We start from the raw sequence: 57,671 nt of genomic DNA on the forward strand, positions 1-57,671 counted from the left end.
CATGGCAGGAACCCCTTTTATGGTTGATTCCTATAATTACCACAGAATTTATATTTCGTAACAGGTACCTAAGTAGTAACTCATTGAAGCAGGTAATCCGCGTTTTAACTCCTCAGGCGTTATCACCTTAGAAGGCCAGCCAGCTGCGTGCGTGAGAAACAAGGCTTCCGATACTTTACCTTCGTGCGATCCGGCAAATAGCTGCCCATCCGTTGGATTATCCCCTCCGACAATACCTCGGAGCAGTGCCTGCTCGTTTACATAGAGAATGCCAATTGTCGGCATGGGATTGGTTATCGCATATGTTCCGCCATAGCGGTGAATCCAATCATAGAGCACCTTCTGTTCCGCAATAATTTGCTCCTCTGCTCGGCTCCCCTTATTATTCGGCAATACATTCGTTCCAATCGCTTGAATTCCTCGCGTAAGTGCCATCGCATACGACTTTTCACGATCTTCCTTTCCAAAAAATAAGGAAAAGTCATCTTGCAGTGCCCAAGTCGTCTTGTTCGGTGCGTAACTCTTCAGACGGTCAAGCAGAGAAACCAAATGCAAGGGCTTGGATGACGATTTCTCATTCCAATCATAGGCGCTTTGAACCGGCAGTTGTGCATGCATCTCTTTACCAGGAACTGTTGCCCATACCCAACCGCCACGCCCACCGACGCCAGGTGAACTGCCGAACGAGCCTGTCGTAGTCGTATAAGTTGGATTCACCTCAGATACCGCTTTGGAGAAATAACCATAATTGGTGTACGTTTCATTGTACCTTGCAATATAGTCCAAAAAAGGTTTGGTAGACGTTGCGAAATATTCATGTGTTTTCGGTGTATAGGATCCTGCTAAACTAGGTGCTAATGGTGTTGTGAGCGGGAGTCCAGCCTCCGTCTGAAATGCATTAAACGCTCTCCCCCATGGGCGGTTTGGATGTGGGGGCGCCCAATCCCAATAGGAGGCATAACCCGCATTGTCCGCGCCAAGGCTAATGCCGGCTACATTCGGATAAGCCTGCAGACGCTGCAGCCCCAGCTGAATATCCCGATAGAGCGGAGCATGGAAGTCAGGTAAATAGGAGCTGTAAAACGGTAGATTCTCACTGGTTGTATTCATCACATCCCAGTCCGTTTTAGGTACGAATCCAAGCTGCACCCCTTTGTCACTTAACGCTTGTGCCATATGGCTCTGACTCTTTTCATGTGATGGTTCTTCAAAAGAACTAAATTCATACACACGATCATATCCCGTGTCTGACACATAATCCGCATATTCCTGTACCGTCCCAATATTGGCATAGGGAGCAGCAATTTCCCCATGTTCGGAGTGGTAGAAACCTCCTGAGCTCATTCCATGGGGCAAATACACGAAATTAATGGTTTCCGGTGACCTTGGAACGTCGATTCCTACATGTCTCTCAATTGAAGTTGATACAGGCTCATAAGCTGGTATATCTGGCTTAACTCCCGCAAGTGCTTGAACATCTGCCTCCCAAGCGGATTGATTTGGAAAGGAGTCGGACTGAACACTTTGAACGGTAAATGCAGGTCCCGTACCTGGAATCGTCAAGTTCACTTCTATTGGAAGATCCTTCGGATCACCAGCCACAATGGGTTGCAAACCTGCATCGAAACGAATAGGACCACGCCCATCTACCCATAATTCATAGGGCTTGCCCGTTTCGTTCTGCGGCACCAACAACGTTAGCGAATCGTAACTTCGCGTGCCGCTGTTATAGATTTCCTTTCCATCATTTTTTAAAATGACTTGTTTAACAGAACCTGCTACTGAGCTGCCGATGCGAATCGGGAAGGTCCACAATTCATAATCCCAAGTCCAGCTGCGCGCCGTTCGGTCATCTGTATACATATTCGTTTGTCCCCAACGCCACGCCACACCGCGTACCCAGTGATTGCCTGGTTGCATCACATTATCCGATAGTTGCTGCACAATCGGCATATTGTCTGGTGTCTGCCTCAACAAAATTTCCGATTTGTATTCCGCGCCTTGGGCAAACGGTTGAACGGTCTTTACCGATTGGTCCGCCTGCGGAATCTGCAGTTTGATTGTTGGCCAATCTACCGCGTTGGGTCCGTCTGTACGGACTGCATTTTGATGTATCTTGGCAGTCCCCTTCGTAAATAGCCCTGTCGGTGTGTCAAATCGAACTAAGCGAAACGTTGCGTATTTGGTGGGAGGTGTAAAGTCGCTAGATGCCGACAATCGGGTTACGATGGAACCAGCCATATCCGCCTTGATTTGATCCACTGTAAGTGGAGTTGCGTACATATGCAGCGAGTCGATGGCTCCCCGGAAGCCGTATTTAATCATCGCCTTAGCTACACTATCATAATGCCATTCAGTTCCTATCAGCATAGCCACTTCGTTAGGCAAGAGGTCAGTGAACACGGCACTTCCGTCTACTTTGCCAATTAATTTGCCATTGACATAGAAGTTGACACCTTGATATTTCTCAAATGTAACAGCTACATGCGCCCATTGTCCTACGGCAAGTTCGGAAGCCGTGTACTTCCATGCATACCATTTCTCCCCATAGTCTGCTCCATAATAAAGTTGATTTCCCTGAAGGCCAAGGTAAAATGTCGTCCCCTTCCAATTGGCATCCCGCTTCGTTACGATTGGTTGATAGCCATTCAAATCATCGGGCTTAATCCAAGCCGAGATGGTAAACGTAGAGGAGACATGATTCAACTGGTTCAGTGTACTTACACTAGCTTGATCAGCACCGTTCAGCTTTAGAGCTTTGCCGCCTCCGACACGTCCGTCCACCAAAGTCGCCGGGAGGTTAAAAGAACCATTCTGAGCGAATCCGCTGCTATCCACTAGAGCCGTTGCGTTTGAAGGATCCTGCTCCATCTCATATTTCGCAATTAATGGAACTTTAATAACATCCTGCGTCGTGATGGCAATTGACGTACTACCAACCGACTCGTTACCATACAAATCTTTTGCTTTGACAACAATTTGATACGCTGTATTTGCGGTTAGTCCTGTTAGGCGATAGCTTCGTTGATTCGTATACCCAGCATTGTAACCGTTCACATATACATAATATCCAACAACGGCTACATCATCATTTGCTGGCTGCCATGTCAGATCCATTTGCGTATCCAACACATGGTTGACCGTCACATTTCCCGGTGCCGTTGGTGGATTCATATCTGGAGCGATGGTCCCGTACGCATACACCTCATGAATCGACCAATAGGAGCCAGCTGCTTTGGTTAGTGTTAGTCGGATGTACCGTGCCGTCTGCTCTGGAAAAACCGCCGTAATGATAGAAGAACTTCCTGTTACCCTAAGTATGGGAGCACCCCAACTTACACCATCTGTGGAAGTGCTAATATCAAACTCCCGGGCATAATCGCCGCCTGACTGAGCTGCATTCAGCACCAGTTTATTGTACGTTTTATCGCCTGGACCCATGTCAATTTGAAGCCATGCGCCTACTGTCTGCGCCATGCCGCTGCTCCACCGCGTGGAAAGATCACCGTCAACGGCAGCCGAGGCGCCACCGTTATTCGCTGAAGCACTCATTGCCCATAAGGAACGATCAATCCGATCCGATGTTTGGATGGTGATGGCATTACTCCAAGCGGACATATTTCCAGATAGATCCATAGAACGAACCTTAAACGAATAAGACGTTTTGGGTGTAAGTCCCGCTGCCTTAAACGACATAGTGCGGGAAAAGGCTGCATATTGATTATTCGCATAAATTTCATACCCTAGCACCTTCGCATTATCTATGCTTTCCTGCCAAGTGAGTAGGGCATCATTGTCAGTAACTTGAGATGCCATGACTCCCTCAGGTTGGAGTGGCGCTTGTTGATCTGCATTCGTGCTGCCATATAGCTTCAAGTTATGAACAGACCACCAACTACCATTGTTCTTGGTGAGTGTAATACGAATAAATCGGGCGGATTGGGCTACAAATGAAACATCAACAACCGCGCTGCCATTTCCTTGGGCAATCGCATTGCTCCAGGTTGTGCCATCTTCCGATACTTTAATTTCATACCCACGCGCGTAATCACTGGATGATCCACTCGAATCCAGCACTAATCTGTTATATGATTTGGCCATTAAACCCGTATCAATTTGAAGCCACATGCCGATTGTTTGAGCAGTCCCGCTCGACCAACGGGTAGATGCACTATGATCCACTGCCATAGCAAGAGTGCCAGCAGCATTATTATGCGAGGAGGACAATGACCAAGCGAAACGGTCCATTTCCTCTACATTCACGAGTAGTGCGGTACTTACCTGCGAAGCATTGCCGGCAGCATCTTTCGCTCGTACAGTAAATGAATACGAAACACCTGGTGTTAGACCTGAAGCAGAATAGACGGGCGCCCCAGTAACACTAGAGAGATACATGTTATCACGATAGACCTCATAACTAGTTACCCCTGTATCGTCCGTCGATACCGTCCAGGTAAGTTGAACCGATTCCGAGGTACGCCAAGTCGAAGTGAGATTGGCAGGGACAGTGGGAGCTTGCGTATCTGCAGCCAGCGCCAATGAAGGAATCGCTGGGAATAAACCGATTACCAGCACTACAATGAGTAATCGTACCATCAGGCGATACCAATGTTTGTTCATTTTAGACAGAATAACCATCCCCTTTCAATTGAAAAAGTTGCTGTAACGTGCCAGTGCGAACTCCTAGAAAAGCTGCTTGTCATAGGAATAGGTCAACTCCCATGATGTAACCGCTTGCAATTCACCCCCTTTCAAATCCCGCATGATGACCATTGGATCCCTACATACAGGAGTCCATAATCACCATACAGGATAGCTCGATTACCCTTTAATCGCTCCGATCATAACTCCTTTGACAAAATACTTCTGCAGGAATGGATACACCAGCAATAAGGGCACCAACATCACAACAACCCCTGCTGAACGTATGGACTGTGGGGTGAGCAGCTCCTCAAACTCCTGCGGCTGCAAGCTGTTGAGACTTTGCAAAAGCGATTGATTAGCGATCATATTTTGTACAAGCACAGCCAAGTTATATTTATCCGAGTCATTAATATTGATTAATACACTTTGAAATACGTTCCAGTAGCCAACACCATAGAAGAGCATTAACGTTGCCAATACAGGCATCGAGAGTGGAAGTACAATTTGCCATAGCAGTCGCCATTCGCTACATCCGTCGATCTGAGCAGCCTCATTTAATTCCTCGGGCATTTGTTCAAAAAATGATTTTAGAACAAGCAGGTTATACGCACTGATTAATCCAGGCAGCCAAAGTGCCCAATACGTATCAATAATACCTAGCGAACGATTAACCAAAAAGGCTGGAATCGTTGGAATTCCGAAAAGCATCGTAAAGACAATCGCAAGCGTGAATCCTTTTCGCCAATAAAATGTAACTTTGGACAGTGGGAAAGCCGCAAAAATCGTAAAAATCATGCTAAATAAGACACCGAAGCCTGTAATCACGACACTGTTTTTCAAACATTGCACAATAGGCGTTCCTTCAATTAATGATTTATAGGAGTCCAGATTGAAACCGACCGGCCAAACACCAACGAAACCGGATGCAATCGCCGAGTAATCGCTGAAGGACATCGACACAATATTCATAAGCGGGATCAAACAGCTCATGCCAGCTAACAACAACAATGTAAAGTTCACGGCATAGAAAAGTTTTTCCCCGAAAGACAAGCGCATGGATATCCCTCCTACCACAGTGATTGATTGAATTTTTTGGCGAAGTAGTTAGCGCTAACGATAAGAATGAGTCCGATCACAGCTTCGAACAACCCCATCGCTGTTGTCATGCTATACATCCCGCCTTGAATCCCGATGGTAAAAATATACGTACTAATGACACTCGAAACGTTAGAAACAACTGCATTTTGCAGGTTGTATACATGGTCGAAACCGACCTCCATGACTTTGCCCATAGAAAGAATCAGCATAAGAATCATAATGGGGATAATCCCCGGAAGCGTAATATAGCGAATCTGCTTCATTTTATTCGCACCGTCCATACTCGCTGCCTCGTAGAGCGCAGGGTCAATAGAGCCGATTGCCGCCAAATAAATAATGGCGGCAAACCCCGCTTCCTTCCATATCGCAGATCCAAAGAAGATGCCAAGCCATGTGCTTACTTGATATAAGAACGGGACAGAGGTCCCTCCCAATAGTTCAATAAGTTTATTCACCACGCCGTCTTGGGAGCCGAACAGGGTAACTACGATTCCCCCAACAATCACCCAAGAGAAGAAGTGAGGAAGATAGATCAGCGTTTGGATCGACTTTTTAAACCAAATCGTTCTTACCTCATTCAACATGATAGCTACTAGAATTGGAAACGGGAAGCCAAGGATAATATTAAAGAAACTAAGCAACAGCGTATTGCGAAGGATTTGCAGCGTTTGCGGATTATCCAACATCATTCTAAAGTTATCCAATCCCGCCCATGGACTTCCCCATACTCCTTGCATTAAGTTGTACTGCTTGAATGCAATCACATTACCGAGCATCGGTGCATATCGAAAGACAATAAAGAAAACAATCACCGGGATAAACATATAGACCAGTTGGCGATTCTGCCTCCATCTCTTAGCATACGATCTCTTACTAGCAGATCTTATAGGAGTAACCGTCTTGCTATACGTTGGAGCAGTATGTGCAGAATTATTGGTTTCCATTGCTCTCCTCCCATCTACCTTCTACAGGAATGTCGTCCGCCATATGTGGCTCCTGATTAGCCACCGCGTAGCTTCCCTCGCTATAGTCAACCTTCAACGTTTGCCCGCCATGACGCAACGTCAACTTTCCGCTATTCAAAGCGGAATACATGTAGCAATTAGAGATCAGCGGCCAACTGTTATAATCAATGGGGATACCGTTAACCGATCTTTCTCCATTGTATGCAATGCGAAGCACTTCTCCGGACAAGGTACAGAACGAGAGTGTTGGTGTAGACTGCTCTAACAGGGATGCATCATACGAAGCATGCTTCAGCATAGCATCTCGGAAACGAGCTAATACTTTCTCCAATTGGCATTGATCTTTGGCTGACTTGTCTTCGTCTACGTGATAATCGCTTGGGCTTGCCGTTTGGATGAGCACCGCATTTTGCAAGCCTTCGCTTCGCAATCTGCGATGTCCATCGTTCTCATCCAGCCAGCGATAAGGTCGCATTATCCGAACGGCTGCCAAAACTGACCCACAGTGACAGAATAGCCAACCACTCTCGTGTTCTTCCAGTTTAAGTATGGCGGTACCGGAAATGAATCCATCGATATATGGATCTCGATCTGATGGGAAAGGCTTCCTTGGACCGTACGTGTAATGTTCGCCCTTAGGGATGTTATACAAGGCAATTAACGCGCCTTTATACTGAACGACTTGCTCGTATGGAGAAGATCCGCCCCAATTACTCACATACGAATCCTCGGGATTTCCGAAATCGGGAAACGGATGAGTGAAAAAAAGCACCCCCGCTGGCTGCTCCGAAAGCCAGTCTAGCGACCATCGCCGCAATTGTCCTGACCAAACGACATCGCCTTGCTTTCCGTCTGCCATACTTCCCAGTGCATACTGCGAAGTCATGTAGGTATATTTACGTACCCCAACTCGACTAATATAGCCATGCCCTTTGAAGCCATCGCTGCCACCTGTAAGCATTGTGGTATGATGACGATCATGACTGGGCTCCGTATTGAGAGTAAGGTCATGGGTCTCAACGTGCACCAACGCCTGCTTTCGGCTTTGGGCGATACGTACGATAATATCTGGCACGCGATACGAAGTGAGCGTGTTCATTATGCTATAATGCGGCTCACCTGTTCGCAGGTTGGGCTGCTTGCCGCCAAAATAAAGCCATGCAGCGACCGTACCCGCCGGTGCATAATTAAACGTGTGGATTGGGTGGTAGTCCCTGGAATGCGCGCCAACATATAAACCGTCCAGCCACTCCCCAGCCGTGTTGGCCAAATACCAGTCCATCATGCTGGCGCTTCTTTCTCTCCAATCGCGATCTTCTGCAAAATCATATAGGGAAGCCAACGTGTTTAAATAAAAAACACTGTATGTCGTGGAGTCAAACTCCCCCTGACCGAACCGGCATACGCGATTGAAATACATATCCAGATAGCGGGAACAACGCTCCTTCACGTCGTTTGCATCTGGCCAATCAGGCCAACTTTGAGCGGTCAAATATCCGGCAACGGCATTCATCAGCTTGTGATTCTCAGTCCCCGTATCCATCTGGAAATGCGATTCATGGAGCATGTTTGCTTTCACTTTATTGCGTAAATCTTCCGAATACATATGTCCATAACGCAGCCACGCGTCTATATTTGCATGACGAAAGAACATCGCATCATGTCCTGGCGCGTCGTTAACAGTTTCGATATGCGATAGCGCTGTTTCAATCTCGATTTGACGGCCTAACCTTGTAATCGCGTCATACATGATTCTTCTCGCATAATCCCATGCTGGAATCGGATTGTGTAAGATTTCTTCTTGCAAGAGCAGACAACGTTCCTGAAACGCCTGTTCGATCAGCACATCCTGCGAAAGGCCTACCCGACCTTTGAGGTTCATGTCTCTCCTCACCTTCATGCCGAATCGGCCACATTGATTTACGACTACCTTGACTGTGAATGGACTCCAGCCCTATGACAAGCAGCCGAAGTCCCTTCCCGCCATTTTTATTAGCCGTTTTTATTTGTTCGCGTACAGCTTCACAGCGTCTTCACCAAATTTGTATAGGTCATCTAACAGAAAGGCATTCGCTTTATTGGTTTCATACCATTTCGTATAAAATGCATCGACTTTAGCACCGCCAGCCTTTTCCCATGCATCTTTAGCATCTTTATAGGCTTGTTCGGCTGAGTATGTTTTGCCGCTTACGATCGATCTTGCCCAAATATCTTTGATTGGTTGATCTGCATTTTTAACAATTAATGATAATTCCTGTGTTAGCACCGGCAAGTATTCTGGCTTTAACGTTGGAATCGGACGCTCTTTGGTCACGTAAGCAGCCTCAGATTGAAGTGCTAGTTCGCGCAGTGCCTTTAATGAGTCTGTTGTCTGCGGTTTCTGTGCAGTGAACGAACATTTGCCATACAGCAGTGTTGACGCCATCATGTTGAGGTCACCTGTGTAGGAGATTTCTTTCTTATTCTTCTCCGCGTCAATCGGGCTCGGACATCCAGCCGCATCCTTATTCCAGTTCACACCTTCGAGTCCGTTTTGCAGTGTTCTTGCAGTTTCTGGTTTCATCATGAAATCAACATATTTCATAACCGCCTGTGGATCTTTTGAACCTGCATTAATGGCTCCGACCATTTGAATTGGACTAGAGATGACCGGACTAAACTGGCCAAATGATGATTTCGGCAGAGGCAGAATAGCAAGCTTGCCGCCTCCATTATTTTTGACAAACGCATCATAATCACTGGCGCTTATATCTTGAAAGAGATACATGCCGAGCTTTCCTGCGAGAAAATCCTGTTTCGCTTTTTCTCCATTTTTATCCGCTAAGAAATCTTTATCCGCTACACCAGCGTCAAACAATGACTTCTGGAAATCAGTCGCCGCCTTAAGACGATCCCATTCATGGATAAAGGTATTACCTTCAAAACGCCACGCCACTTCTCCATATCCAAACATATGGGAAATAATAGAATTGGCATTGCCGCTAAGATTAAGTCCGAATGTATCTCCTTTGCCGTTACCGTCAGGATCTTGCGAAGCGAAGGCTTTGGCCACATTATAAAATTCTTCGGTTGTCTTCGGTTTTTGCAAGTTTAACTTCTGCAGCCAATCTTCACGAATATAGATGCGATGGCCGGATGTCAGCGGGTTGACTTTACCGAATTCGTAGAGTTTACCGTCATCCTTCGTCCCCAATTTCTTCAACTGCGGAAATTGCGTCATCAATTCCTTATACGTCGTACTATATTTGGCAATGACATCATCAAGCGGCATCAGCATCTTCTGGCTGTACCATTGATTCCGATAACCTGTATCGTATTCTAAAATAAGATCAGGCGCGCTATTGGTTGCGAATAAGGCATTGAATTTAGGTAATGATTCCCAGCGAGGTACCGTGACATATTTCACATCGGTTGGTCCGTTCTTATTGATCCATTCAACCCACCGATTCTTCTCCCAATTCCCTTCTTCAGGCGGTATGTTATTACGTTCGTACACAGAAGCTACAATTTTCCCTCTTGGCTCTTGCGTTGCAGCAGGCTTCGCTGAAGCACTCTCTTGAGCAGGCGTCTTCTCACTCGTGCTGCAACCGGCTGCGATCATGCTTGTTAGCAGGACAACCGCCATGGGAACAGTAAGCTTGTGATTCCATAAATACTTTTTCATTCTTGTCTAACTCCCCTCGTTATTCGCTTGTCGGACCGACGTTCTCGGCTCCTATCTGCACTATAGCTTTCGGCCATTCTTTGCGCAATTTACATGTTTCCCTGGGCTAACCGAAAGGTAAAACATGACGAACTTACCGATTATCTGTGATAAACCAAAAAGAAAAAGCCCTGCTACGCCGGGCTTTTTCCATGATTTTTGCGATATTCTCCCGGTGTTGTGCCCACGACCTTCTTGAATGCGCGTATAAACGAAATGTCGTGAATGTATCCCACGGCGTTAGCAATTTCCTGCAAAGAAAGCGAAGACGTCAGCAATAATCGCTGACTATTTTCAATACGAATGCGAACTAAGTAGTCAACCAGTTTCTCACCGAATGCTTCCTTGAATAATCGGCTGACATATTTGCCATTGAGTCCGAACACATCATAGAGATGATTCAGGGACATCTCTGTGTTGGCATACTCCTTTTCAATATATGCTTTGACTTCACGAATCAACGTGTAATGACTACTCCGTTCCTGCAAGTCTCGCACACAGAGCTCAAATTCCTCCAGTATGTGCCCGATCTGAGCTTCTAGATCTTCGGCTAAATCAAAAGTCTCACAGACCTGATCGATGTTGGGCAGCACTTCTGTTTTCCACACGACTTGAATTTCAGCTGGAAATTCTATGATTTCTTTATATACATGATGACTTAGAGAGTTGAGAAACTGCACCAGCTCGACTCTAGACAGACGGTTCTCTCTGGCATCTAAGAACATGCGTTCAAGGATTGGACGCCATGGTTCTTCTCCTGTCCGAAAGGAACGTGCAAGATGCTGGATGGTGGTAAGCTGCCAGAATGCTCCGCCTTCCACACGCCTGGTCTCCTGGTAGGAGATGACTTGATTCAATCCAAGACTTGGCTTGTAGGACAGGGCTTCCTTCGCTCCCGCGTAAGATTTGGCGATATCGTCAATCTCTGTCCCCGAGGGACCACGACCAATGGTCACGGTAAAATCAAGGTTGATCTCCACCCATTCGCGAATAGCTTCACTCATATCTGTTAGGTGGTGTTCCATATCCGTTGCCTCATCCACGGTTTGGTATAATGCCGTTAATCGATGCTGATCTGTCCATTCCGTCCATACGGTTAGGGGATGCGATTCACATATCTCTTTGACGACACTGTTCACAACGAACTTCAGTAGAAATAAATCACGATGTGTGTAGGTATCGACCAACGAAGTAAACTTATCAATCTCCAGGACAATGACGCCGAGCGAATGGAATTGTGCAGGCATATTCAGCCGTTCTAATTCCTCATCCCACTCGGTTGGCTCAATAGGACGACTGCCCTCCAGCAGTTCAACAAAGAAGTGTCGCCTGCGAAACATGGCGTCTTCCTCATGCATTTTCTGATACGTATTGGACTCTTCAATTAAATTATCTAGTGCCTGTTCGATAAACTTGAACTCATCAGGGACATGCTTAGACAGTTTCCCGCTTCTCTGGACGGAATAACGATTAATCTGATTGAGAATCTCTTCAATAGGCTTATAATTTCTTCGGGTCACGAAAGCCATCCAAATGGTACCGGCAATCACGACAAGTAAGCCCACAGCTACCCATATGTATGAAAAAACCGAAGCATATTTGAAAATCCTTTCATCATGTACACCACCAGTGAACGTCCACCCGGTATATTCCGAAGTGATTTCGGATAAAACAGTTCCCCGAACCTCTCCCTGTTTCTCCCCCAATAAGACATTGTCATTAAAATCCTTAATACGGATAAAATTAATGTTGGAACTAGTCAGATCTTTGATCATTTGCTCGATACTTGCCAAGCTAATATTCACGACAATGAGTCCCTGTCCACCAACAAGCAGCGGATATTTGCGAACCAACGAAACAACAGCAGAAGGAAAGTGTTCGGTATCCTGAAATTCAATATAATTTCGTTTACCAGAAAGCTCATAGAAGGATGCTAGTTTCAATCGTTGGGAGATGAAATCGCGATCTCCGAACTTTTCTAGAGAAATAAATGTATTTTTGCTCATAACCATCTGATCGGAGTTACGGAACATGTAAATCGAATCAATAAAACCATTCGTTGCAATCATATCCCTAACTTTCTTGGAAATTTCATAGTGATTGAAATAGGACAAGGAAGCATCGTTCTCAAAAAAAGCTTTGAGCTTCAGATCGGATTCAATATCCTTGATCAATCCTTGATCAATTTCCTTTAACGAATAGTCGATCAATTGAATGACATGGCGTGTAAACTGTTGGTTTACATTGACAGTTTCACGCTTGGTAAGCCCGCTAAGCAGCAAGAACGTGAGTAGAATTAAGATCGATGTTACAATGAAAAAGATGGGGAAATAAGAAAACAATAGACGGTAAAACCATTTTTTACGCATTAACTTCTCCTCACCTAATGATCTCGAAATCGTAGATTACCGTGGATATGGAAAACAATAACACCTTCTTTTTTTGATGTAAAGAATTTCCTAACTACATCATAATACGATATTCGATATTAGGTAAAATATGGAAAAAGAAAGCTGGATCCTAGATCTCAGCTTTCTTTTTTGTTACGTATTTAGTTTGGAAGCTAACTACATCCCCCTCCCCTGCTTCAGCCTCTCTGCGAGCAAAGCAAGATCTTTCCCGCCTAATGCACCTTCCATCAACTCCGGGAGCTTCTCAGGCGAACATCCAAAACAAGGAATACCGTGTTGCGCCAGCTTTTTGGCTACTGTATCGTCATAAGAAGGTACACCCTGATCAGATAATGCGAGTAAGCAGATCGTCTTTACACCAGCCTGATGCATGTCGAGTAAGCGACTTATCATCTCCGTTCGATTGCCGCCTTCGTACAAGTCTGAAACCAGGATAAACAGCGTTTTCTTCGGCTCCGTGATAAAAGACTCGCAGTACGCGATCGATTTGTTAATATCGGTTCCACCGCCAAGCTGAATCCCAAACAGCATATCAACCGGATCATTCGCACACTGCTCACTCAAATCTACGACCTCGGTGTCAAAAGCAACCACACGTGTGTCCAGCGCAGGCATACTGGCGAAAATAGAACCAATAATGGATGCGTAAATGACAGAGCCTGCCATCGAGCCACTTTGGTCAATATCGAGGATAACTGTCCACTCTTTGCTGCGGCGTGCGCGGTCAAAGAAATAGACTTTCTCAGGCAGCAGGAGACCTCGCTCCTTATCATAGTGCTTGAGATTCTTGCGGATGGTCGTGTTCCAATCCAGTCCTGTTGCCGACGGCAGCGGCGAATGCTGCCTGCGATTCAAGGCCCCCGTAACTGCTCGGCGCAGATCCTGCGCTAGCCGCTGCACGATTTCATCGACAACAGCTTTGACAAGAAGTCTTGCTGTTTCTTTCGTTTTCTCCGGTATCTTTCCTTTGAGCGCCATTAATGTCGCTACCATTTGGATGTCCGGCTTCACTTGGGATAGAAGCTCGGGTTCGAAGAGCAGCTGTTTCAAGCCTTTGCGCTCAATAGCATCGGACTGAATGACAGAGACCACGTCAGGAGGGAAAAAGGTGCGGATATCGCCAAGCCATTTAGCTAGCTTCGGGGAAGATGGCCCCAATCCCGCTTTGCGGGAGCCGCCAACGTTCGATGCCTCTTCAATACCACCACCGGATGTCTCATCATAGATGGCCGCAAGCGCCTCATCCATAAGTCTCGACTCCTCATCGAGCAGGCCGTCTCCTGTTCCGAATGACTGCAGCTTCTCTTCCGATGCTGCACCCAGAATTAATCGCCAACGCTTTACTTGTTCTTGATCCATCTTCGTCATAGGCTACAAATCCCCGAAATCAAAATCATTGAGCTCATCCAGCTTCTCCTTCTCTTCCTCACTTAACGGCTGCTGCAGGACAGTTCCGGCCTGATCTGCGCCAACTCCCCAGATATCGCCCATCATCTCGGCGACGGATGCCTTCTCACGTGGCTCGAATGAACCAAAAGCGCGACGAAGAAACACAAGGGATCTTTGAAATGCCGCTTTATCCAACGATCCAATGTACGTATCTAGCTGCTGCCACAACGATACCCTAGATAGCAGCGCGTATCGGTTGCGCATCGACATGCCTTCAAACCATCCCGCTCCCAAATCTACGGGAATTCCAGGCGACAGACGCCGCGAGACTTCCGTCGCTACACGCTCATCCGGTATTTCATTACGCTCTAGCAATATGGCGAAAGCGAAGCCCGAAAGCTTGGCATTGCGATCATCCCGCGAGGCTAGCTCTTGCAGTTTACTCAACCATAAAGCATCGTCTATCGTGTCAAAATGGTCTTGCGCGATGGTGTGCAGCGATTGAATCGCTCGCACCATCCCCTGCGCCGCGTCATCGTTGCAGCCCGCGCTGTCAACGAGAAGCAATGTTCCGCGCAGGAACAACTGCTGGAGCAGCGGAACAAGCGTATCCGTTTCGATCCGGCGAAGCGATCCATAACGGATCAACACCGACAGCTCATAGGCCGCTCCTGCGACCTGCTCGAAGTTGCCCGCAGCGACTGCAAGCCCTTGCAGTGCGGACTTGGCCTGCTCCATCAGCGCGTTCAATGCGCAATCGCAGGCAGCCCGAATGATGCGGGAAGCTTCCGCGATATCGCCGCAAACGTCGAGCCGTTCCTTCAATTCGAAGGCTGCGGCGAGCTCGATCGTCTCTCCCTTCAAAGTCGATTCCACCGCTTGGATCTCAGATTCTGGTGTCCACTGCAGCGCCCAATTCTCCGCCCATGAAGCGGAATCTTGATGCACCCTTTGCTTCTTGGCAAAGGAAATGCCTAGCAGCTCCAGTCGGTGTAAGAGAACCGACCGCTTCAAATCCAGAAAAGCCGCTTCCTCTGACTTCACTCTACGGTTTTCACGCAAATCCAGCTCTAAGGTTGACGCAACCGTCGTTTTGTATTTCTCCAACTTCAGCCGCTTGAGCTCGCGATTCAAATCATCTTGAATCGGCGTCTGGCTGACACCTTCCGGTAATCTGCCGATGGCCGTGCCCACATCTGTTCTTGCCAAAGCTTCTGCGATGCTCGAAAGCTCCCCATGACCAAGACAGACCATAGCAGCGTCCCGTAAATCTTTCCATGTAGGGAGATGACCGTCATGCAGCGCTGCTAGTGCCTCTGCCAACCGCACACCTTCGATGAGCGAAGCTGTGGATCTATACGTGCCCTGTTCCCTGAGATAGGCAGCGACCTGAGAGAAATACAAGGAAGGCAGCCCCTTCAAGTCCCCCTTCTGGAGGCATTGCCAAAGCAATTCGAAATACGCAGGAGCTTGATTCCCTGCTCCATAACCCGAGTGAGAAGACAGCTTGTAGTACGAATACGGCATCAGCGTAAGCTTGGTAGTCGTCTTAGGCAATCCCTTCAACTCTTTGTCCGTCATCAAAGGCAAGCGAAAGTCTAAAGCAGAGGCATGATGCGCGCCGGTAACGACTACTATTTTCTCAGGCGCGTGCCCAACATCAATCGTATCTTGAATTTTACGCCGCATGTAAGCTTCTCGAATTTCATTGTAAGCCGCTTCTTGCGGCGCATGTTGCCACTCCTGCTGCGCTGTCAGCTCCCGCATTTGAGCCGAGAATTGATAGATACCATGGCGGTAGGCGTCCTTTTTCCCATTATGTTCAAAATGCCTTTCCCAATACGCTTCGTAATCCGGCTCTTCCGACAGTTCAGCTAGGCGCTGATACAATCTCCGTTGTCCAAGAACATACGTCTGAAAATCATCGTCGGCAGCCTGCTTATTCTGACCCTCAGCAGTAGCTGACCTGCGCTGTCTATGCTCGTATAACGCCAAGGCATGTTCAGTGGGCAGGTCGATGAATGCAGCCTGCGCACCATGGCGACTAGCCCATTGAAACGCCTGATATTCCGGCGAATAACTCGCATAGGGATACAATAATGTCCTTACGGGTAGTTGATCTGTATAGGCCAAAATCGCAATAGGCGGGACAACGCCATGAGACGTTAATTCGTGAATAAACCCGCTGGCATCGCTTGGTCCTTCAACGAGCACGGCCGTAGGCTTCACTTCATCCAGGAAAGCAAGCAGGTGAAACGCCCCTGCAGGCGACAAATGCCGTATACCAAAAATATGAAACCCCGAACTGCGATCTAGTTGTTCATCTCCGAGCACGCGAAGTACAGATTTCTCCATGTCGATCCCCGCTTTTTCATCACATTTTCTAGATATTCTTTCCATACGAGGCGGTCTTTCTCTTCGTCTTTCACAATGGCTCCCTGAAGCCCGGCGGCAATATCCTCTTCGCTAATCTGTCCGCTTCCAAAGCTTCCCGCAAGCGCCATACTTCCCGTTAACAGTGAGATGGCTTCCGCTGTCGAAATCACACCGCTCGGTCCTTTGACTTTCTCCTTGCCATCCAACGTCATCCCGCTGCGCAGCTCACGGAAAATCGTAACAACCTTCCGCACCGCCTCCTCCTCAGGGAGTGATGCTCTTAATTCATAGCTCGTCGAAATCTCGCTAACACGTTTGCGCACAATCTCGACTTCCGTCTCAATATCCGCTGGCGATGGCAGTACAATGATGTTAAAACGCCGCTTCAAAGCGGCTGACATTTCATTAACGCCGCGATCGCGCGTATTCGCTGTGGCAATAATCGAGAATCCCCTTGCAGCGAACACTTCTCTGCCTAGCTCCGGGATCGAAATCGTTTTCTCTGAGAGGATCGAGATTAGGGCGTCCTGGACTTCGGATGCACAGCGTGAAATCTCTTCGAATCTGGCGATTCCGCCTGTTTCCATCGCGCGGAATATCGGGCTTCTAATAATCGCCTGATCGGATGGGCCTTGCGCAAGCAACATCGCATAGTTCCACGAATAACGAATATGTTCCTCGCTCGTGCCTGCCGTTCCTTGAATCACTTTGCCCGAATCCCCATGGATGGCTGCGGTCAGATTTTCCGAGAGCCAAGACTTCGCTGTTCCCGGTTCTCCAATCAGCATGAGGGCTCGGTCAGTCAACAGCGTTGCGATGGCCATTTCAACCAACCGCTTGTTACCGATGTATTTCGGCGTAATGGTGACCCCTTTCGCTTTTCCCCCCGTCAGAAAAGTAAGTACCGACTTGGGAGATAGCTGCCACCCGGCTGGCTTCGCATCTTGATCCGCCTTTTTCAAAGCTTCCAGTTCTTCCACATACAAACGTTCCGAAGGCAATCTTACGACATCTTGCTTCTGATCCATCCCCATAATCCCTGTCCCTTCTCTTCGTCATCTAATGGTTCGGTTTGTTCCGGTTTCGCAGCGATCGTCTCCACGATGTCCTGCAGTTGATTCCTCATGTACTCATTGGACACACTTTGCGCAAAAAGCTGCAGTCTCTCCGCATAGCTACGCGGTAATAATTTCAGAAGCACCTGTTGCGCATGATTGAAGTAATACATCTGTTTCTTGCCTTTCTCCAAGATTTCCATGAGAAGCTCAGGAGCTTCCTTGTACGGCATACGGAATAAGGCAATGAGACAATGATTCGTTGTATGGTTGAAAAAATCCGGCTTTTTCCGGCATGCTTCCACCAAGTAAGCAGCTATTTGTGCATGCTTGTCATGGGCAAGTCGGCAAACGAGTTCCGTTTCATCTAACTTCACAAACAAATGGACCCATCTGGGATCCCACTTCTGATGCTCGGCCTCATACTCGGCAGTTGCATAGTACATTTGATGTTCCAAAGTCGGAAACATCGTTCGCAGGACGCGTAACAAATCCTTGGCCGCCGTCTGCTTTTTATCTTTTAAATCATGGCAAAAGCGTTCATAGACATCTTCTGGAGGAAGTATCTTGACGGCCGCCCTGAAGCTGTAGGCAATAAATTTGCGATTGTACAGCTCGTGTAATGTGACAGCGAAACGGTCTGCTTCAGGCAGATCTACTTGCAGTAGTAGTTCAGCTGCAGCCTCCAGTACGACTTCCGTTTCAGGAACAATAACATCAGGCGTAGACAGCAATTTCTCTAGGAAATGGACGACTTCTGGCACTCGTTTCCCTTCTAAGCTGCGGATGTCCACCAACAACTGTTTCGCGGCATCTTCGACATGGGTTCGTTGTATAATTCGCTCCAGTGTACTTTCCGCATGCCCGATGACAGCGAGCGTTAAATCATTGGCTTTGCATAATTGAATCGGTTCTATCGCAAGTTCCTGATCTTTCGATCCCAGTGCCTTATACAGGCGAGCAATGGCTTGCTCTGTGCCAAGACGAGATAAGGCATGTAAGGCCGCTCTGCGTATCTCTTTCTTCTTATCATCTGCTTGCTCCAAAATAAAATCTTCATGCTCCGGATAATTACCCAGAAGCTCAATTGCCGTGGAGCGGACTTCTGTTGAACCCTGCGTGGCAGCTTGAAGAAGCAGATCTTCGGCGGATTGCTTGAGTAAATCATGGATAAGTTCCAATCTGCGGGCATCACCTTTCCCGCCATCTAGCTTCAATTGCTGCCGAAGCGCAGGCAGCGCCTCCATTCCGAGTGAGGGCAGTACCGTTCGCTGCAGATAATCCGGTATTTCTGCATAACTATCGTCTAACCCCGATACGGCGGCAGGCAAGACGCGGAAATCATGAAATAACCCATCCTCATACCCTTGACGAAGCTGTTCCATACGGCCCTGACCTTTTTGCGTTAATGCATCAATAAGTGGATGAAGCTTGCGGTAAGGAATTGCAGTGGGAAGCTTCGCGCCCGTTCCTTCCACCGTAACGAGTTCCTCTTTGGTCTCCGTTTTCCCTTGTGTGTACAATACGGAATGCAAGAGGGTTCCGAGCTCCAATAGTCTGCTAGCTGAGCTGTTCGACTCCGCCTCAAGAACCTGACTAACCCCCTGAGCCACTCGGTTAAACACTGGCGCCGACTCGCCAAGCTTCTGAAGATTAGGCAGCATTTTCTGTAAGCGCAAATCGCCTGCTGCCATCCCGCTCCCAGCTATAAACAAGCGCCGCACTTCGTGCTGCAGTTCAAACAATAGATCTATACTCATAAGTTCGTCTCCTAATTTTATTCGTCAATAGAGTAAGCGAACAATTTCATTCGTCGTTACGATACTTAATGGCTGCGCCTCAAGCCTGTTCTGCTGCCAGTTGTGTTCGAACATCACCAGAATCGCCTGATTCTGTAAATAAGTTAGATTTAGCATAGGCAGCAATTGCGTTGTAGGCTCGTTGAGATAAGGAATGTCAGCCAGTGGCAGCTGCTTACCTTGTTCATCAATAAGCACATAGGCAGACTCCGTTTTCTTGACCTCCGCAAATTGCAGCAATGCGACGGGGCGCTTGTCCGAAAGTGGATTTTTGATCTGATTCTTCACTTGTTTAATGATTTCTGGAAATGATTGATGAGCTGCAGATCGGATCGTCTGATAATCTTGTGAATCCGCTTCACGAAATGTCGCTTCTTCCCAGCGCACGCGTTTATTCAACTCCCCATCTCCGGGATATTGAGCAAGTTCTTTGGCTTCGACGACTCCAAAGACAGAATCTTCTTCACGTATGTACTTCGCTGCACGGAAAGGACGATATGTTTTTGTGAAGTGGAGCCCTCCATTTGTTAAATCTGACCAGTATCCTTCATCGATGAACTCGCCACGCGCCTGATCTGTATAAGAGCGGAACGCCAACTGCATGAGTGCTGAGGACTCGCTGCGGACGCGACCATACTCTCGCAGTTCTGCGATTTGCCAAGCATGCCCAATCCATTCTTCCAAGGTAGATTCTGTATCCAATGGAAGATCCGGATTATCTAATCTGCTGGTGAGATAGACGCCACTTTTCTTGATCAAGGCATGTAGTGATGTCAATTGCTCGATTGCGTTGGTATACACGTTTTCCCGATTCTCGTCGGCTCTTAATTGCAGCGTCAATTCACGCAGTGCCGTTTGGATTCCCGGAATATAATAGTTGCCTAGTTGCTTGGCCTGATCTTCGGCGGTTTGCAGCGTCTTTTTGTCCAGACTACCTAGCCCTGACTGTGTAAGCTGCAAGATCAACTTCTCCGCAATGCTGACCCCTTCCAATTGTGAAGCTATTTTCTTTATCAAAGCTGATTTGTTCGTCTTCCGCTTCGCAACTGGAGCGTCGGGATCAACAGGTTCTTTCTTCTTTTCCTCCCGCTTCTCCGCCTTTTCCCTTTTATCCACAATATCCTGTGGGACAGGTGCCGTGGTAAATGGCTTGCCTGATGTAAAGGCATACATTAAACCTAGATTGTGTTTGCAAGGAAACTGACGGCTCGGGCATGAACAGCGGAATACGGGATTCCCCTCTTTCGCCAGATCAACTGAACAACGATAAGGGTCCTTGCCACTCCCTTTACACTCGCCAAAAATAATCGTCCCATCCTCTGACTGACAGAGCAGCGGAAAACTATTCTTCTTAACCAAATCCTTGCCGTTCTTAATGGCAGCGCTATTCTGCGCTAAACTATCTACATACGACTCCGTTAAATGATTCATCCTGTACCCCTCACAACTTGGTTATACAATTTGGTAATACAATTAGTTTCCACGCCATACCTATTTTTCCTTTTTCATGGGTATGGCATTTCCGCCTTAAATAGAACCGGGTTAGGAGTTTCCTCGTATCTTCAGCCCGAGATCAGCCCGTAATCAGATCTTGATCAGCCAGTGATCTTAGCAAAATTGCAATAATGCAACCTTTTCTATCGAATACCCCTCATAATCGGAAATGCTTGCAAATAGGCAACTATTTCGGCCTCTATCCTCATTTCACGGCCTATTCCGCTCAAAAAGATGCCTTTTCGCACTTATTTCAATATTTAGGGTATTTCCCATGAAAATAAGTGTATTTTCGCATCTTTGCTCATCCTGACTCTGCAAGTACTCCGCTCACCGTTACCCTTCATGCAATCATAAAAAGAGGATATCCACAGTGACTTTCCCTACCACCCTAGACGACTAGGAGGCTGGAGCCATAACGGAAATCCTCGTATCTTCAATTCACTCATCTAATTAATCCCAAAAAATCCCATCGTCGTTCGTGCTGTCGCCACAGCAACTTCCTCGACAGTAAGTCCAAGACAGGCAGCAACAGTCACTGCAATATGCGGAAGAAATACAGGCTCATTCCGGCCATCCTGTGGCTTGACGGGCAAATCCCTTGGCGTTAGGAAAGGGGCATCCGTTTCTAACATCAACCGATCCAGCGGTATTTTCTTCACAAGTTCACGCAAATGTTTACCCCTACGTTCATCGCAAATCCAGCCTGTAATGCCGATGTAAAATCCTAACTGCAGATACGCCTGAAGCTCTTGCAGTGAGCCCGTAAAGCAATGGACAACCGCTTTATTCAATGATCCGGTATACGGCTTCATGATACGCATGAAATCGTCATGCGCTTCTCGCTCATGCAGGAAGAGCGGCATTTGCAGCTCGCAAGCTAGCCCAATCTGTTCTTCAAACCATTTTCGCTGTACATCGCGTGGTGAGAAGTCCCGGTTATAATCCAGCCCACACTCACCAATCGCAACCACTTGTGGCAGCTTCGCCATTTGCCGCAGCTTATCAATCGTATGCGCCTTGCAATTGCGCGTGTCATGTGGATGTATCCCTGCTGTCGAAAATAATTTCCCAGGAAATTTACTCGCGTATCGCGACGCTTCATCACTGCTTCTTAAGCTTGTTCCCGTCATGATGAGTGGGGTCACTCCCGCTTCAATCGCTCTCGCAACCACATCCTCGCGGTCGCCATCAAAAGAACGATGCATAAGATTAACACCAATGTCAATAAGTGGGTTAGTCATGGGGTGGTGCCTCCTCTGTATGCTCATCAAGACGGCAGAACTCAGCAGGAACTGCGTCTGCAAGCCATACTTCATTGCCTGCGTAGTAGAAGACTACGCCAGCTTGGGAGGCTTTTTCCGCATCAATCGCCAGAATCACTAGTTCCCCTCTTCGTTGACCCGCTAGCGTTGCAAAATGAAGTCCTTCGGACAAATGAACATATTTACGCTGCATGGAACGTATTCCTTGCTTCATAATCGTAGGAGCTGCCTGCACATTCGTGCCATGGTAGAGCACTTTAGGTGGTAATGCAGCTGGATAGCTCACTTTATCATGGCTATGTCCATACCTAGCTCGAATACGATCACCAGTAATCTCAAAACGCTGCTTTTCACAACGCGCAGCAACTTCTTGAACATCACTTTCCTTAATATCTGACCACTTCGACTGTGCACGAAGAACTTCTAACAATTCAACAATCGAACAAGAACCATCGATGGGATCTAAACGCAGCCCGAAATCTTGAGGGGCATGCCGCAATAGTTTACTCATAAACTTACTTAATTTCGTCTGCATTGTTGGAGATAACATCTCAATCACTTCCTTATCTGGTATTCGAATATATTCTCACATTCCCTAACTAACCAAAAAACCAACTCTCACGTCCGTATCCTCTTTCATCCATGACATCGTCTGCCCTTTATGCAGCTCTGACTTCATCGATTTCACCAGCTTCTCGATATCCACCCTTTGCTCATAGTGAAGCTGAAGTGCAGCAGATACATACAACTCATTTAACTGGGCAAAAGTAAACCCTTCTGTCTGCTTCGCCGTTACGCGAATCAACTCTTCGCCTAGCAGCTTGCCAATCCCCTTTTGCTCCAAATACGTCTGTCTCAGCTCTAGGTCTGGCAGCTTGATTTCATAAGCACGGTCGAATCGACCTGCCCGATTCATCAATGCCGGATCAATCTGCTCTGGATAATTCGTTGTCCCGATGAGGAATATCCCTTCTTTGGAAGTCGCCCCATCTAGAATGTTTAAAAAGAAAGACCTAGCCCGCTGCGGCATCGCATCGATATCTTCAATGACAAGAATCATCGGCGCCATGGCAGCCGCAGCTTGAAACGCTTCTTGAATGGAATCACTGCTGGTGTTCTCGGTGATTTGCCAATAAGCAACAGGCGCTTTAACGCTGCCCGCAATCGATTTGACGAGCGTTGTTTTTCCATTTCCAGGCTTTCCGTAGAGCAGGATCCCTCTTTTATAAGGAAGGTCATAGGCTTTGAAGAATGCACGATCGTCCGTGAAAAACTGATCAATTGCGCGATAAATATCTGTTTTCACTTCACTCTTCATAATAACTTCCGAACGCTCAACCATGCGTGTAATCGGCGCCAGTTCTTTGTCCATGCCATGAGGTCCATCCGTGAAAACGGTCACTTGTCGTCGGTCCAAATCCCTGCGCCGCTGCCGAGCATGTTCTAGAAAATGCAGTAGACTCGCATCATCCACAGCAAAAACAAAATCCTCTTCTCCGACGCCATTCATACGAAAGATAGGCACTCGAGCTAAAGCGATTCCCCAGGAGGGATAGGCAAATACGTTATTTCGCAATGTTGGATACGTGCGATATGCCCCGACGTCCCCTTCTCCATCCATGCCGAATGCACGCGACTCCATATGTTCGAAGATCTGAGTGACGAACTGCACGTCGCTTGTTCCTGTCTTCACATCTTGTTCAAGCAACTCCCAGTACTCCTCTTTCCTGTCATCACTCAGATAGGGTTCAAAGTGGTGACCATATTGCTCTTTCAGGACTTGTTGAATGCGTTCTAGCACATAAATATAATCCCCATAAGCTTTCGGCAAGTCGTTTGTTGATCTCTTTGGGGCTGTCACTGCTGCCGGTTCTTCATTTACTTTTACACGCTTTATACGTTGTTCATTGTTCATTTAGCACCTTTTACTGCCGCCATAGGCTTGCATTTAGCTACAACTTCAGCCAAACCTGCTCCGACGACACTTTCAATAATTTGATCAACATCTTTGTAAGCTTGCGGCGATTCATCTAGAATCGACTCTAACGATCTTTGGTTGACGACAATTTCCTCATCCGTTCCTACGCGCATGGAGGAGGCAAATTCATTTAGTGTGATTAATCGTTTCGTTGCACTGCGCGAGCGAATGCGCCCTGCTCCGTGACAGATGGAGTGAAAGTTAGCTTTGCCGCCCGGCGCTCCAACCATGATATAGGAAGCCGTTCCCATGGAACCGGGAATCAGCGCAGGATGACCCGTTGTTACATACGGCTGTGGGTTATCAGGATGACCTGCCGGAAGCGACCGCGTCGCCCCTTTGCGATGAACAAAATAAGACTGCTCATTATGCTTTTCCTCCCATGCATAGTTATGCATCAGATCGTACAACGTGGTCATTTCAAACTTCGAGCCAAACACATCTTTACCAGCTTCACGGATGGCATAAGCAATCAGATGGCGATTGACGACTGCATAATTGAGCGCAGCATACATCAAATTCACATAATTCTGAGCCTCAGGATGTTCGAGCGGGGCATATAACAGCTTAGGATCAGCCGTTCCTAGTCCGTTCAGCCGCATCACCTTCAAGATGTCACTGCTGCAGTATTGGCTCACAGAGCCACCCCACGCACGCGAACCCGAGTGAATCATAACGACTACTTGCCCATCAAATAGTCCCCAAGCTTCAGCGACCTCGCGGTTCTCTTCCGCAATTTCAATCGACTGAATTTCTGCAAAATGGTTCCCATTTCCTAGCGTCCCAAGTTGACGATGCGACCGATGCCAAACATGACTCGGAAATCGATTCAATGCATTCTCATCTATTGTAAATTTACTGCTCTCAACATGCGTAAGCGATGTTGCCTTTCGAGGCGTATAGCCGTCGGGAATATACTTCTTTGGAAGTCCATGCAGACCTTTGGTAACAATGTGTTCCAAGCGAATGTCCGAGAAATGGCCGCGTGCGTGATCCTCAACAGGCAAATACTTCTCGATGGTCTTCACCAGCTTGCGTCGCAGCTTCACATCTTTCAATTCATCCTTATGCACATTCGTCATATGCACACGCATGCCACAGCCAATATCGCTGCCGACAATGGACGGTGATACGTATCCATTATGCGTGTTCCATACAGCCGTCGTGCCGATGCAAGTACCAACACCGACGTGTACGTCAGGTGTATAACTCATATACACGCCATTGGGAATTTGCAAATTGTTATTGGCCATCTGAAAGACTTGGTAATCCAACGCTTTAAATAACTCAGGTCCTGCATATACATGGACATCTCCCGCTGGGAGCTGGACCTGCCTATAATAATTTTCTTTCATTCTTCATGTTCCTCTCTTTTGTGGACGCACAAAAGCCGTAGACTACATCGTCTACGGCTTTGTCACGTCAAATTAACCTAGGTCTACTCCAAGAAAGAGTACCTACGTATTCGTCACTAGTCCGGTTGAGACCGATGGTATAAAATGCTTTTCGATTGTCAGGTTATTCATAGAAATTTGATTGCGAATCATATCGTCGGCCTCCTTTCCATTCATTTACAAGTATCATACGAGTCAGAGCTAAGAACTGTCAATCCACCATAGGTGGAAAGATTAATTATAATGATGAGTCCCTTACCTACAATTTCCCAGTGATCGGCAGACATATATGAATCGTTGTCCCCTGACCATCTTGACTAGTTAACTCCAACGTTCCGTTGTGAGCATGAATAATTTGCTGGGTAGCCATCATACCAAGACCTGTGCCGTACTCTTTGGTGCTATAGAAGGGAGATCCAATCTTGGAGATAAGCTCCTGTGGAATGCCATGTCCATAATCAATGACTTGAATCATAATGAAATCTTCACTCGGTCTTGATCCCACAATGTCAATCGCACCACCATTTGGCATAGCCTCCATTGCGTTTTTAATCACATTAATGAAAACCTGCTTCAACTGAACTCCAACACATGGAATGGCAGGCATATCCTCCAGATGAAACGTTCTTAATTCAACCTTGTTAATTAACGCTTGTGAGCTCATCAGCATGACCACATCTTGTATTATTTTCCAAATAGGTTCATGTTTAAATTCTTGTGCCTTAGGTTTAGCTAAATATAGCAATTCACTCGTAATCAATTCGATTCGCTTAAGTTCATCCTTCATGATCGCAAAATAATGCTTATTGACCTCAGGTAAGGTTTTTTCAATGAGTTGGGTAAATCCCTTCAACGATGTAAGGGGATTTCTAATTTCGTGAGCGATTGACGCCGCTAGTTGGCCGACGGCAGTCAGTTTTTCTGCTTGTAACAGCATCGTTTTCCGGTTATTTTCTTGCGTGATATCTCTCGCAACGCCAAATACCCCGATAACCTCTTCGTTCACTATAATGGGTATATTGGACACTTTAACATCAATAATACCCCCATTTTTATGAATGGCTTTTGTTTCATAATACTGTGAGATGCCTTTGGTTGCATTCGAAAAATAACCCTTCGTCTTCTCCAATTCTTCCGGCGGGATCAACGGCACATACGACATTCCCAGAAACTCGTCATCACGATACCCCAGCATTCGCTCCATAGCCAGGTTCACTCTAAGGTAATGACCTTCCAAATTAAATGCAAAAACAGCATCAGGGTTATATTTAAATAAAGACTCGTAGTGCTGCTCATTCTCTAACGAAATGCCCTTCTTTTGTGTAATATCTTGCAAAAAAATGGAAAGACCACTAGATGAGGGATAAGCTCTAACACTAAACCAAGTTGCTACAGGAGAATAATACACCTCAAATTCGGTACTAACTTGTTCAATCATCACTTTATGCAAATGTGCATACAAAGTAGAATAAACGGCGAGTGGGATTTCACTCCACATCCCTTTACCAACAAGCTGGTCCGCATTCCTAAATAAAATTCTTGATGCTTCTGCGTTAATATACGTGAACTCCCAGTCCGCATTAACCGCAAAAAACACATCTGAAATTCGCTCCAGTATCTCATTCCGTTCATGTAAATCAACCATGTTTTGCCCTCATTTCGCAAAAAGTGAAAAGTGAAAAGTAAATTGAACAAAGAAAAAGCCTAAATAAGAGTTGCTCGCGCAACTTTTATTCAGGCTGATGCCCAGCGTTCTATCTGGTTCATTACTGCCAATTTATTGACTCGGATTTAAGATGAACACGATGACGCTTTTATCCAAATGAAAGTCCCAGTCGACAAATACATCATCAATCTTTGCTTTGAGAAAGCTCTGGAAATGGCCATTATTATGGAGATGACTCTTTTCCAGATTACGTTTAGCCAACTTTAAACTTTCTTCATGTCCAATACGAATTAATTCTTTTTCAATACTAATAAGGATTCCATTACGGATCACTATTAGGTTTCTTTCGTTGATCATGCATGAGTACACTTCGTCAGGCTTTTTCTCAACCTGTTGAGAGATCGTACTAATTTCCTGATGAAGCTCCTCTTTCCCTGTATAAACGGATTCGAAAGAGATTTGTTCATGGTCATCGCCAGATTCGATTCCGACCATAACACCCGAATGATTATGAAGTCCCCAATCGTAATAAAATTCACCAATCTTCATTCCAGCAAAAACGAGCAAATACGCTTTTATTTCAGGAATTAACGTCTTCATCAATAAGTCTCTAGTCGATTGTATCGAATGGACCTGATCTTGAAGAAGAAGAATCTTCTCCATTGGTGACAGGAAGTGTTTTAAATAAAGAACGATAAACGGACGATTGATGCTGACAAAAATGGATTGAGGACCTTTCCCGAAGGACTCTCGCAGCAATCTGCCTACGTAACTCGCTATTTCGGTTTGCGCTTGTTTATCCAACATCGTTCTTCCTTCATTAAGGCAAAAGCATTATTTCTTTTACCCCCAGAATTATTTTAAATAGTTACTTTAAAAAGTTCAACAGAAATGTCCCACTGGCAGCGTTCTATCCCATCTATGTATCAAATTGGCTACTAATCGTGAATTGGGTTTAATATAAACACAATAACGCTTTTATCCAAATGGAAGTTCCAGTCCGTAAATATATCCGTAATCGGTGACTTGACAATCTTCTGAAACTGATTGTTATTGAATAAGTATTTTTTCTCAAGATTTCGCTGAGCGATTTTTAAATTGTCCTCGAAGCCTAATCGAATTAATTCCTTAGCAATAGAGATCATAATACCTGATTTAACGACCAGAATTGTCCTCTCATTAATGAGATAGTATTGAATGTTATCGGGGATTTTTTGAATGAGAAGAGAAATTCTCTCAATCTCAACGTGCAGCTCCTTTTTCCCTGCACACCATTCTTGGAGACCTTGAGATAACGGATTCTCTTCGGATGCAATGCCGACAAATACGCCTGAATAGTTATGCAATCCCCAGTCAAAGTAAAATTCTTGCATGTTCATTCCTGTTAGCAGTTGCAAATACGCTTTTATTTCTGGAATTAGTGTCTCCATCACGATGCTTCTCGTCTGTTGAACGGAATATACATGGCCCTGCTGCAAAAGAATCTTCTCCGTTGGCGATAAAAAATTTCTGAGATAGATAACAACAAACGGACGATTGATACTAACATAAATCGATTGTGGTCCTTTCCCAAATGCTTCTCTCAGCAATCTTCCAATGTGACTTGCGATCTCGTGTTGTGTTTGCTTTTCTTGATTATTCAAAAATCCCATCCTCAGCTCAGGTAAGGCTAACTTATGCCTTACATTATTTAGTGACAAAAAAAGCCTAAATAAAAGTTGCAGTAAACAACTTGTATCTAGGCTTATGTCCAGCTCGCTCTCTGGTTCATTAAGTCCGAAGTATTTATTTATTGGTCAAACTGTCATTCTTTATATAAGGCTCAAGCTTTATTTCTTTTACCCTAAGAATTATTCTAATAACTTTTTGTAAATATAACAAGACAAATTTGCCCAGGATCCCTTATTCCACAAGCAACTTGTTAGTTCGTATTCAGTTGATTTCCCCCTCCTCCACATGTGGATTGTCCCACTCCCCTATTCATAACAGATGCTATAGTAGTGAGAGTAAACATGACTTCTATACAACATGATCGGGAGGAATAAGAGATGAGAAACCACGCCCAAAGTATAACGACTGAACACCCTTTCGCCTGCTACGATACGGAGCAGCTTGTTGGTATACGTAACCGTATATCCATGCAGCCTGAGCTTCAAGAGGAGTATCAGCGGCAGGCTGCGTTGTCTAATGCCTTTGCCGAAGTGGAAGCATCTCTGCCCATTCAACTCATATCCCCATTTCGAACGACTCCCTTTGTGCTTCGAACTCCGGAGAATTCTGTATATATGACATTAACCCTTTGCATCCGAGGAAAGGGCGAAGCCTGGATCCGACAAGTGCAGCTTACTCATTCGGAAAAAGGATTACCAGTACCGATCGCAAGCAGCTGCTTTGATCACGGTTTAGCCGGATGGGAAGCTTCAACTTCCACTTCTTTCAACTCGGTTTGCGTTCAACCATCAGAGGACCCTAGACTAGGTCCATGTTTGTACGTGATGAACATGTCGGATGACGACTTCGTGCTGTTGACAATGACAGATCCGATTCCGGTCTATGCCCATGAGCATTACAGCATTCAGACGACACTTCGTCTGGATGCATGCTTCTCGCAGGACGGGGTATCTGTCGAAGTGACATTCCTTGGTGAAGATGGACAGCCAATGGATGGCGTGTATACGTCCAACTCATTTAACCGTAAGACACCAACGAATTGGGCTGCCCTACTGGAGACCGCTGGCGCGGATGCGAACGCTTATATGGTCACAGGAGATAAGATCTATGCGGAACGAGCCAAGCGGAAGCTCTTGTACATGCTACCAGATATGTGCCAGGGCATGGATATTTTCAAAGCTACTGGCTGGCATGACGATGATACTTACGGGGCTGTCCATATTGGACGAGGTATGTCCGTGCTAGCTGTCATCTACGACCAAATTGCAGGCTCCGGCGTTATTCTGGCAGAAGAGGATGCAGCCATCCAGTACCACTTCCGCTACATAGCTAGCATGATGATGGACACGCAATATTACCGATTCGATCTTGAAGAGTTTCCTGATGAAAAAGGCGGCAAACGCAGCAACTGGAACGCGGACCGCGCCACAGGCCTCGGGATCTATGCACTCATTTTCCCAGACGAGATACTTGCAGAAGTCTATTTATCACATGCCTGCGCAGTCGTAGATTGGCAATTGGAGCACGTCGTCGACCAGGATGGCGCGTGGCCTGAGAATATCCGTTACCATGGTGCCGTGCTGCATCGGTACTTTCTATTCTTCACGCTGCTGCAGCGACTTAGAGGGATCGACTACTGGTCTCGTGAAAAGGTAAAGATGATGTATCGCTTCTTAATTGGCACTGTGACCCCGAAGGATTCCGTTCAGGGTGGTGCAGACTCAGAGGCCAAACTGCTGTTTCCGGCAGTTGGTGATTCGACAGTCGACGACCAGTGGTTCCGTATGTTCGCCTATGCAGCGCCTTTCTACCTGAATTCAGATCCCCAGCTAAGCCGGGAGATGATGTGGGCTTGGAAGCACGGGGGAAGCGTGGTCCGAGATACAGGGGCTAGTCCTTGCACGCTGCTGGCGCTTCTCTACCCACGGCCAGAACTTCCACAGGAAGCGCCAGATCTGGCTTCCGTTCACTATTCTGGCATCGGGTATGTCATCTTCCGGCAGCATTTCGGTCAATGGGGACAAGAAAACTATGCCATATTCGAGTCTTCGCCGCTAATCTACCATGCCCACCATGATGAAGGGCACTTCTCCCTATGGGCGAATGCTACGCCATTGACGCTTGATCCTGGGACGGGAGGGTATTACAACGGAGATCGTCATTGGTACGTGAACGGACATGCGCATAACGTAGTTCAATTTATGGATGAGGCCGGCATTCCCCAGAATGGCCCGCTTCAGAGTGTTTGTGAGGAAGTTGTTTTCTCGGACCAACTGGATTATGTGCGAAGTTCCATTCCGGATGTCCTTGCGGAAAACTACCATCGCCATTTTGCCTATGTAAAAGCTGGTGGAGCTAATATGTATGTGGTTTGGGATCATATCCGGAGTCAGCGGAATAGTGTTTGGCATCTCCATACGATGAGCACATCTTCTGTGATGGAGAAGAACCGCATTACAGCCCACTGCTTAAATGAAATGAAACTGGAAGTTACCTTCTTGGAGCCAAGCAGGATTACAGCATCGACGGATCATGGCGCTGTATCCGGTGGTTACCCTTTAGCTGTTCAGGAACATTTCCGAATTAGCGGTGATAGCGGCGGCGATTATCTCTCCCTGCTATATCCGAAATCCCGCGAATCGGCCGAGCTTACCCTACAAATACAACCCCTTCTCGTTGCTTCTGATGACTCGGAAGAACTTCGGATGTACAGGGTATTTCAGGAGGAACAAGTTTTGTTCCATCTGGTGGTGAACGGATCGGATAAAGTGCATACTTGCTCCGTACAATCCGATGTATCGCTTATGAACCTATTAAACAAGACATCTTATACGCCAGAGTCTGACGGACAATGCCGGATTCCAATAGATGGCGGAAGGCTTGCTATTCTTATAGAGACTGACTAGTCTCTTCCTAAACTAACGCTCTGCATTCGCCACTATCATACTCGACATATTACTCTTGCAGAGAGCAACTTCCCTATCTTCTCACGAGTAAGTCTCTTAATAGAACTTACTCGTGTATGCGCGGAGGAGGTTATGGTGGTAGTGGGGATGGTGGGGATGGCAACGATGGTGGCGATGGCGATGTTGGCGATGACGACGATGACGGCGATGAGGGTGATGGCGGCGATGGCGGCGATGGTGGTGATGATGGTGATGATGGTGATGCTGATGGTGATGGTGATGGTGATGGTGATGCTGATGGTGATGGTGATGGTGATGGTGATGGTGATGATGATGGTGATGGTGATGATGGTGATGATGATGATGATGGTGATAGTGGCGTACGTTAGTGGTGGAGTTTGTAGGTTTGGAGGGGTCGTAACAGAAATTTTGTTTTTAACTGGAAAATATACAGTTATTATCAACAATTCCCCTCGAAAATTCGATTTAACTGGAAAATATGTAGTTAAAATCTAATTTTTAGTTCATATCGGCTAGATTCCTCAAATATAACTGTATGTTTTCCATCTATTGCGTAATAAATCGATGAATCCCTCCATTTAACTGTATATTTTCCATCTATTCATCTGGAACACACATCCATTTTACCTAGAGCACCATCTCACCGCTCAAACACACATCCATTCTGCCTAGAGCACCATCTCACCGCTCAAACACACATCCATTCTGCCTAGAGCACCATCTCACCGCTCGAACACACATCCATTTTGTCTAGAGCACCATCTAACTCGCTTGAAACACTAACTACTCGTCTCCCCTACTTCTACTTCACTGCACATTCACATTTACTCCTACCACTCCTCTTCGCTCCCCCACTTCTACTCGCAACCAGTATCTTATACTCCCCTCACGCGAGTAAGCTATTGGACCTCCAGTCTCAGGCACAATTCATACATGAAAAATTTCATCTGTAGAATTCCTTCGAGGAGGATAAGCGCCCCCGTTTCAGCGGAGAGACTTTGGTCACAGACCATTTCCGTACCCCGGAATCTTACAAATTCTATGAGCGCACAAAAAGGTCAATCGACATTTCGTCGACTGACCTTTTGTGTTAAATTCCCATTGGGAATGGTTATCTAATCCCTTGAATCGAAAAACTATAGGCATAACTGCGGTTCGCATAAAGCGTAAACTCGGGATGCGTCTTCGACATCCAACTATCGTCGCCGCCAACGCCCATTTGGCGGTAGTTAACGCGCAGCGCAATTTTGTCGCTAGTGGGCAGCTTGTACATATGATCAGCCGCTTCTAGTTCGGACGGCGTGTACGGCAGCGCATTCAGCTCAACTGCCTTCGCTCCTTCAATCCGCAAACCGAGGCCATCGGCACGTGTCAGTTCTGCCCATCTTACATCCGTTTTGTTTCCACATTCTTGTGGACGCAAATACGGTACATATTGGTCTGCTACTTTCCCTTGGTAAATGCCCAACCTTGCGCTTTCCGCACGATCCCAATGGTTTTCATGGGGGCCTCTGCCGTACCACTTCAGGTTCTCGAAGCTGGCGTCCAGTTGGAGCATCATGCCGACTTCCGGGATTTCCGGAAGGTTATGTCCTGGGAGGAGCTCCTCACGAATCCCAATCCGGCCATCCCCCGTCACGGTATAGAGCAGGTTACAGATCGAACTGTGTGTCGTTGGCAGCATATACGCGACTGTAATTTCCACTTTATCCGCTTGGGAACGAACATGCATGGCATGCAGCTTACGCTCTTGGCCAGCTTCCTTCCAAGTCCTACTACGTTCCGGCAACTTGTTTCCTTTATCGTTGTCGATACTGGCACGCCAAAAATTAGGCCTTGGTGCTACTTTGATGAGCTCGACGCCATTGTACACATAGGAGGTTAAATCACCAGACTGCTTACTGAAAGTTACCCGAAAATCCGAACTAAATACCATGACAGAAGTATTCGACTCTTCCACTTGCACAGGCAGAGCTTCTAGCGCTTGCACAGCACGCGACTCCACTGGCAACAAGAACTGCTCGAACGCCACCTCATGATCGGCAGGAGCCCACAGCTGATCTAGCTTCTCAACCAATCGAACAGTCAACGTATACTCCTCTCCATCAACTACGTACTCAGGCAGTAGATAGAAAAGTTCGACAACTTCCGTAGCCCCTGGTTCCAAATCTAGTGGAGCATTCCCTTCCTCTACTAGCAGACCGTTCTTAGCTATTTCCCACTTCAATTTATAATCGGATAAGTTCGTAAATAAATAGTTGTTCGTAACACGGATATGCCCTTGCTGCAGATCGACTTCTTCGAACTTCACGTTCTGATAGCATTTCTTCACTTCATATAACTTGGGAGTCACACTGCGATCTGCGAATATAAGACCATTCCCACAGAATGTGCCATCATTAGGTGTATCGCCAAAATCCCCGCCGTAGGCCAGATATGAGCTGCCATCTGAGGTTTTGGTACGAATGGCTTGGTCGATCCAATCCCAGATAAAGCCGCCCTGGAGTATGGGATACTTGTCAAACAGTTCGGTATATTTAAATAGATTCCCATTCGAATTCCCCATTGCATGGCTATATTCACATAGAATGAAAGGTTTCTTAGGATTCGAACGTGCATACTCTTCTACTTTGTGCGGCAATGTATACATTTGGCTTTCGATATCGGAAGCTGCATCGGATTTGCGGCAGCGCGTGACGCCTTCATAATGAACGAGGCGCGTCGGGTCATTAGAGCGGAAGAAATCATGCATACGAATGAAATTATCGCCACCCCATGACTCATTGCCTAATGACCAGATGATGATCGACGGATGATTTTTATCCCGTTGCAGCATCGAATTAGCGCGGTCTAATACATTCGCGGTCCACTCTGGTTTACTCGCAGGGACCGTCCATCCTTCGTCCTCTTGGAAATTATTCCAGCTGCCATGCGTCTCAAGATTCGTTTCGTCAATAACATAAAGACCATATTCATCACACAAATCGTACCAAAGCGGATGATTCGGATAATGCGAAGTACGTACGGCATTAATGTTATAGGCCTTCATCAGTTGAATATCGCGAACCATATCGTCATAGTGCACGGTACGGCCCGTATCACAGTTAAACTCGTGACGATTGACACCTTTGAACAAGATGCGTTTGCCGTTAATTGTCATAAGCCCATCTTTTAATTCGAACCTGCGGAACCCGACGTTGCAGCTAACCGCTTCAATCAATTTCCCAGAAGCGTCCTTCAGCGATAAAACCAAACGATAGAGATGAGGGGTTTCAGCCGTCCATTTTTTCGGAAAATCAATGTTGGTGCGTAGCTGCCGCACTTGCTCATTCGCATCGTTGAGCTCTACGTCCACGGATAAGGGTCCTACTACAATATTTTCATCTGCATCATACAGGCTAGCTTCCAGCGTATGCATCCCTAGCTTCTCTCCGAAAGCATTCATCACCACTGCCTTCAGTTGCAAGTCGCCGTGGAGATACTCGTCGTCCAAATCCGCAACAACGCTGAAATCATAAATATGCGCCTTCGGTGTACTGTATAGATAGACATCACGGAAAATTCCGCTCATCCGCCAGAAATCCTGATCTTCCAACCAACTGGCATCGCACCAACGATACACTTCTACGGCTAATTTGTTCTCGCCCTCTTGCAGATAAGGCGTCAAATCAAATTCGGCAGGCGTGAACGAATCTTCACTATATCCAACCAAATCACCATTGACCCAGATGTAGAACGCTGATTCCACACCTTGGAAACTAATATATACAGGAAGACCTTTCCACTCATCCGGCACTGAAAAAGTGCGGACATAGGAGCCAACTGGATTGTAAGCTGTCGGTGCAAAAGGAGGTTTAATATCCTCCTTGCCCTCCCAAGGATATCGCACATTCGTGTACTGCGGATAATCGTAACCTTGAAGCTGCCAATGTGAGGGAACTTGAATCGAATCCCAGCCGCTGGTATCGTGGTCAACCTCGTAGAAGTTCGTACTCCGCTTATCAGGGGTCTCTGCAAAGCTGAATTTCCACAAGCCATTCAGTGAAACGGTATATGGGGACGTACCTCGATCCCCTTTGAGCGCTTCTTCTACGGAGTCATACGGCATCAAAGTCGCATGAGCATTCTTTCGGTTTAACTGGAAAATTTCTGGATTATTATTCCACTCGGGATAGCCGTTCTTCGGACGTGTGTAGGAATATTTTGGACGCATGTCGTGCACCTCATCAACTATATTTTCACTTTGTGTAGAGCTGTTTGAAATCTGACGGTGTCATACCTGTATGTTTCTTGAACAATTCACTGAAATGCCGCCTGTCTTCGTAGCCTAGTAGCTGAGCAATTTCTTGAACTTGCTTGCCTTCCAGCAGCATCGCCTTCGTCTGCTCCATTCGCTCTGTAGTTACAAACTGAGTAACCGTCATGCCTGTAACTTTCTTGAACAGATTGGCGAAGTAGCTACCGCTCAAATACACCAATTTGGCATAATCATTCACGGTCATGTTGGATGCAGCATTGTGACGTATATGTGCTATGACTTGCTCGACAACTTGATTCACATCTTCAACATGGCGTTTCTGTATGAACGCGCACCCGATTCTACATAATTCCTTGATATGGTCTTGAAGCTCTTTAAATTTATAGGAGGATAAACTCTTAATCTGATACTGATATCGTTCAATCCCTTCCATTTCCTCGCGCGTTAGCTTTTCTGAGAAGACGCGATTGATTAGAAAGGCCAGCTCATCACACATGCCCTTGACCACTTCGGGAGCCGGAGGGATCGCGGCATGAACGGTTTCCTCAAACAGTTCATCCACAATGCTGCTTGCTTTGGGCAAATTCCCCGACCTTAAGCAGTAAAAAAGCTCTTTTTCCTTCTCCGGGGAGTAGCGGGGCAAAGTTTGATGGACTGGGCTCATATCTAGGTACTTGTACACGGTATTGCCGCCTGTATAAAAATTATAGGAGATAGCCGCGAACGCCTGAGAGTAGGAGTAAGAGATCTGATGGATCTCCTGCACTTCTTCCCCGAGCCCAATAGATATGGTATATCTGGAGTATTGATTGACATTTTCGCGGCACCGCTCCGCTATGGCTTCGGCATGAATGCTATCTGAAGGGTTGAATATCGCCACATACCGATTGGTATGATCTCGGAAAACAAACCCTTTGGTATGCTCTCTCAAACTTTCCTCCAAAATGTTCTGAACGGTAAACCGGATCAGTTCGACCTCCTGAACAGGGAGTGTATCTGTTTGCTCCGTGAATTGATCAATTTCAGTCAGCATCACAACAAAACGCTCGCGTTCAAGTCCAATATTTAAAAAATCCCAACGTTTCTGCGCCTGCTCAGGCGTCGTTCGGAATTGAAGCAGCAGCTGAAAGTATTCCTGCCTCAAGAAAGGCAAGCTCTCCCGCAGCTTTCTTTCCATCTCGCGGTACCGCTGTGTTTCGTGCATTTCCTCTTCAATCGATTGCTTCGCTTTCAAAACGACATCGACAATTTTTCGTGGTGTATACGGTTTGACAATATAATCAAAAGCACCTAGACGCAGTGCCTCTTGGGCGTACTCAAAATCCGTATAGCCGCTTAAAAAGACAATTTTCGTTCGTGGAAACCGTGCCAGAATCTGCCTCGTCATCTCCAACCCATCCACTTTGGGCATGCGGATATCGGTCAGAACAATATGTGGCTCTGTGCTTGTAATAAGCTCAATGCCTTGCTCACCATTACTCGCCGTTCCTGCGATGCTAATTCCGTAAGACGCCCAGTCGATCTGGTTCGCAATGCCCTGCACCACGGTTTTGATATCGTCGATTACACACATTCTAAGTTCTGTCGTCATTGCTTGATCACTCGCCTGTCAAGGGTATAGTTAGTTTCACCGTGGTGGAGTCATAAGGCTCGCTGCTCAGACGAATATCTGCTTGATTGCCGTAGTATAGCCGCAGTCGTCCATACACATTGCGAAGGGCGTAGCTCTTGGCAGGAGATTGTTCCCTGCGCATATCACTGTCAACGGTTAAGACATCCATGCCTTCCCCATTGTCTTCTACTTGAAGGACCAGATGGTCGTCGGTACTTGCAATAACTATGTGTATTTTCCCTTGACCATCCATACCCTGAAACCCATGTAGGATTGAATTTTCCACCAAAGGCTGCAAAATAATTTTCAAAATGGGTCGATCTAACAAAGATTCATCCTCTAGCTCAATCGAATAATCAAACAAATCTTCATAGCATTTCTGCTGAAGGATTAGGTATTGCTTCACATGTTCAATCTCCTTGGCTAACGTGGTCATCTCATTCCCGCCGTTAAGACCAAACTGGAATAGGAGAGATAGAGAAGTAATCATCTCCGTGACATCCCGGTTCTGAGACGTCTCCGATTTCCAGATGATCGTGTTCAGCGTGTTATACAAAAAATGCGGATCGATTTGCGCCTGCAGCGCTTTTACCTCCATCTTTCGTTTCTCGTACTCCGCTTCTTTGACATCTTCAATGAGTGAAGAAATTTGCTCCAGCATTCGGTTAAACTTAAGTCCAACCTGGGTCACTTCATCTTCATATTTAGATGTGAAGCGCACATCAAGATGATTTTGCTCCACCTTTTTCATCAACCCTTGAAGTTTGTGCAGCGGCTTGAGTAGAAAGCTCGATATCACATTAGATAGCACGAAAGCCAATACAGCGCAGCACAGCATAATCCAGAGTGTAATTGTTTTGATCCGATTAACCTGCCGCAGCAAATCCGATTGCTGTTGAACACTGACCATCATCCAATCGCCTGCCATCGTAAGCCTCGAATAGTTGACTAGCAATTTATTGCCAGCGGTGTCATATTTGAAGAAACCGCGATCTTGTTTCTGCAATTGCTCCAGAAAAGAAGGATCATTTTGAAAAGGAGGAGGCTGGCTGCTTAAAGGAAGCACTGTTTCGCCATTGTTCGAAAGAAGATAATAGCTTTTGGAATGATCCAACAAATCATCCGTAATAACGCTCCCAATGGCGTCCTCCTTCACATTGACAACCACATAAACGTCTCGAACAGCGGCATCCGTCACAGGCTTCATAATCAGCGAAATCACTCTCGTTTTACCTAAAAAAAGCGCATCCTCATGATCTCCCAGCCATACGACACGTTCTGTTGTGTTCAGATATTCGGAAAATATCGTATCCTTGAAACGAACCTGCCCGTTGCGCAGATCATTCGTTGCATACATTTCACCAACAGGCGTGTAGATCAGAACGGATTGAATCGATGGTTCTATCAGTTTCATTTGGCCTAGAGGCGTTTGCAATGAGGAGAGCCGTGTATAGTATGAGGCCGAGTTATTTGCAAAGACATCCTCCATGGCATTCTTGAATGGATCACTCAGCATCATCGAAGAGGTCGAGACAATGATATGTCTGAGCTTCTCATCCAGCACGCGCGTCGATTTATTCAGCGTATTTTGACTCGAAATAAACGCTTCATTCTCCGTGGATCGAAAAGCAATCCAATAGGACATGATGCCTGTCAGAGCAATGGAAACAATCGTCAGCATTAATACCGAGATCCTTAACCGCTGGCGGAGCGATAGCCGATAAAACCATTGATTCAAGCTGACTCCCCCTTCTCTGTATAATAATAAGGAAGAGACGCATGGCAATAAGCCGCGCGCCCCCTTCCTATTGTATCCATTCAAACCTCTGCCTATTTGGCAAGCGTACCTTGCATTTTACCCGGATCAAAATTCGGGTCTGCCTTCAACTTCGTTTCTCCCGCGGCACGCGCTTTCTCTAATGCCGTATTATAGCGAGTGCTCAAATCACCTAAGATTTTGTCCAAATCTCCGCCTTCAAGCATATATTTAATAATGACATTCCCTGTTTTAATGCCTTCAACTTTTGTTTCCGCCACGCCAGTCGGAGTCGTTGCATACAATGCATCGAACTTCGTAGGCAAGAATCCTTCAATACCTGGCATAGCTGGCTTCTTAGCAGTCGCATTTACATCCGCTACAATTGAGATCCCAAGGCCTTTTTCGTGATATTCCTTCTGGAAGTCCAGATTATAGATATACGCTAAGAATGTCCATGCTTTATCTTTGTTAGGCGTTTCTTTGTTGATGCCAATATAGTTGCCTGTATTCGCAACGGCTACAGTTCCTGTTTGTTGCCCGTCAATCGTTGGCGGCAGCGCTGCGCTCCAGTTCACTTTGGTTGGGAATTGGCTTTGGTATACAGCAGGTTCGCCGGAGTGGTTAAAGTACATACCGATTTTCCCTGCTGCGAATTGGGCGCGAAGCGGATCAATATCAAGAGATTCTACACCAGGCAGCATGCTGCCATCCTGCTTCATTTGACGAAGCCCTTCAACAATCGGTTTATAAGCGGCAAAATCATACTGACCTGTTTTATAATTATAACCGTCTAACACGGACGTCCCGCTGAATGATCCAATCGGATTGGCAATCCGTGAGAAAGCAGAGCTTGGATTCTTGAAGTTCTCAGCAAAACCGTAAGCTCCGATATCTTTGCCAGCTTCGGTAATTTTCTTCGCATCTTCAACCATTTCCTTAATCGTTCTTGGCGGCTCAGTAATGCCAGCTTTTTTGAACAGATCTACGTTATAAATCAATCTCCAGTATTGCCCTGTGTTTGGAAGTGAATAAATTTGGCCATCAACCATATTGCTCTCTTCAATAAGCAAATTGCTGTAGCGTTTCTTCATATCATCTGTCATCATATCATTCAGCGGCAATAGGTACCCTTTCTTCACAAAACCAGGGAAATCGTTGGTCCGGAAAATATCAGGGGCTTGTTTACTAGCAAAAGCAATATCGACCGACTGATTGAAATTATCAGCCATAACTGTCATTTCTACTTCAATATTGTCCTTGTTCGTCTCGTTGAACTTCTTGATAACTTCCTTCATATAATCAGCGTCATGGCGGTCAATCGTCCAATACGTAAGCTTCGTCTTCGGACCGCTTGCTGCAGGTGAAGTTGATGAACTGGAGCTAGTGTTCGTCGGTTGATCGGTTTTTCCACCGCATGCTGCAAGTGAAGCTACCATAGTTACGCCAAGCAATGTGTTCAGAACTATCTTTTTATTCATGTCGTTAAACCCTCCTGTTTTCTCTTCTTATGTTCGGATGCATGTATCTTGTAACTGTTTTCATGATACTGCTATATCCATCCCAACCGTGATTGACAATTCAACTTTCCATGTGGGGGAAAATAACTCTTTGTGTGTTTGTGCGGCTATCCTTTTACACTACCTGCTGTAACCTGGATGAACGACTTATTCGCCAACACATACACGACGAGAATAGGCAGGAAAGACAAGCATGCACCAGCCATCATGAGATGCGCTTCGGCAGCAGCGCCAATGCCGTAGCGCAAATTAGCTAGACCAACCGTCAGCGTCTGTAGTTTCGGGTTCGTCATCGTGAAGACCAGCGGCAAGATATATTCATTCCAAGCACCACGGAACGTGAACAGGGCAGTAACGCCAAGTGCGGGACGCAATAATGGGAGAATAATCCGCCAGTATACCGTAAAGAAATTACAGCCGTCAATGTACGCAGCCTCGTCCAAATCCCTAGGAATCGCTTTAAAGAAGCCAATCAACATGAAATAGATTACCGCATGCGAGGAGATGAGGATGATGATGACACCCCAAAGTGATTTGTTCAAACCAAGCTTAACCATGAGATTGAATTGCGGCATCAACACAACCGCCCCAATCGAAATGAACATCGTACTGGCTTGTAAAGATACATATAAACGTTTGCCAGGAAACTTTGTTCGATCCACGGCATAGGCGGACATTGTTGCAACAAGCAATGTTCCGATCGTTACGATAATACTAATAAAGAGGCTGTTCCATGTAAATTGTGCAAAGTTAGCCTGCTTCCATGCGGTCGCGTAATTGGAGAACTTCCAGACGGAGGGCAGCAAAGTAGCCCCGGTCGTTAACTCTGCATTCGTTTTGACTGAGCCCAACATCGCCATAATAATTGGGAATATCGTGAAGAAGGCGATGGCGATCAAAAAGATCCATTTGATGCTATGCCCGATTATGCGGCTGCCCGAGAAACCACCTGATTTTGTGCTAGTAATCATTATATACCCTCCCTTGTTAATCCTGATTCAACCGTTTGGACATCGCGAAGTAAAAAATCGTAATTAATCCGACAATGAGGGCTGTTACGAAACCTGCAGCACTACCATAACCAATCTGCTGTACCGTCGGAGAAGTTGCCGAGACTGGGAAAAACAGTTTGTATACATAGAGATACATGACATCGGTTTTGCCGAAAGGTCCGCCTTCGGTCATGACCATAATACTTTCATATCCTTTGAGGGAGTTGATAATGGCCAGCATCACGATCATCTGCAGAACAGGCCCGAGCATTGGAATCGTAATGTACCAGAACTTGTGAAACACATTCGCGCCATCAATGGATGCACTCTCGTATAGATCATCGGGAATCCCCTGCAATCCGGCTATGAATAGAAGCATATAATTACCGATCGCGCCCCATATCGCCATAATGATAACGGTGATCATGGCATAATCAGGTCCTAGCCAATCAATCGATTTGGAGATAATGCCATACTTGAGCAAGAATTGATTGAGAATACCGTTATAGGAGTTGAAAATCGTAAAGAATACGATTGCCATAACGGATGTGCTTATAATGGTCGGCATGAAATACACGGCGCGCAATAGCACTTTCCCTTTAATCCCCTTGTTCAGTATGACAGCGAGGATCAGTGAAAGCGGCAGTACGATAATGAGCTTACCGCCCGCATAGATAAGCGTATTGTACACGGAGTGCCAAAACTCCGTATCTCGAAATAATCTTGTAAAATTATCGATTCCGATGAATTTCGCTTCGCCATACCCCTGGTAATCGTAAAACATATAGCGAAGCGCCCAGATAAGCGGATATATGCCTAGCGCCAACGTTAAAAAAAGACTTGGAAAAATAAAAACATAGGAATTGAAGAGGGAATTCCTTTTGCGCATGTGTCATCTTCTCCTTAGACTGAAATAGTAGTCTAAGCATAGTACAACCGCGCAAGTAGGCGGGAGTGGTAATTCAACTATGTCCGTATGACAAATCAACTGTCTTCCCTATAGGGGGAGAACATGACGTAATACGTGGGAGAAATGGGGCAAGGCAAACAGACCGCAAATAAGTTTGCGGTCTGTTTGCCTATCTATTTATTTGAATCGGATCATAAATGTTCGAATCTCATAGGGCTTTAACTGCACACCTATCAGGGAGTCATGTTGAGGCTCGCCTTCAGGGCGTTCGAGCAGGTCGCACTCCTGCCAAGACACGATCCCGGCGTCGCTCGTAATCTCAAGCGGACCGCTAATGCCTGCGTACTCGTGGATACGCAAAATAACTGCGTCCTGATCCTCCGCGCCTTTAACCGCATCAATCATGACATGTTCGCACGACAGACGGAACAAGCTGAATGACGCTTGTTCAGGCGTTCCAGACACATACGTAAGTGGATTGTTAAGTGCGTTTGCTGCTTGCATCGTTTTCCCCTCATACCAATCGCCCACATGCGGCAGCAGTGAATAGGTGAAATGATGCTCACCAATATCCGCGGTAGGGTCCGGTACCATCGCAGACTTGATCAGCGTTAATCGCATCACATTATCTTTGATGTCATAGCCATATTTGCAATCGTTCAGCAGGCTGACACCATATCCGCGTTCCGACAAATCGGCCCACTGATGGCCAACCGTTTCAAACCGCGCATAATCCCAACTCGTATTCCAGTGCGTAGGACGCTTTACATTGCCGAATTGAATATCGTACGTCGCTTCCGTCGCCCGGATCCGCACAGGGAAAGCAACTTTCAACAGCTTGCGCGGCTCATGCCAATCCACATGTGTCTTGAAATCGATTCTACGGCTATGCGCATAGAACACCATATCTTGCACAAGGGTTGAATCCATATAGGTCCACTCGAAACGGACAATCGCAGTCAAAGCCCCTATTTCCGTCACTTCTATCCGGGTTACACTGGCCACTTCCTGCTTTTTCTCCGTATAAAAAATATCAATATCCCATGCCTCATGCCGGCCCTTCGGCTTATCTTCAAACACTTCGAAGCGGTTGCCCGTCTGGCCCTCAGCGATGATCTCCCTATTCTCTATCCGATCATAGAGTCGTTCAATCTGCCCGCTTCCATTCCATTCGATTTCATAGAATGGCGTTATGACACCCTGAGGCAACATTGTGAATGGCATGTCCTTCACCTTTTGCAAATACGTATCCGCCCGATCCCCTTGTCGAATCACGGTGTATCCCATGGATGGAATCCTCTCAACCTTCACCAACTGATTCCCATCTACTAGCTGTGTCTCAAGCGGCCGATTTAACGCATCCAGCCAGAGGCCTTCATCTCCCGCTTCCCCTTGAGGCAGAGATACGATATCCGTCACCTCCCATGGTGAACTGTTGAATACCAGCATCTCAGGCCCCTGTTTACTATCTGTTAAATAAGAAGCAGACAGTTCCCACACTTTCTTTCCAAGGGTATGGGCTTGGCCGTATTCGATCCTGCTGTCCTCATAAACCTCTCGAATGGATGAACCCGGGATAATGTCATGGAACTGATTACGCAGAATAATCTTCCAACCTTCATTCAGAGAGTGAGAGCTCTCGGTGTTCGACGCCTGTGCGCTGGCATTCAATAAACCGCTCATGACTTGCAGCCACTCTGTCTCGCGATACAGCAGCTCCAACTTACGATTCATAAGCTTGTTATAAGCTTGACTGGTATAAGTACCACGGTGCAACTCTAGATATAACTCGCCGTCCCATGTATGCACATAGGATGTTGAGTCAGACACCTGCTTATGCAACTTGTCAAAATATTCGTCAGCACGCCCCGTCTTAACCGCGGGAATGCCAGGAATTTGATCCAATCTGCGCCGCATCTCCAGCATTTCGCGATTTACGCCACCTCCGCCGTCGCCGAACCCATAAGCCAGCAATAGAGACGAATTAAGTGCCTTGTCCCGGTAAGCGTCCCAAATACCTTGTACCGAAGATGGGGTAACTTTCCCATTGTAGGTGTAGTAGAACGCACCTTCACTGGAGCCCGGATCCGGCGTCGTTATGAAATGGGTCAGTACTTCCGATCCATCAATGCCACGCCACATAAACGTATCATGAGGCATGCGATTATATTGATTCCAACTAATTTTCGTCGTCATAAACGATTCAATACCGGACTTCCGTAGAATTTGCGGCAGCGCCCAGCTGTAGCCAAATACGTCTGGCAACCACAAATACTTGCATTCAACGCCGAATTCCTCACGGAAGAATCGCGTTCCGTAGAGCAGCTGCCGCACCAGCGCTTCCCCAGAAGCTAAGTTGCAGTCTGCCTCCAGCCACATGGCACCTCCTGCTTCCCAACGACCTTCCTTCACGCGTTCCTTGATCCGTTCATACATATCTGGATAATCCGACTTCAAATATTCATACAACTGTGGTTGTGTTTGTAAAAAAATGTAGTCCGGATACTGCTCCATCAAGCGTAGTACCGTGGAGAATGATCGTGCTGCCTTCTCCCGCGTATGCTTCAACTGCCAGAGCCAAGCGACGTCGATATGCGTATGCCCTATGCATTGAACAACAACCGCGTGCAGTTTCGGCATCGATGACAATGCCTTTTGCAATTGTTCTTGCGCCTGCGCAACGGAGTTATAGAAAGCTTCGCTCCCTGGTCTTGACCAATCGAGTATTAGAAATGCTTGATCCAGCATAGATAACAATCCATGCCGTTCCGGACGACGTTCGTCCAAGATGCGAATCGTTTCTAGCAACGCTTTGCTCGTATAGTACAAATCATCGCAAGCCTCATCTAACCAGCACAGAGCTGCCAATTCCAGCTTGCTTTCCATGACACGGGCGCTTTGGTAACCGCCTAAACCAGACCATAAGCGGAAACGCAACTGCACCTCCGAACCAATCACATCTTCAGAGAAAAATACTTCATCATGATTCGAATCCACGCCCTGATACGGCTCTCCGTTCAGAAAAAGAAGCGATTCGAAACCGCTATTCGTGCCTTCTCCTGTTTGTCCCAACCTAAACCGGCCAAGCACCTTCCTGCCTGTCCATTCTTCGGGAATACGTACATCCACTGCTAGCCAATAATAAACATCGCGGCCTTTCCAGCGGTCTCCTATGCGAATCGAATCCCATTCGCCGTCATCGGATGGATAGGCGCCAATCGCGCCTTCGGCATCTAATTTGAAACGAAATGTATCTATAACCCTTTCATCACGATAGCGAAAAGGTTCCAATTCATGAATTCGTGCTTGCAACTTCTCTATTGTCCAAAACATGACAAAATTCCCCCTCAATCCGTTGATGATGCTGCCCACATATGAATCCTGATAATGGATAATACTACTATATCTAAGCGTTAGTTATGCTTATTGTAATGGATAACTGCCTCAAGGTGTGATAGGTAAACGGATCATTCATAGGGGGTAATTTCATTTTCCTGTTAATGATACAAGAAAAGGACCCCTCCAATGGTGGAGATAGTCCTTTTCTTTGGCTTAGTTGAAGAATGTTACTACTTAGTTCGTGTGTGACCCAAAGTATTGATAAGTGCCTTTAGGAAACACATTCCATTGGAATGGCAGATATGCGCTAACCCCTCCACCCATAGCTGGTTTACGCACAAGCGTACCACCGTTAGACAAGAAAGCATTCGCAGTCACAGCTGTCGGATCACCTAGGACATCAATTGTATTCCCGCCTGCATCTTTGATCACATAGGCGTTCACTGTGTACTTAGTAGGATCATAGGCACCAAACTCATCATTAAAGTACATTATTGGCATTATATCAAACGCATCATAGAAGATAGCACTAATAAAAATATACAACATATCCTTGTTAACTCCGGCATTGAGTGGGATTTTATCAATTTTGATCGTTCCATTATCTTTCATATACTTATAGATCCATAAGTGGTATCCACCATAGCCAGCACTATTAGGTAGATTTGCTATTTCTAAGGCAATCCGACCATCCCCGCCATCTACAAAGTCCGTAAAAAAAGGACCTGTATTAAACATAACTGTTGTAAAAGCCCAGTCTGTCTTCCCAGTTATGGCGAGATTCAACTTGCCTTGCGCATCTTTGAACGCGCCGCCCTCAACAGTGACGTAATACTCGGTTTGATCCAGCAGCGATTGATGTTTGATCGTAGCTACCTTGTTATTCGTAGTTACTTTGGAGCTATCGCCTGCATCAATAGTCTGAATAAGAGAGTCATCGGATTTCTTATAAATCTTAATGTTCTTACCAGCCACACCACTCACATTGGAATCAAATGTCATCGTAAGATCGCCGCTTTTATCCACATTGCTTGCACCGTTTGCAGGACTTAAACTTTCTGTAATCAAATCAAATTCTACAGTAGCAGTAATCGTTGCATCAGGTGAAGTCAATGATCTGCCAGATGCTAAAGCTGCCGCTTTAATCGTTACACTGAAATTCGTAATGTCTGTGTCAAAATCTGTTCCATCATAATCTAGTGCAAGAAATAATTCATGATCACCTGCTTTATCCGCACTAATAATAGTTAAACCACTAGGTGCATGATTCAATACGAAATCGTCGATTGATAAACTACTTGGTGAACCCACGATTGAACCATCTTTAAATGTATCACCTACTATGACTAAGTCTAGCATTGCTCCTGCAGATGCAAGTAGCTGACTCTCGCTAAACTCTTCAAAATTAGTTACAGTAAACGTACGTGTGTCTGGTGTCCAGAAACTCCAGCTTGTCGTTCCAACAAGCTCTGCAATCAGGTTGCCAGACGAATCCTTCAAAGCTCCTTGCTCGATATTAATATCATACTGGGTGGAGTCATCTAACCCTGGATTTTTGATGGTTAACGTCTTCCCATTGAGCGTTACATAATCCGTATCACTGATATCATAAATGGCGATCGCGTTGCTATGATCAGAGGTTTTATATAGACGAATCATTTTCCCCGCGATGGCTTGGATATTCTCATTAAATACGACAGAGAAGTCAGCGCTCTTACTAACACCAATAGCTTGATGGCTAGGTGTCAATTGCATTACGACAGGTGCCGTTTTATCTGGTGTCGAGAAGCTCCAAGTCGCCGAACTAGATATCCCAGCGAACGCATTATTAGCTAAATCAGTGAAAGCTCCGCTATCTATTTTAATATAATAGGTCGTTACGTCGGACAGACCTGGGTTGGTAATCTTTACTGCTTTCCCATCAATGATAACGTTCGTGCTGTCCGTTGCCGAGTAGGTAGCTACAATAGAGTTATCCGATTCTTTCAAGATACTTACGCTTTTGCCGTTTACGGCTTTTACTTCTTCGTCAAATGTAATCACTAGTTGCGCAGATAAGTTGTTAAGCGTTGAAGAATTAGCAGGCGAAAGCACCTCAATCGTTGGTGCTGTCGTATCCGGTGTCGCAAAGGCCCAATCTATCTTCCCTGATATTCCTGCATACGAGTTACCAGTAGAATCCGTAAAGGCTCCTTCTTCAATCTGAACGTAGTAACTACTCGTTTCCTTTAAGTCTAGGTTAGAGAATGTGACCAGCCCTCCAACGATTGCCACATGTGTTGAATCTGCGGCATTGAACTCAGTTACACTTTCGTCATTGGCAGTATTATAAATGATTATCTTCTTCGTAGCATCCGCCACGACAGACTCACTAAAGGTAAGCGATAGAGCAGAGTCCTTCGATGCCATACTACCATTTGGAACCGGACTATAGGCTGTCACTGTTGGCGCAATCGTATCCGGTGTTGCAAAAGTCCAATCCGAAGTGCCTCCAATAGCCGCAACAGGGTTACCCGCAAGATCTTGAAAAGCGCCAGCAGTTACTTCAATATAGTACGACTTATCATTCTCCAAGCCTGGATTTACGAGCACAACTTCATTATCCGTAATCTGAACTTGAGAGGCGTCATCTGCATCAAGAGCAGCAACTTCGCTGTGCGTAATGGCATTGTACACTTTGATTTGCTTGCCTGACACAGCTTGAACAGCTTCATTAAAAGTAATTTTAAAATGATCTGTGGGGTTGATCTTGCTCCCATTATTAAGCGGATACAAGCTGTTAACTTCGGGAGCCGTAGCATCTGACACATAAAACGCCCAAGCCGTATTACTCGTTATCCCCGAGTATTCATTATCCGAAAGATCTGCAAATGCACCAGCTTCAACAAGCGCATAATAATCCTCTTTCTCTTCGAAATTACTGTGTAGAATCGTTACCTCAGAACCAGTGATTGTTACTTTTGATGTATCGTCGGCAGAGATCGTTTCAAACTCCGTTTGATCCGCTTTATAAATGGTAATTGCTTTACCAGCAACCGCCTTTACAGCTTCGTTAAAGGTCAGTTTCAGTGCATCATTTTTCGATACGTTCCTTGAAGCAGTGACCGGTAGACTTCCGCTCACGATTGGCGCAGTCGTATCTGGCGTAGAGAAGGCCCATCCTGTTGACCCACTTAGACCAGCATAGGGATTCCCAGCCAAGTCTTGAATAGCCGTACTATCGACTTCAATGTAGTAATCGGTAACATCGGTTAAACCTGGATTTGTGATTTCGACGGTTACCTGATTGATCTTCACTTTATCCTCATCATTTGCGGCATAGATTTGAACAATACTCTGATCTGATTTTTTGCGTAGCGTAATATTGCCTGTACCCGCTTGGATGGTTTCGTTAAATACCATAATAAAATTGGATGACTTAGCAGCTTTACTCATTAACAACAATGGTTGCAAAGGTTGATTAAGCACAGGTGGCGTCGTATCAGGAACAGGTGTGGCACTTGTCCACATGTACGTATCCCCGTATTTAATACCTGTTTGGGCGCTTGGCGTAACAGCTACAAACAAATACTCGCCCACATCACTCGCTTGAATGGTGTATTGCTTCGACCGTGCCCCATTAATTGCTAATTTGGATGACCCATCTTGATCCTTACCCCGATACCATTGATAGGTGTAAGTATCTGCTAAGTCTCCTTCAACATCTTGATAGTCCGGCATGATTTCCACAATTTCATTCAATTTAAGTTGACCGTCCACATGAGAAGATGTGACCTGCGGCTTGTCGTTAATCTCTTGGATATTCACAATAAACGTGCTGGCCACGGTGCCTGATTTCCCTACATAATTCGTTAAAAGCGCTGTGGCGTCCTCTTTACTCACTTTCCCATCTCGGTTAATATCCAACCGGTTGATCTCAACTGGATCTGTAATTGGAGGGGTTGTATTCGCAACCTTCGTAATGTATAGGGCATCCGCCGAAGTGACATTCCCATCACCATTGGTGTCCCCAATTCGAATAATAGTAAATTGCAGCGTGTCTACCGCAGTTGCTCTGCCGTCTTTCTCGGCCTTTAATTCAATAGTTGCTGTTCCAGCTGAAAGGATAGTTACTTTAAGCAAGTTCCCATCGATTTGAGCCGTTGCCGCGCTATCTTTCGACGACGCTGAAAGAGTCATTCCACTTTCATTATGCCAATGGGTATGATTGGTGATGTCTATCGCTATGGTGTTCGCATCTACAACGGAATTGCTGTTAATCTGTACCCACTGAATATCTTTATTAACGACAGGTGTGGTGACAGTTGCCATACTCAATGCATAAGTATGTCCCGTTCCAACAAGTGGACTAAGGGCCAGTATAGCGCTTAATGTAACAAAGTGACCTTTATGAGGATAGGGAAGGAGCTTCTCCCATAACTTTTTCTTCATATGCTAACATTCCTTTCTTACTTGGCATTACGATTAAGCGTTAATTAAACCTGCTTTGATTAACATTCGGCGGATCATCGTTGCTGTTTGTGCACGAGTAATATTATCGCTTGGTGCAAGCTTATTCTCTGCACCTTGCGCAATGCCCTGTTTAACCGCCGAGGCAATAGCTTGGCGTGCCCAGCTTGGAATGGTCGTTACATCCGTGAAGGAAGAGAGTAAGTCTATCGCAGCAGCATCGGTCTTCACTTTCTCAAGTTGTGTGATCGACATCGCGCGATCAATGATAACCATCGCTTCGGCACGTGTAATTTGTCCATTCGGCTTGAAGGTACCATCTTCATATCCACTAATTAATCCATAGGAGACAGCCGTCTTAACGTCTTGCATATACCAATCCGCGCCTCCGATATCTGAGAAAGTGATGTCCTGTGTATCTTTAGGACTACGGAGTCCTAACGCCCGCAACATAATCGCAGTGAATTCAGCTCGTGTAATCGACCGGTCGGGACTGAATTGATTCTCTGTTGTTCCTTGAATAATTAGTCGGGATGCAAGATCATTCACATCTGTTTTGCTCCAGTGCGTGGCGACATCTTGGAAGGTTTTGGAATTCCAAATGACAGAATACGTGCTATTCGTTAAACTTTTGATATCTGCGTAGTAGGTCTCATTTTCTTTGCGAATCGTGGTTGGTACATGCGTCAAGCTGCCATCCTCGTTAGCGACAACCCCAGTCGTCATTTTGGCAGGGTCTACGCCTTGTGGCAATACGAGTGAACGCAGCACATAATGATTAAATTGATGTACGATGACTTTCTTATCCCCATAACTGGCTTCGATAACAAAATCTACTGGTTTACCAATCAGCTCAAAATGCCCCGAACGAGCAGCTGATTCCACATTCCCTGTCTGATCAGAAGAGGTCTCAGCGATTTTCAAACTGATTTTGATATCTTCCAACGCAATATCTTTGCCAATGGCATCCGAAATATTATCAATGCGAATCTGAGACGCTGGTAGTGTATACGTTGCCAGATTGGTTTGAATTTCAATAGAAGCTTCTTTGCCTTCCATGGCTTTAACCAACTTGCCATTTAATTCCCCAATGACTACGTTTGCGGTGGTGCTATGAATCGGCAACATGACTTTCTTTAACGCATTGCCTTCAATCAACTCAGTCACTTTCTTGTTATCGACCGTGATTGTCATGACCACTTGGTTATTTACCGTCGTGGTTACAGCGGTTGCTGATTTCTCTTGCAGCTTTCCATCTACATACACAGGCACACCTGATGGAGGCGGAACATCTGTGGATTTCATGTAAGCAGTGATCGAGCCTCCCACAAATTTAACTTCACGTTGATGGGGCACCTGATCTGTGAAATTGCCGTCAGTGACAGTTAAACTTTCACGATTTGTAGGATCAACGATTTGAAAATAACTTGCATTCGCCTCGCTTTTCGCCTGAATAACAAGATCAAACAGGACCTGTTCTTCCTTAATTGTGTGTGGATTACTCGTTCCCGTCGTCATATCAATCCAAGCTGTGCGTATCCATCCAGCAGTGTTATCGAAGCTAGCTTGAAAGCATCCCTCTATGGTATTTACACATGTGTCCATCTCCGAGCTTCCATACCTCGGATTAATCGCTGAAATGGAAAAGATCTTGGGATCAAAATCAATCTGCATGTTATACGAAGCGATTTCACCATTCGGTGTAACCTTAATCGGAATTGTAACCGTTGCTCCTACTTCAACAAACTCATTCCCCATTGAGAGCAACACTGGTATTTCCTCTACAGGTTCAGCTAATGCTGCTTTCGATATAAATTGCATACTTCCAGCAACAAGCAGAAGTGCTAATGAGCTCTTGACTGCTTGCATTTTAAAATACTTTTGCATACAAATCCTCCATTGATGTTTATGAAATACATGCGCTTTTACGGAAGCCCGTCAATGATCTTCGTTGTAACGTTACAGAACTCCTTTATTCTTCGACATTTTACTACAATGAATTTGAAAATTCCACTAAAAATATAGTTCCAATTACCTATAAAAACATGAAAAATCACCCTCATCATGCCTATATCGGCTCTGATTAAGGGTAATTACATCATACATTATTACTTCATCGTTACTGTCAAAGGCGAGATCGTCCAAGCTATGGACACCCCCCGTAAGCCGACGCGCCCTAATAGAAACGCATTCGGATCCCTCCAGGTCAGGATAGATTTATCGCTGTCTTCAGAGAAAACTTCTATTAATGAACCTTTCAGTTTCACGGAAAGGTGGCGGGTCTGACCTGGCTTAAATAGTAAACTTCCAGAGGCCGCTTCCACCGTATTTTCATAATTCACACGCCGCAGCTCTACCTTGTCCGTATGGAACGCAAGGGTATACCCCATGAAAGCATCTTTCACCTGATCTTTGAAGTCCGACTCGTTCGTCGTCCTGAATAGGACGCCTACCTCATCCGATGTGTTCGCTTTGAGCGTCACATCGAAGCTAACGGTATAATCTGTCCAACCTACGTCTCCACCGAAGCGATTGACCAGGCCGACAGCTGTCGGCTTGATGACAGCCTGCTCGGGCACAGAGACGGTTGGACTCGCTTCGACGTATCGAAGCGTAACGTCTCCTTTCGCCCCGTGCAGCGACAGCCATTGCGTTCCCGCCTTCAGTTCAAACTCACCAAGCGGCACCTTAGTCCATGCTGCATGATCTGCGAATAAAGACGCATCCAGCTTGAGCGTCTTCGTCGTGCCGTTTACTTCGAGTTTCAACGTTGAACCCGCCGAATTCTTGGCTGCGTTAAGGGAGAGCAGGTAGCTGCCATCCTCCCGAACATTGACCCGAAAGTGGAGTCCATCTTTCCCCTTCGAAAGGCGTACAGACTCACTGCCATCAGGCGTTATGCCGGATTGGATTGTTGGTTTACCTTCAAATTCAGCATGAACCGCTTCCAGCATGCCAGGCAGAGGCTTAAGAGCTTGCACGTCACTGCTGCCATTCGCTTCATTGGAGAAAGCTGTGAAATGCAGATCAGGCTTCTCCCCTTGGGGCCACGCATATCCGATTCTGCCGTCGCGCCCCTTCATGGCTGCTTCCTCAATCTTCAGCAGCCCGTCCCAATAAAGCAGCGTACCCGATTTGCCCGACTCGATGCGGACCGTATGAACCTTCGTAAGATCGGTCTCCTTCGGCAAAGGTATTGTCGCAACCACCGTTTCTACGCCATTTGTCCACTCCGTCAGGGAAAGCTCCATCGTCGCTTTGTTCACACGTGCACTACGGTAATTGTCCGCATCCCCGTAAGCGAATATGACATCCAGTGATGAGCCTGCAGCTTGTGCCTGATACCATCTAAAATTGTATTCAGCGGTATAACGATGGCCTGTCATTGCTTTTGACACCCATATCTCCTTGCCTCTTGCTCCACGTATTGGCTCCCACTTGTCAGCAGAAGGCGCAGCACCAGGGATGTCCTGAAATGCTGGCATTCTTGGTACTTCCTGTGGCGAACCATGTGTTGGACCAAGAACAGACATCTTGTCTCCGTTGAAAACAAGCCGATCCAAGTTCAGTTTGCGAAGGGGCGGGCCTTCTGCTGATCGTCCGACTAGGTTGTGATAGACCATATAATACGAGTCTAAATCAGGACCCATGACTGTCGCACTGTGACCAAGTCCATTGAAATCATTGGCAGTAGAAATCAAAATCGGATTGTTCTCAGGAATTGTGTAAGCACCGATTGGTGATTCATGATTAACCCCGTAGTTGACACGATAACCTTTACTAAATACATGATTTCCTGTGTACGTGATGAAGTAACGACCGTTGCGCTTAATTATCATAGAACCTTCGGTCCAATGTCCAAGTGAGGCATTTAACTGTTGGCCCGCTTCAATTGTATAGGGATCCTTCATTGGGCTTGCCATGATACCGTTCAATTTGGCATGTGTGAAATACCATTTCTCATCGTCGTCAATAAACACGGAACCATCAATCGTGAAGCCCAGATTGCCCGTCTTCGCTACGAAAGGACCTGTCGGTTTATCGCTCTGCAAGACGTAATGCCCCTTGCCCGCAGGAGAGGTGTACATGTAGAACGCACCGTTCCAATACACGACCTCAGGCGCATAGGCCCCTTCGCTAATTGCTTCCTTGGTGACCAATCCTTCGTAGCGCCAGTTCACAAGATCATCCGAACTCCATGCTTTCACGCCTACCCGTCGATCCTTGGTGCTGCAATACAGATAATATGTACCGTCAAAACGGAGAACATAGGGATCCCCGATCCCGTAATCCTCCCATTCCTGATCCAAAACGAACGGGTTCTGGTACGTCTGACCTAAGGTTAGCGCCATCTTCTCCGCCCCTTTCTCTTGCCGAAGCAGTGGCTTTATTGTCACAAGAGCACATAGAAGAACACACACAACCAAGATATAAATCCCTGTCTTCTTAATCTTTCGCATCTGATTATCTTATACCCCTGTTATCGAGTGACTTCCAATGCATAAACAGACGAAGCCTTCAGTTCGCAGATCGCTCTGGCATTGACCACAGGTACGTCAAGTTCGTTGATAACGACCGCCTCCGGGTGATGCACATCATTAATGGCATCCGCATGTTCCCCAGTTAATGCGAATAGACGAGCTGTCCCCGATGTCACGAAATAGTCCAGATGCACTTCGGTTTCCGTGTCTTCGAGACTTCGATTAACCATGAAAATCGTTAATTTATTACCATCAGCATTACAGCAAGCGACAACGTCCAAATTTGGCAAATCCGTTAACTTAGGTGCTGTTGGTACAAGGCTATTCACGCTAAAGCTGCAGGAGTCAGTATGACTATGAACGACATAGCTTAAGTCTCTGTTTGCATACATTTTCATTACATAGTAAGTTGGCGAACCATACACGGTTAACGAGTTCTCACTCCTGCCTGCCGATTTACCTCGAAACTGATCCGCATAGAAATCACCTACTCGAATACAACCACCCAGCCAACCATTGACTAAATCAGAGAAGCTTCCGATCTCGATCAGATCGCTATTACGGATAAATTCATTCAAGTTCGCTGCATTCGCTGCAGCTGCCTCTAGGGTGTGTTCATTAGGAAGCCCCTTACGGATCGTGTTCGGATAGTACATCGTGTTATATTCTGTGATCGCCACTTTCAGATGCGTATAGCGCGAATCCGAGTTAATCAATTCTCTCGCTTGGCGGATTGATTCCCGCGTCCACTCCGGATAGGAGAGAATGGCTTTATATCTCTCTTCCTTCGGTGTGCGATCATTCATTCCGAAGCGATTGTACCCATGATACAAATGCAACGTTACGTAATCCATATGCGCTGCGGCTCGCTCAAGTAGGATTCGATTCCAGTCCTGCTTATCATCGCCACAAGCAAGCAGCTTAATCTCAGGATCAACTACCTTCATCGCTTGCGCGAATCGCACATAACGATCTGCGAATTGTTCTGCGGTGCAATGCCCGACCTGCCAAGGTCCCCAGACTTCGTTGCCGATCTCCCAATACTTCACGCCATAAGGCTCAGTATGCCCATTAGCTGCCCGCAGTTTTCCCATCGGAGTGTCTGACCCGCCATTGCAATACTCCACCCACTCGGCTGCTTCTTCCGGTGTACCTGAACCATCGTTCACACAAATCAGCGGCTCCACCTGCAAGTCATGGCAAAACTGAATGAATTCATCCGTGCCAAAGTATTTATTCGTCCAGCCTCCCCATGCTTCATTAATTACACAGGGACGCTCATTCACAGAACCAATCGCCTGCTGCCAGTGATAGGCGCTAATATAATTGCCTGCAAGCCGCATCATGCCGGCATTCAGAGCTAGGGTCATATCCACAACTTCCTTGCGAACGTTGCCAATACTATCAGACGGAAGTAATGCAATGTGATCTAGCCATAGCATCCCAGTAGATACATGATCCCGCCAACGTTCATGCTCCGCAGGCACATATAATCTGAACTCTGCTTCTTCACATAAACGACTAACTCCAATACGCGATTCATAATTTCTCCAGTTATGACTTTCGATCTCAATACGGGTAGAACCCAGCACTTCACCAGTCGCTACATCGACGATGTCTGCCTGAAGGAACTTAATTTCGACAGATGCTCTTGCATATAGGGATAATGCATAGCCCTGCTGATCTTTTTTCACGCTAATCGCTTGACGAATTCCTGCATATGCCTCGTCATCGCTAGATATACGTACCAACTGGCTATGCCCTGAGTGATAGGTTGCAGCGGGTTCGAGTGCGAACACCGTGCTTTTCCCATTCGTGAATGGGCGCCAGCTTCCAGAAAGTCCTCTATAGGTTACATCGTTGCTTTCAAAATCCATATCCGAGAGCGGATAGGCCAACATCGCATCCATATGATCACGAATATCTTCCACGAAATGTCCGAAAATATAAGGATTAATTCTGTCCTTACTGACTTGATTCATATTCACCTGAATCTTAGCTGTTGCACCCATGAATATAACGCTTCCTTCCGTTCTTTAGCCTTTTAACGAACCTATCATTACGCCTTTGACGAAATGCTTTTGTACAAAAGGATACATCAATAACACTGGCAAACTGGAAATAATGATGACAACATATTTAATGCTTTCTGCCAATAAAATCTTAGATTCAAGACCAACACTGCTGTCAACCACATCGGCTTGACTGACCATCAGAACTTCACGCAGCACTAGCTGCAACGGGTACAAATCTTTGCTGCGAATATAAATCAAAGCATTGAAGAATGAATTCCAGTGACCGACTGCATAAAATAAGACCATAACCGCCATAATCGGCTTGGATAACGGCAAGATCACATGGGTTAACAACTTCCAGTTGGAACACCCGTCCATATGCGCTGCTTCTTGAATCTCCCAAGGGATGTTAGATTGAAAATAAGTTCTCATCACAATCAGATTATAGGTGGCAATCGCGCCGGGGATGACTAGCGCCCACATCGTATCGACCATGCCTAAATT

At 46.2% G+C, this 57,671-nt stretch carries 32 protein-coding genes (1 of these 32 running past the window's edge); 2 read left to right on the forward strand and 30 right to left on the reverse strand.

All coding sequences use genetic code 11. From position 1 onward, the window contains the following. Window positions 1-48: 48 nt before the first annotated feature. The 18 genes from A8708_RS14935 to A8708_RS15020 form a co-directional block, all read right to left on the reverse strand. Window positions 49-4,620 carry a discoidin domain-containing protein gene (locus A8708_RS14935; RefSeq protein ID WP_068664722.1) on the reverse strand — a complete coding sequence of 1,524 codons (4,572 nt, stop codon included), beginning with the start codon at window positions 4,618-4,620 and terminating at the stop codon, window positions 49-51. Between the two features lie 201 nt (window positions 4,621-4,821). Further along, window positions 4,822-5,700, reverse strand: a complete 879-nt coding sequence (locus A8708_RS14940; RefSeq protein WP_068664724.1) for a carbohydrate ABC transporter permease — start codon at window positions 5,698-5,700, stop codon at window positions 4,822-4,824. Between the two features lie 11 nt (window positions 5,701-5,711). Then, window positions 5,712-6,686, reverse strand: coding sequence for an ABC transporter permease (locus A8708_RS14945; protein ID WP_082927523.1), 975 nt, complete (start codon window positions 6,684-6,686; stop codon window positions 5,712-5,714). Next, the gene (locus A8708_RS14950) at window positions 6,673-8,589 is read right to left on the reverse strand and encodes a hypothetical protein (RefSeq protein ID WP_068664726.1); all 1,917 of its coding nucleotides are present in this window, start codon (window positions 8,587-8,589) and stop codon (window positions 6,673-6,675) included. The genes A8708_RS14945 and A8708_RS14950 overlap by 14 nt, the downstream gene beginning before the upstream one ends. Window positions 8,590-8,709: 120 nt before the next feature. Next, window positions 8,710-10,371 (reverse strand): type 2 periplasmic-binding domain-containing protein, encoded by a 1,662-nt coding sequence (locus tag A8708_RS14955; protein WP_068664728.1) that lies wholly within the window; start codon window positions 10,369-10,371, stop codon window positions 8,710-8,712. A gap of 173 nt (window positions 10,372-10,544) precedes the next feature. Next, window positions 10,545-12,779: a helix-turn-helix domain-containing protein gene (locus tag A8708_RS14960; protein WP_068664729.1), complete on the reverse strand. Its 2,235-nt coding sequence runs from the start codon at window positions 12,777-12,779 to the stop codon at window positions 10,545-10,547. A gap of 198 nt (window positions 12,780-12,977) precedes the next feature. After that, the gene (locus A8708_RS14965; protein ID WP_068664731.1) at window positions 12,978-14,189 is read right to left on the reverse strand and encodes a VWA domain-containing protein; all 1,212 of its coding nucleotides are present in this window, start codon (window positions 14,187-14,189) and stop codon (window positions 12,978-12,980) included. Window positions 14,190-14,192: 3 nt separating this feature from the next. Further along, window positions 14,193-16,565: a DUF5682 family protein gene (locus A8708_RS14970; protein ID WP_068664732.1), complete on the reverse strand. Its 2,373-nt coding sequence runs from the start codon at window positions 16,563-16,565 to the stop codon at window positions 14,193-14,195. Next, window positions 16,523-17,614: an ATP-binding protein gene (locus A8708_RS14975; RefSeq protein ID WP_068665215.1), complete on the reverse strand. Its 1,092-nt coding sequence runs from the start codon at window positions 17,612-17,614 to the stop codon at window positions 16,523-16,525. Before A8708_RS14975 ends, A8708_RS14970 begins: the two co-directional genes overlap by 43 nt. Beyond that, on the reverse strand, window positions 17,590-19,401 hold the full coding sequence (locus A8708_RS14980) for a HEAT repeat domain-containing protein (protein ID WP_068664734.1): 1,812 nt from the start codon (window positions 19,399-19,401) through the stop codon (window positions 17,590-17,592). The genes A8708_RS14975 and A8708_RS14980 overlap by 25 nt, the downstream gene beginning before the upstream one ends. Window positions 19,402-19,425: 24 nt before the next feature. After that, a complete protein-coding gene (locus A8708_RS14985; RefSeq protein ID WP_068664736.1) occupies window positions 19,426-20,871 on the reverse strand; it encodes a hypothetical protein in 1,446 nt (481 codons plus the stop codon). A gap of 512 nt (window positions 20,872-21,383) precedes the next feature. Continuing rightward, entirely contained in the window at window positions 21,384-22,178 is a 795-nt protein-coding gene (locus A8708_RS14990; RefSeq protein ID WP_068664738.1) for a TatD family hydrolase, read from the reverse strand. Beyond that, window positions 22,171-22,749, reverse strand: a complete 579-nt coding sequence (locus A8708_RS14995; protein WP_068664740.1) for an RNA 2'-phosphotransferase — start codon at window positions 22,747-22,749, stop codon at window positions 22,171-22,173. Before A8708_RS14995 ends, A8708_RS14990 begins: the two co-directional genes overlap by 8 nt. Window positions 22,750-22,794: 45 nt before the next feature. Continuing rightward, entirely contained in the window at window positions 22,795-24,114 is a 1,320-nt protein-coding gene (locus A8708_RS15000; protein WP_068664742.1) for an AAA family ATPase, read from the reverse strand. Continuing rightward, on the reverse strand, window positions 24,111-25,532 hold the full coding sequence (locus A8708_RS15005) for an RtcB family protein (RefSeq protein ID WP_068664744.1): 1,422 nt from the start codon (window positions 25,530-25,532) through the stop codon (window positions 24,111-24,113). The genes A8708_RS15000 and A8708_RS15005 overlap by 4 nt, the downstream gene beginning before the upstream one ends. A 298-nt stretch (window positions 25,533-25,830) precedes the next feature. After that, window positions 25,831-27,216, reverse strand: a complete 1,386-nt coding sequence (locus A8708_RS15010; protein ID WP_068664746.1) for a PAS domain-containing sensor histidine kinase — start codon at window positions 27,214-27,216, stop codon at window positions 25,831-25,833. 132 nt (window positions 27,217-27,348) lie between these two features. Next, the gene (locus A8708_RS15015) at window positions 27,349-28,044 is read right to left on the reverse strand and encodes a Na-translocating system protein MpsC family protein (protein WP_068664748.1); all 696 of its coding nucleotides are present in this window, start codon (window positions 28,042-28,044) and stop codon (window positions 27,349-27,351) included. Between the two features lie 131 nt (window positions 28,045-28,175). Then, window positions 28,176-28,880, reverse strand: a complete 705-nt coding sequence (locus A8708_RS15020) for a Na-translocating system protein MpsC family protein (RefSeq protein WP_068664750.1) — start codon at window positions 28,878-28,880, stop codon at window positions 28,176-28,178. 405 nt (window positions 28,881-29,285) lie between these two features. Here A8708_RS15020 and A8708_RS15025 point away from each other — a divergent pair, with 405 nt between their 5' ends. Both A8708_RS15025 and A8708_RS35465 read left to right on the forward strand, forming a co-directional pair. Beyond that, window positions 29,286-31,814, forward strand: coding sequence for a heparinase II/III domain-containing protein (locus A8708_RS15025; RefSeq protein WP_068664752.1), 2,529 nt, complete (start codon window positions 29,286-29,288; stop codon window positions 31,812-31,814). Window positions 31,815-31,949: 135 nt separating this feature from the next. Next, complete coding sequence (locus A8708_RS35465; protein ID WP_204787538.1) at window positions 31,950-32,330, forward strand: hypothetical protein; 381 nt, start codon at window positions 31,950-31,952, stop codon at window positions 32,328-32,330. A 616-nt stretch (window positions 32,331-32,946) separates the two neighbouring features. Here A8708_RS35465 and lacZ read toward each other — a convergent pair. From lacZ to A8708_RS15090, 12 genes are all read right to left on the reverse strand, one after another. After that, window positions 32,947-36,048, reverse strand: coding sequence for a beta-galactosidase, LacZ type (lacZ, locus tag A8708_RS15035; RefSeq protein ID WP_068664756.1), 3,102 nt, complete (start codon window positions 36,046-36,048; stop codon window positions 32,947-32,949). A gap of 25 nt (window positions 36,049-36,073) precedes the next feature. Next, window positions 36,074-37,684 carry a response regulator gene (locus A8708_RS15040; RefSeq protein ID WP_068664758.1) on the reverse strand — a complete coding sequence of 537 codons (1,611 nt, stop codon included), beginning with the start codon at window positions 37,682-37,684 and terminating at the stop codon, window positions 36,074-36,076. Between the two features lie 7 nt (window positions 37,685-37,691). Further along, window positions 37,692-39,443 carry a sensor histidine kinase gene (locus A8708_RS15045; protein WP_157264798.1) on the reverse strand — a complete coding sequence of 584 codons (1,752 nt, stop codon included), beginning with the start codon at window positions 39,441-39,443 and terminating at the stop codon, window positions 37,692-37,694. A gap of 92 nt (window positions 39,444-39,535) precedes the next feature. Beyond that, window positions 39,536-40,942, reverse strand: coding sequence for an ABC transporter substrate-binding protein (locus A8708_RS15050; RefSeq protein ID WP_068664760.1), 1,407 nt, complete (start codon window positions 40,940-40,942; stop codon window positions 39,536-39,538). 146 nt (window positions 40,943-41,088) lie between these two features. Beyond that, entirely contained in the window at window positions 41,089-41,952 is an 864-nt protein-coding gene (locus tag A8708_RS15055) for a carbohydrate ABC transporter permease (protein WP_068664762.1), read from the reverse strand. Between the two features lie 16 nt (window positions 41,953-41,968). Continuing rightward, window positions 41,969-42,862 carry a carbohydrate ABC transporter permease gene (locus tag A8708_RS15060; protein WP_068664764.1) on the reverse strand — a complete coding sequence of 298 codons (894 nt, stop codon included), beginning with the start codon at window positions 42,860-42,862 and terminating at the stop codon, window positions 41,969-41,971. A 198-nt stretch (window positions 42,863-43,060) separates the two neighbouring features. After that, the gene (locus A8708_RS15065) at window positions 43,061-46,216 is read right to left on the reverse strand and encodes an alpha-mannosidase (protein WP_068664766.1); all 3,156 of its coding nucleotides are present in this window, start codon (window positions 46,214-46,216) and stop codon (window positions 43,061-43,063) included. Window positions 46,217-46,456: 240 nt separating this feature from the next. Beyond that, window positions 46,457-50,653, reverse strand: a complete 4,197-nt coding sequence (locus A8708_RS15070; protein ID WP_068664768.1) for an Ig-like domain-containing protein — start codon at window positions 50,651-50,653, stop codon at window positions 46,457-46,459. A 33-nt stretch (window positions 50,654-50,686) separates the two neighbouring features. Continuing rightward, window positions 50,687-52,558, reverse strand: coding sequence for an S-layer homology domain-containing protein (locus A8708_RS15075; protein WP_068664771.1), 1,872 nt, complete (start codon window positions 52,556-52,558; stop codon window positions 50,687-50,689). 221 nt (window positions 52,559-52,779) lie between these two features. Continuing rightward, a complete protein-coding gene (locus A8708_RS15080; RefSeq protein ID WP_082927525.1) occupies window positions 52,780-55,131 on the reverse strand; it encodes a family 43 glycosylhydrolase in 2,352 nt (783 codons plus the stop codon). Window positions 55,132-55,151: 20 nt separating this feature from the next. Continuing rightward, window positions 55,152-57,164, reverse strand: coding sequence for an alpha-L-arabinofuranosidase C-terminal domain-containing protein (locus tag A8708_RS15085; RefSeq protein ID WP_068664773.1), 2,013 nt, complete (start codon window positions 57,162-57,164; stop codon window positions 55,152-55,154). A 24-nt stretch (window positions 57,165-57,188) separates the two neighbouring features. After that, window positions 57,189-57,671, reverse strand: partial view of a carbohydrate ABC transporter permease gene (locus A8708_RS15090; protein WP_068664775.1) — the 3' portion only. It continues 411 nt past the right edge of the window; the window shows 483 of its 894 coding nt (coding positions 412-894); its start codon lies off the right edge, out of view; the stop codon is at window positions 57,189-57,191.

The organism is Paenibacillus oryzisoli (assembly GCF_001653565.1).
GTDB classification, from domain to species: domain Bacteria; phylum Bacillota; class Bacilli; order Paenibacillales; family NBRC-103111; genus Paenibacillus_E; species Paenibacillus_E oryzisoli.

What these genes read in the sequence shown, in the direction of transcription:
- A8708_RS14935 (WP_068664722.1), bottom strand. Translation starts at nt 4,620, where the DNA reads ATGAACAAACATTGGTATCGCCTGATGGTACGATTACTCATTGTAGTG.
- A8708_RS14940 (WP_068664724.1), bottom strand. Translation starts at nt 5,700, where the DNA reads ATGCGCTTGTCTTTCGGGGAAAAACTTTTCTATGCCGTGAACTTTACA.
- A8708_RS14945 (WP_082927523.1), bottom strand. Translation starts at nt 6,686, where the DNA reads ATGGAAACCAATAATTCTGCACATACTGCTCCAACGTATAGCAAGACG.
- A8708_RS14950 (WP_068664726.1), bottom strand. Translation starts at nt 8,589, where the DNA reads ATGAACCTCAAAGGTCGGGTAGGCCTTTCGCAGGATGTGCTGATCGAA.
- A8708_RS14955 (WP_068664728.1), bottom strand. Translation starts at nt 10,371, where the DNA reads ATGAAAAAGTATTTATGGAATCACAAGCTTACTGTTCCCATGGCGGTT.
- A8708_RS14960 (WP_068664729.1), bottom strand. Translation starts at nt 12,779, where the DNA reads ATGCGTAAAAAATGGTTTTACCGTCTATTGTTTTCTTATTTCCCCATC.
- A8708_RS14965 (WP_068664731.1), bottom strand. Translation starts at nt 14,189, where the DNA reads ATGACGAAGATGGATCAAGAACAAGTAAAGCGTTGGCGATTAATTCTG.
- A8708_RS14970 (WP_068664732.1), bottom strand. Translation starts at nt 16,565, where the DNA reads ATGGAGAAATCTGTACTTCGCGTGCTCGGAGATGAACAACTAGATCGC.
- A8708_RS14975 (WP_068665215.1), bottom strand. Translation starts at nt 17,614, where the DNA reads ATGGATCAGAAGCAAGATGTCGTAAGATTGCCTTCGGAACGTTTGTAT.
- A8708_RS14980 (WP_068664734.1), bottom strand. Translation starts at nt 19,401, where the DNA reads ATGAGTATAGATCTATTGTTTGAACTGCAGCACGAAGTGCGGCGCTTG.
- A8708_RS14985 (WP_068664736.1), bottom strand. Translation starts at nt 20,871, where the DNA reads ATGAATCATTTAACGGAGTCGTATGTAGATAGTTTAGCGCAGAATAGC.
- A8708_RS14990 (WP_068664738.1), bottom strand. Translation starts at nt 22,178, where the DNA reads ATGACTAACCCACTTATTGACATTGGTGTTAATCTTATGCATCGTTCT.
- A8708_RS14995 (WP_068664740.1), bottom strand. Translation starts at nt 22,749, where the DNA reads ATGTTATCTCCAACAATGCAGACGAAATTAAGTAAGTTTATGAGTAAA.
- A8708_RS15000 (WP_068664742.1), bottom strand. Translation starts at nt 24,114, where the DNA reads ATGAACAATGAACAACGTATAAAGCGTGTAAAAGTAAATGAAGAACCG.
- A8708_RS15005 (WP_068664744.1), bottom strand. Translation starts at nt 25,532, where the DNA reads ATGAAAGAAAATTATTATAGGCAGGTCCAGCTCCCAGCGGGAGATGTC.
- A8708_RS15010 (WP_068664746.1), bottom strand. Translation starts at nt 27,216, where the DNA reads ATGGTTGATTTACATGAACGGAATGAGATACTGGAGCGAATTTCAGAT.
- A8708_RS15015 (WP_068664748.1), bottom strand. Translation starts at nt 28,044, where the DNA reads ATGTTGGATAAACAAGCGCAAACCGAAATAGCGAGTTACGTAGGCAGA.
- A8708_RS15025 (WP_068664752.1), top strand. Translation starts at nt 29,286, where the DNA reads ATGAGAAACCACGCCCAAAGTATAACGACTGAACACCCTTTCGCCTGC.
- lacZ (WP_068664756.1), bottom strand. Translation starts at nt 36,048, where the DNA reads ATGCGTCCAAAATATTCCTACACACGTCCGAAGAACGGCTATCCCGAG.
- A8708_RS15040 (WP_068664758.1), bottom strand. Translation starts at nt 37,684, where the DNA reads ATGACGACAGAACTTAGAATGTGTGTAATCGACGATATCAAAACCGTG.
- A8708_RS15050 (WP_068664760.1), bottom strand. Translation starts at nt 40,942, where the DNA reads ATGAATAAAAAGATAGTTCTGAACACATTGCTTGGCGTAACTATGGTA.
- A8708_RS15055 (WP_068664762.1), bottom strand. Translation starts at nt 41,952, where the DNA reads ATGATTACTAGCACAAAATCAGGTGGTTTCTCGGGCAGCCGCATAATC.
- A8708_RS15060 (WP_068664764.1), bottom strand. Translation starts at nt 42,862, where the DNA reads ATGCGCAAAAGGAATTCCCTCTTCAATTCCTATGTTTTTATTTTTCCA.
- A8708_RS15065 (WP_068664766.1), bottom strand. Translation starts at nt 46,216, where the DNA reads ATGTTTTGGACAATAGAGAAGTTGCAAGCACGAATTCATGAATTGGAA.
- A8708_RS15070 (WP_068664768.1), bottom strand. Translation starts at nt 50,653, where the DNA reads ATGAAGAAAAAGTTATGGGAGAAGCTCCTTCCCTATCCTCATAAAGGT.
- A8708_RS15075 (WP_068664771.1), bottom strand. Translation starts at nt 52,558, where the DNA reads ATGCAAAAGTATTTTAAAATGCAAGCAGTCAAGAGCTCATTAGCACTT.
- A8708_RS15080 (WP_082927525.1), bottom strand. Translation starts at nt 55,131, where the DNA reads ATGCGAAAGATTAAGAAGACAGGGATTTATATCTTGGTTGTGTGTGTT.
- A8708_RS15085 (WP_068664773.1), bottom strand. Translation starts at nt 57,164, where the DNA reads ATGGGTGCAACAGCTAAGATTCAGGTGAATATGAATCAAGTCAGTAAG.